Raw genomic sequence first — 57,671 nt, forward strand, 5'->3', positions numbered from 1 at the left:
GCACCAGCGGCACCCGTTGCTCCAGTAGCACCTGTTGCTCCAACTGCACCAGCGGCACCCGTTGCTCCAGTAGCACCTGTTGCTCCAACTGCACCTGTTGCTCCAGTAGCACCAGCGGCACCTGTTGCTCCAGTAGGACCTGTTGCTCCAACTGCACCAGCGGCACCTGTTGCTCCAGTAGCACCTGTTGCTCCAACTGCACCAGCGGCACCTGTTGCTCCAGTAGCACCTGTTGCTCCAGTAGCACCAGCGGCACCCGTTGCTCCAGTAGCACCTGTTGCTCCAACTGCACCAGCGGCACCCGTTGCTCCAGTAGCACCTGTTGCTCCAACTGCACCTGCGGCACCTGTTGCTCCAGTAGCACCTGTTGCTCCAACTGCACCTGTTGCTCCAGTAGCACCTGCGGCACCTGTTGCACCTGTTGCTCCAGTAGCACCCGTTGCTCCAACTGCACCAGCGGCACCCGTTGCTCCAGTAGCACCTGTTGCTCCAACTGCACCTGTTGCTCCAGTAGCACCTGCGGCACCTGTTGCTCCAGTAGCACCTGTTGCTCCAACTGCACCCGTTGCTCCAGTAGCACCTGTTGCTCCAGTAGCACCCGTTGCTCCAACTGCACCTGTTGCTCCAACTGCACCCGTTGCTCCAGTAGCACCTGTTGCACCAGCGGCACCCGTTGCTCCAGTAGCACCTGTTGCTCCAACTGCACCTGTAGCACCTGTTGCTCCAGTAGCGCCTGTTGCTCCATCAGCACCAGTAAGGCCAGGAGTGTTAGTAACTATTGCATCTGCTAAATCAGATAGAGGTATAGATAACGTTCCATTGCGATCAGTTATCTCGATATTGTCATTTTGTATTCTAAAAGAAGTGTTCGTTTCGTTTAAAGGATCATTATCATTATCATTGATAAGAGAACTTAAATCAACAGTACCACCATTTTGTAAGGTTAACTCTTGAGTTAAGGGATTAAAAGTTAACTGTTGATTTGTTTGAGTAGTACACAAGCTATTCCATGTTAATCCTGTATATTGAAAAATACATTTGTGATCAGTATTGTATACAATAGCACCTTCTAGAGGAAGGATACTATTCATTTGAGTGTCATTAACTCTTGTAATAACAAGGGCTTTGCTATTACTTTCTAACTCTAAAATAGAGTTAGTATTTATTACATTTGGATTATTTCCTATTTTTACTTGAGCGTAAAAGGATTGATGTACAAGTATAACAAAAAATAAAGACAAAAATATCTTCATAATACTTAGGGGATTTAAGTTGCGTGCTTTAATCATTAGTCTTGTTTAAGAGTACTAATAATTAGACACTTATTTACTCTGCTAGGTCACAAAAATAAAAAAATTAATTTAGATTTTTAATATTTGTAACGTAATTTTTTAAATTCAACATCTCATTAATAAACAGCTTAGAGCTTTTATACGGTACATTGAATTGTGTATGATTTGTAGTTGCAATTTGGTATAAATTATTCCAATGTAAACGTATCTCTTTTAAAGCTTTTAGATAGTTGTAGTTTTTACTGTCATATATATGAGTGGGTTCAGCTAATATACCATTTATTTCTAATATTTTTAAATTTATTCCTTTTTGTAGTTCATCAAAGGTGTTATATTTAATATCGAGCCTTCCATAATACCACCCATTAATTGATTTGTTTATTTCGTCGAACGTTTTATGTAGCTCTTTACTTATTAGGTGATTCCCGTTAATAAATTGGGTTCCTTTACAATGATTTCCAATAACAGAAAGTTTAATTATTTCATTTTTTTTAGGAATGGTATTTAATTTTAAAGGATGTGTCTCATTAATTATATCAATGTATAATTGAGCTCTATCATCTTTTATAACTAAATCTTTTAGGGTAGAATATCCATTTCCTGTAACAGATAAAAACTTTTTTAAAGTTATAGATGTTATTTTTCCAGTAGCTTCATTTGGATTTCGGTGATAGAATATACCGCACTCGTTTTTGTAATCAATATATTCTTGAATTATTATATTGATCGGGTATTTTTTTAAATATAACTGAAGTTCTTGGGGCGAATTTATTTTTTTTACAAGTAGACCTCTAAAACCAACATCAGGTTTGGCTATTAAAGGATATGAGATATTTGCATTTTCAATTTCTTGAATTACAAGTTCAATTTTTGTTTTAGGAAGTATTAGAATTGAATTCGGTCTGAAGTGTTTAGGTATAAGGTTCATCGTTGCGAATTTACTTTCAGTTCCGTTTCCAGAGCTTTTAATGCTTGGATTGGCTGCTGTAAAAAACGCAAGGTGCTTTGCCTTATAAGCTAAATAAAAAGCATAAGGTAGATTGGGTATGTAAAGCATTGAAGATGGCCAATACTCCCAATTAAATATTTTATAGAACTTGTTTTTAATGTTCAAATTTTATTGATTAAAAAGTGAGTCTAATATATTCTTAAAAGTTTTAAATCCAAAGTAAACAGTGTAAAGAATTAATAAAATGCCAATTACTAATAAAGTGTATGCTATTATTATCTTAGGTTGTTCAGTAAAAACTTTTAATGCCTTAAAAGAAACATTAAGTACTATAGGAGATAGTATTAATAGACCTAGTAAAATAAATAAATTTTTTATGTTTTTATCAAAAGACGTGTCTTTACTCATTTCTATAATTTTTTATAGCGTTTCTAACATTACCATACTTTTTTATTAGGTGACTAGCAGTTTGTTGGTCGATATGTAATTCGGAAACTAACATTTTTATACCTCTTTCTACTAATTTATTATTTGAAAGTTGCATGTCTACCATTTTATTCCCTTTAACTTTTCCTAGTTGAATCATTGTTGCAGTAGAGATCATATTAAGTACTAATTTTTGTGCTGTACCAGCTTTCATCCTTGAGCTACCTGTAACAACTTCTGGCCCTACTACTATTACAATAGGGTAGGATGCGGTTAATGCTAAAGGACTTTTTTTATTACATGTTATACAACCAGTAGTAATTCCTTCAGAGTTGCATTTTTCCAAAGCAGCAATAACATAAGGAGTTGTTCCTGAAGCAGCAATTCCAATTACAACATCTTTTTGATTTATATTGTGTTTTTGTAAATCAATCCATCCTTGTTCTTTTGAGTCTTCTGCAAATTCAACGGCTTTTCTTATAGCTATATCTCCACCTGCAATTAACCCAACAACTAAATCATGTGAAACCCCAAAGGTAGGTGGGCATTCACTAGCATCAACAATACCTAACCTTCCACTAGTACCTGCTCCAATATAAAACAGTCTACCACCTTTTTTTAGTTTAATAACTATTTGTTCAATTAAGTTTTCAATTGAAATTAGTTCTTTCTCAATAGCAAGAGGTACTGTTTTATCTTCATTGTTGATATTGGTTAATAACTTTGAAAGTTTCATTTTTTCTAAGTTATTATAATTCGAATCTTGTTCTGTTGTTTTAGTGAAGTTCATACATCAAAGTTACAAACTTTGAAAGTAAACTCAACAAAAAATAATTATAAGTGACGCTTTAAAAAAAGAGGTGTCTTAAAATATAGATTAACAAAAAATTAAATAAACATGGAAACAATACAAAATGCATTGACTAATTTTTATAATTCAATAGCATCTGGAATGGGAGATTGGGGTTTAAAATTAATTGGAGCTTTAGCTGCTTTAATAATCGGACTATGGATTATTAGAATTTTAGTTAAAGGAGTTTCAAAAGTCTTTGAATCTAAACATATAGATGAAACTTTACGACCTTTTTTAATTACACTAATTGGTTTTGTTTTAAAAGCTTTATTGATTATTTCTATAGCAGGAATAGTTGGAGTGCCTACAGCAACTTTTGCTGCCCTTATAGCAGGAGTAGGGATTGCAATTGGAGCTGCTTTTAATGGTTCATTAGGGCATTTGGCTTCGGGAATTATGCTGCTTGTTTTTAGACCTTTTAAAGTAGGAGACTTAATTAAAACTAATGGTGCTTTTGGTTTTGTTAAAGAGATATCTGTTTTTGTAACAGTTATTGAAACCTTCCAGAATGAAACTGAAATTATACCAAACTCTGCCATAACTTCTGGAAAGATTACAAACTTAACGAAAGTTGGAAGTTTACGTGTGGACATGCCGTTTGCGATTCGTTATGGGTCAGATATAAAGAAAGCGAAAGAGATTGTAATGAATGTATTAGTTAGTGATGTAAATGTGTTAAAAGATAAGGATAAGCAACCAAGAGTTGCAGTTAATAATTTAGGAGAGAATAGTATAGAACTATTAGCATTGCCTTATGTAAGTTGTGAGAATTATTGGGATGTGTATTGGGATACAAGGCAAAAAATAGTTGAAGAATTAGGAATAGCTGGCTTTGATGCTCCTTTACCTCAAAGAATTGTTACTATGGTTTCATAATTTGTTTTGGTTATTGAGTAACAAAAAAGCAGGTGATATTTCACCTGCTTTTGAATTTTATGTATAAATACTATTAAAAGCTTTCTAAAATAGTATTTAATGTTTGGCTAGGTTTCATGATATCGTCAGCCAATTTATCATTTGGTTCGTAGTATCCATCAATATTTACTGCTTTTCCTTGAACAGTGTTTAGTTCGTTTACTATAACAGATTCATTAGCAATCATTTTTTCAGCTAAAGAAGTAAATTGAACTTTTAATTCACTGTCTTTATTTTGAGAAGCTAATGCTTCAGCCCAATACATTGCTAAGTAAAAATGAGACCCTCTATTGTCTAATTCTCCTGTTTTTCTTGAAGGTCCTTTTTTGTTTTCTAGTAATTTATCAGTAGCGTCGTCAAGAGTCTCTGCTAAAATTTTAGCTTTAGAGTTGTTGTTAGTTTCACCTAAATGTTCTAGAGAAACAGCTAAAGCTAAAAATTCTCCTAAAGAATCCCAGCGTAAATGATTTTCTTCAACTAATTGTTGAACATGTTTAGGTGCTGAACCTCCAGCTCCAGTTTCAAACAATCCACCACCGTTCATTAATGGAACAATAGAAAGCATTTTAGCTGAAGTACCAAGCTCTAAAATTGGAAATAAATCGGTTAAATAATCACGTAAAACATTTCCAGTAACAGAAATAGTATCTAAACCAGCTTTAACTCTTTTTAAAGTGTATTCTGTAGCTTCAGCAACTGATTTAATAAGGATTTCTAATTCATTGGTATCATGATCTTGTAGATACTTCTTTACTTTTGTTATGATTTCGGCATCATGAGAACGGTTTTCATCTAACCAGAAAACTGCAGGGGTTTGAGTTGCTTTAGCACGAGTTACTGCTAATTTTACCCAGTCTTGGATTGGAGCGTCTTTTACTTGACACATTCTCCAAATATCACCTTCTTCAACAGAATGTTCTAATAATACAGTTCCATTATCGTCAATTACTTTAATAGCTCCGTTTGAGGCTATTTCAAAAGTTTTATCATGTGATCCGTATTCTTCAGCTTTTTGTGCCATTAAACCAACATTAGGAACAGTTCCCATAGTTGTTGGGTCAAAAGCTCCATTCTCTTTACAGAAGTCAATTGTTGCTTGATATAAGCTAGCATATGAACTATCTGGAATTACTGCTTTTGTATCTTGTTGTTTGCCTTCTTTGTTCCACATTTGACCAGAAGTACGAATCATAGCCGGCATAGAAGCATCAATAATAACATCAGAAGGAACATGTAGATTGGTGATGCCTTTATCAGAATCAACCATAGCTACATCGGGTCTGTTTGAGTAAACAGCTTCAATATCCGCTAAAATTTCATTTCTTTTTTCTTCAGATAATTCATTAAGATTACCTAATAAATTACCAAAACCATTGTTCACATTTACACCAATTTCATTAAATGTTTCTGAATGTTTTGTATATAAATCTTTAAAGAAAACTCTTACAGCATGACCAAAAATAATAGGGTCAGAAACTTTCATCATTGTAGCTTTCATGTGTAATGAAAACAAAACATTTTTATTTTTAGCATCAAGTACTTGAGTTTCTAAAAAGTTTAATAATGCCTTTTTGTTCATTACTGTTGCATCAATAACTTCATCCGCTAATAAAGATACTTTTTCTTTTAATACAGTAATATTTCCTTTAGTATCTGTGTGTTCTATTTTAACATTTGTAGCAGAAGGAACCGTAACCGATTTTTCATTATGAGCAAAGTCGCCTTCAGTCATTGTTGCTACATGTGTTTTAGAGTCAGAAGACCAAGCGCCCATTCTATGTGGGTTTTTCTTTGCGTAGTTTTTAACTGCTTTAGGGGCTCGACGGTCTGAGTTTCCTTCACGTAAAACAGGGTTTACAGCAGATCCTTTTACTTTGTTATATAGGGCTAAAACATTTTTGTCTTCATCAGAGTTTATTTCTTCTGGATAATTAGGTAAAGCATATCCTAAAGCTTGTAACTCTGTTATTGCTGCTTTTAATTGAGGAACTGAAGCTGAAATATTAGGTAGCTTTATAATGTTTGCTTCTGGTTTTTTTGCTAATTCTCCTAAAAAAGCTAAAGCGTCTTCAACGCGTTGCTCTTCTGTTAAATAACTAGAGAAATTGGCAAGAATACGACCAGCAAGAGAAATATCTTTAGTTTCAATTTCTATATTTGAAGATTTAGTAAATGCTTTTACTATAGGTAAAAACGAACGAGTAGCTAACGCAGGAGCTTCATCCGTTTTTGTATACATGATTTTAGCCGTTTTATTCATAAGTAAAAATTAAATTAATTATTTTGAAGTCAGGCAAATTTATGAATATATCGTGAAATTTTTAGTGAAAAATTCTTATTAATTAGCTGTTTTGATTATCAAATTAATAATTATATAGCTGTTTTTAGAGATTTTATTATTGAAAATAGAAGGGTATTAGCTAGTTTTATCCAAGGATGTTTTTTTTTTGAATAAAAAGATTACTAAAAAGTAGTTGTTCAAGGATATTTAAGTAAATTTTATATATTAAATAGAATAGTGGTTAAAAACTTGTCTTTTTTGTTATTCTTAGTTTGTTAGATAAGTATTAATGGAAAGATAGAATGAGTTATTAATGATAATATTCAAAAAAAAAGCACCATATAACTTATATGGTGCTTTTTAATTTTTAAGAAATTAAGATTAAAATCTTTTTTCTTTAATTCTTGCTTTTTTACCAGTAAGACCTCTGAAATAGTAAATACGAGCTCTACGGATTTTACCTTTTTTGTTTATTTCTATTTTTTGAATAGCAGGTAAATTAATAGGGAAGATACGCTCAACACCTATAGTACCAGACATTTTTCTAATAGTAAATGTTTCAGAGCTTCCGCTACCTCTTTTTTGAATAACTACACCTCTAAAAAACTGAGTACGTACTTTCTCACCTTCTCTAATTTCGTAGTATACAGTAATAGTGTCTCCAGCTCCAAATTCTGGAAAATCGTTTTTTGTTACAAATTCGTCTTGTACAAATTTAATTAAAGATTCCATCTTAAATATTTTTTATAGTTTACTAAAACAACGTACACGATTCTCGTCAGAGGTTATTTTTTGTGGGTGCAAATTTATGTTTTTTTTCTGATATAAAAAGGTAAAGAGTAATTTATTTTTATGTTATTATTTTTCATAGTTATTTAAATAAAATGTTCTTTTAAAGTTAATTAGGGGTAGATTAGTTATGCTAAATTAAAATGGAATTAAAGTTTTTTAAACAATCAGTAGGTAGTTTTACAATATAAATAAAAGATATATTTTATTATGAGTAAAAGTATTGCTGTAAGATTTAGAAATAAAAGTAAAGCCAATATTTGGCTTGATGGAGTTAAGAATGTACTTGTTCTTTTAAGTTTAAGAATTAAAAGACAAACGTATTTTGTTTACGGAGTGTTTTTTATTGTTTCATTTTTATTAGTAATTTTATTCAATAAGTTTTTTCTTCATTTAAAAATAAATCAATTTCATACTTCATTTCTAGATGCGTTTTTTAAGTACAGTACTTTTTTAGGTGATGGAGTAATGTTTGGGGTATTAGTATTACTTTTTGTATTTGTTAAACGTAGAATAGCACTGGTTTTTCTTATTAGTGGTTTGCTAACATTATTAGTTACACACTTTTTTAAGAAAATTATTTTTAAAGGTATACCACGACCAGTTGGAGTTTTTGGAGAAGATTCATTGTATTTAGTTAACGGAGTTAAAATGGCATTATGGAATTCTTTTCCTTCTGGCCATACAACAACAGCTTTTGCTATTTTTACAATATTATGTTTGTATTTTGCTAAATGCAAGTCTCAATATTTATGGATTTCTTTAGCTATCATAGCTGGTTTATCTAGAGTGTATTTATCGCAACACTTTTTAATAGATGTTTTTGTAGGGTCTTTTATTGGTATTGTAATAGGTTTTATAAGTATGGGGTTATTCTACAAGTATGAAAGAAGTATTTAAGTGAAGTATAAAATATCTTATAAAAGAGTAGTTTATGTATTAATTGTTGTTAGTACATTATTAAGAGTTTTTTTTGCAAGCCAATTAGAGTTTGGTAATGATGAAGTATATTATTGGTTGTATGCTAAGTATCCTGATATTAGTCATTTTGACCATCCGCCATTTGTAGGTTTTTTTATTCAGTTATTTACTTTTGATTTGTTTTTTGATAGTGAATTAGCTATTCGATTAGCAGCTATCATACCTGGAAGTATTAATATGTATTTATTATTTTTAATTGGCTGTAAAATAAAAAACGAGTTGGTAGGTTTTTTATCAGTTATATTATATAATTTAAATATATACGCTTTAATAATAGCTGGAACATTTATTTTACCAGATGCACCATTACTTTTTTTCTGGTTACTAAGTTTTTATTTTTTGATAGAAGCATTGCCTTTAGAGCCTTCAAAAGATACAAGAAAAAAACTTTTTATAGCTTTCTTTTTTATTGCGTGCGCTATTTATTCAAAATATCAAGCAGTATTTTTATTAGTAGGAGTTGTATTATATATTGTTTTTATAAATAGGACTTGGTTAAAAGATTGGTCTTTTTATCTATCATTTATTTTTCCATTAATTACAGTTTCGTTGATTGTATATTGGAATTATCAGTATGATTTTATTAGTTATAAATTTCATAATAATAGAGTTTCATTGTTTAGTCTTTCTTTTAATAAAGACTCATTTTTAAGAGAAGTATTAGGTCAAATGGTATACAATAATCCGTATATTTTTTTTTCAATACATATAATGACTGTAGCTTTAATCAGGAAGAAATTCATATTTGAGAAAAAACAGTTATGGTTATTTATATTTTTTTCATTTCCATTAATATTCACGACAATTTATTTGTCTCTATATAAAGATACTCTACCACATTGGTCAGGAATATCTTATGTAACATTATTGCCATTACTAGCTGTATATATTCATAAGAATAAAAAAATAGAAAGAAATTTAATTAGAGGAGGGGTAGTTTTAATGATGTTAATGGTTTTTACTTCTATTGAAATTAACAAAGGATGGTTTTTACCTATTGAAAAAAATATTAATAAAGAAGAGTTTAATAATAAGGATGCTTTGATGGATATGTATGGATGGAAACAATTATCAGCTAAAATAACACCACTATTAGAGACCAAAAACTTGAAAAGTATACCAATTATTTCAGACAAATGGTTTCCTTTAGCACATATAGATTATTATATAGCAAGGCCAAATAAAATGGATGTTTATGGAATAGGAGAATTAACGAACATACATAAGTATTATTGGATAAATAAGAAAAAAAAGAAACTTACCTCCAAAGATGTTTTATACCTAACAGACAGTAGGAATTATAGAAGCCCTAAAAGTGTTTATGGAAAAAGTTTTAATCAATATAATTTATTGAAAACGATTCCAATTAAAAGGAATGATAAAATAGTTAAATATGTTTTCTTGTATTTATTAATTAAGGATTAGTTGTATAATTTTCGCAGTAAAAAATCCAGAATTTACGGATTTCTTTTCCTTTTTTAGATACAATAATTGGTTTTAATTCAGTTACTTTTGAAAAGTACTGGTTTAATTCAGGAATAGTATTTCCTTTTTTATTCCTTGTTTTAAACCGCGTGTCAGAATCTATAAAAATAGCATTTTTTCCATTTAGCATGCTTAAATCATCTCCTAAATAATCAAAATGAAGTGCATGTTTACCAATAATATTTTGCGCATATACTTTGTTTTCCATGTAAAAATTTAGAACAGCTGATGTTTTATATTTATCATCAGAAAAAACAAAAGTATTTGGATATTGATTTTGAAGCTTTTTAGTTTCAATAGCTAAATTTTCCCAGCCTACCCAAGTATCATCACTTTTTATTGGTACTAAATAAAACAGTACTTGCAAACTAATTAAAAAATGAAACACTATTGATGTTATTAATTGAGCTTTTAATAGTTTTTTATTAATAAACATTCCTGCTAAAATAATACCTGTAATATACGAAGGCATTAACCAATTTAATTTAACCCAATAAACAGGTGTTAAAGAGAAAAAACCTACAAAAGTTGGAATAAAAAAAGCAAGTAAGAATAATGTTTTTGAACTTGGAAGTTTAAATTTGGTTAAAGCTCTTTTAATATATTTAAAGGTAAAAACAATAAAAACACAAAATAAAACGGGTAATAGTAAAAATAATTGATGGCCTATAGCTCCAAAGAAATACTTTGGATTAATATTAAAACCAGATATAGAACCAGTTCTATTTGAAGATTGAAATAAGAAAGAAGCAAAATCATGTTGGTAATTCCACCACCAAACAGGAAACGTAATTGCTACAGAGATAACGATACCAAACCATAGCCATGGTGAGATTATTAATTTTCTATATTTATTAGAAAAAAGAATAAAAGCTATAAGTCCAAATTGTAATAATAAAGCAGTGTATTTACTGTTAAAGGCTAAACCCATTGCAATACCACCATAAATCCAAAACCATTTTTTTTCTTCAAAAATAGCTCTATATAAAAATAAAATACTCAAGGTCCAAAACAGTAGTAATGGAACATCTGGTGTTGAATTAAATGATAAAATAGAGATGAATAGGGTAGATGTTATTAATAAAATAGCTCTTTGTAATTTTTGTTTAGATAAAAAGCAAGAAGCTAATTTGTAAAAACTAAATATGGTAAGAGAGGTAACAATAAAATCGGCACATTTAACTACAAAAACAGTTTTTCCAAAGACTAAAGTAAACCCTCTTAAAATATATCCAATCATTCCTGGATGATCAAAGTAAGATAAAGATAAATTTTCTCCATAAAAATGGTAATATGCATCTTGAGGCATAAGTCCCATGAAAGGAAGTAAAACAAATCTAAAAAGTTGAAAAGCAATAACAATACTTATTGCTGGGTATTTTTGAAAAAATGCTTTTAGTGTATCCAAGTTTGTTGTTTTTACTCAATAATCAATTATTTTAAACTAGATGTGTTATATTTATTCATCAAGTAAGTCTGGTCGAATTTGTTGAGTTCGTTCATATGCTTTTTCACTTCTCCATTCCTCTATTTTAGGAAAATTACCTGATAATAAAACATCAGGAACTTTTAAGCCATCATATTCAGAAGGTCTTGTGTATACAGGAGGCGATAATAAATTATCTTGAAAAGAATCAGTTAAGGCAGATTGTTCATCACCTAAAACTCCAGGGATTAATCGAATTACAGCATCACATAAAATTGCAGCTGCTAATTCACCACCTGTTAAAACATAGTCACCTATAGATATTTCTCTAGTAATAAACTTATCACGTACACGTTGATCTACGCCTTTATAATGACCAGTTAAAATAATAATATTTTCTTTTAAAGAAAGTGTATTAGCTGTGGCTTGATTTAATGTTTTGGCATCAGGAGTCATGTATATGATTTCATCATATTTTCTTTCTGATTGTAGTTTTTCAATACATTTAGCAATAGGTTCTATCATTAAAACCATTCCGGCTCCACCACCGAACTGTGTATCGTCTAATTGGCGATAATTACCTAAACCATATTCACGTAAATTATGAAAATGAACTTCGGCTAATCCTTTATCAATGGCACGTTTCATCATTGAGTGTTCAAACGGGCTTTTTAGTAGTTCTGGAGCTACAGTAATAATATCTATTCGCATAAGCGCAAAGATATATCTTTTAAAGAAAATTATAGAGGGAATATTTTATTGAATTTGGATGGGAGTTCTTTAGTTATAAAAATCCTTTCTTTAGTAAACGGATGTATAAATTCTAAAGAAGAAGCATGTAAATAGAGTCCCTTTCCTTTAAGTATAAGGTCATTAATATAGTATTCTTTATCTCCTAAAATAGGATTTCCTATAGCTAATAAATGCTTTCTTAATTGGTGTTTTCTTCCAGTTTTTGGTTTAAGAGAAACTAAATTCAAATAACCAAATCGTTCTGAAGTAACTGTATTAGTTAGTTCATAGCTTGTAAAGGCATTTTTAGAATCTATAGATATATTTATTTCACCTGCTTTTTTCATCTTACCGATACTAATTGCATGGTATGTTTTTTGAATAGTTTTATTTTCAAATAATTTATTTAAAGCAATAATACTGGATTTTGTTTTGCCAATTAAAAGTAAACCACTTGTAGGGTAATCTAGCCGATGCACTGGTCTTGGTCGAACAGAATCTATTTGTAAGCTTTTTTGTAAATTTTGTGTAAGTGCATTATCAATAGTTGCGAATGAATTTCCACTAACTAAAATTCCAGAAGGTTTATGTATGATGGCTAAATAGTCGTCTTCAAAAAGTATTTCTAAAGGGAAAATGAATTTTTTAGCATTTATTTCTTTTTCAGATTCTAATAATTCTATTGTTTCATTCCCTTTTATAAATAAAGCAGTAGAGGCAACAGTTCGGTTAACAAGAAGCAATCCTTTTTTAATAGCTTTTTTTAAGCTCGACTTAGTTGAAACGGTATTAAAAATTCCAACACCATATTCTTGTAAACGAATTGGTTTTTCTAGTAAAGGAACTTTATGTGTTTCAGAAATTTTCAAAAAAAAAGATTTTAAAAAGTTATTGAGTCAAAATTAAACAATCTAAGGTTAAGTTAAATAAACTATTCTTAAAAACAACTGAATATGAGTGTAAGGAAAAAAGTAATAATGAAAACTTTGTTATCAATAAGAGAACGTTCATGTATGTTTTTTAATCACTAAAAGAAATTATAGATAAAAAGAATTTATTAGTAATTAATTTTAAGATACTAAAAGAAATGCTTTTATAACCAAACTAACCCCCTAATAATATCAACTAACTTTTGAAAACAGATAACTACATAATAGTTGGGGCTGATCATAATTCTACTCTCTCAAGAATAGTAAAAGAAATTGATGAGTTACAAGGATTTAGTAATGTAACTGTAAACTCAGTATCGTTATTAAAACAATTATTAATTTCAATTTCCCCCAAACTTATTATTCTTAGTTTTAAGAATAATAAGAAACAAATTGATCAATTATTTAAATTAAATACTAATTTTTTGCCTCCAATTTTATGTCTAAATAACAGGTATGAAAAACTTAATTTTATTTTTGAAAAAGTTCCAGTAATTGTACAGTCTTTAGAAAATAGCTTAGACAATAAATATTTATTAAATAATATAAGAAGTATATTATCAATAAAAATAGATGGAAGAGTATCAAAAATAAAAAAAGAAAAGCAATTAAGTTTTGTTACTGAAAATAAGAATTTAGCTCGTTATGTTTTAGAATTAGATCAAAAAAAAGAGTTATTAAAAAGAATGACAGAAAAAATTAAAGAAGTATATGTTTCTGTTGACCAGAATACGAAAAACAGATTAAATTCAATTATAAATAACATAAAATTAGATAATTCTACAACTCATTGGGATGATTTTAAAGTATATTTTGAAAATATAAATCCAGGTTTTATTACTCATTTGTCTTCAAAATATCCTTGTTTAACGTCGAAAGATATTAAGTACTGTTGTTATTTAAAAATGAACATGTCTAATGAAGATATTCGATACATTTTAGGTATAAATAAAGAAAGTGTTCGTACCCACAAATATCGCTTAAAGAAAAAAATGATTTTAGAAAAAGGACAAGATTTAAAAAGTTATATAAGTTCTTTTTAAAAAAAAATACAAGTAAGTTTAAAAAAGAGTGGTCTGTATAGGTCACTCTTTTTTTATACTAAAAGCACACAGAATATAAGATGTCTATGTTTTGTATACGATTAAAAATAATGTAAAAAATATGTCTATGATTTGTAGACTGTCATTTTTAGGAAGCTTTAAGTGAAGTAGTTAATTTTGGAATAGCCAAACTGTAACTACTATTTATAATGATTTTAAAAGCATTACAATTTACAAACAGAACTTTAAATCAGTATTTAAAAAACAAATTCGGATTAAGTGACGATGTTGTTGTAACCAATAAAATTATAGATCAAAACGGAACTGTTCCTATAGAGAATCAAAATAAAGTAATTATTACTTTAATTCATGTAGAACAAGAAACAGTAAAGCCTTTTTATAGTAGAAGTAGACAAATAAATAATGGTAACTATGAAAATAAACCAATAAATGAACGCTACAATTTATATTTATTAATATCTCCAAACTTTGAAGAGTATAATGAAACATTAAAATTTTTAAATGCATCTATACAATTTTTTCAAATAAACGGAGCATTAGATGCAAATACGTCCTCAACTATACCTAAAGGCATTACTCGCTTAGAGTTTGAGTTTGAAAAAGGAGATGGTTATTTACAAATGCACAATTTGTGGAGCGCTTTAGGAGCTAAATATCAGCCAAGCGTAATTTATAAAATGAAGTTAATAAGTATAACTTCTGATGAAATTAAAGGATTTGAGACAGGAATTACGGCAACCTCTAATAGAATAAAGGATGATTAGAGATCGTTTTCATAAAATGTTCAGTCTTGAGGTAATGCATACTTATTACATAAACGATATATGTAAAGGACTGTTTTATAATCCAACAAAAAGTACAGAAAGTATTATTAAGAGATTTTCTTTAAAATTAAACCTAACAACTAAAGGATTTGATTTTTATACTGATACTAAAAAGTCGATAACAAGTTTTTTGAATTATATCACAAAAGTAACAGGTGAAGAGTCATTTAATTTTAATGCTATTACTGTTGATTCTCAATTTTATCAATTCACAGATTTACCTATAAACCAAATAGGTGTTATTAACTATAATAGTTCTTCAAATGAAGTAGTTTCTTATACAACTGTAAAGGTGTTAAAACCTGAGTTTACACCAACAATAGAAGTAAATAAACTATTTAGATTATCAGTAAAGTTTCAAGATTTAATAAAGTCAGATGAAAATAAGAATTCACCTATTTATAAAATTGAATTTACCGCAAGAGATACTCAATGGAAATATTTTATACTAAATAATACAAATCAAAATTTAGGAGATTTATCTATAAAGTGTAAATCAGAAGTTGAGTTTGAGGGGCCAATAGAGGTTACACTTCAAAATGGAGAAAAAGCACAGTTATTTTCTTCAGAAAAACAATTATTACCTCTTTCGGAAATACCTAAATATAATTTTGATTTAATAAGTACTATTAAAAAAAATGGAGTGAATCGAAATAAAATATTATTCAAAGGGCTGCCTAACCCCAACCCTAATATAATTAAAATAGATACAAATCATACAGAAACTATAGTAGTTTCTTTAATGTATGTATATGTATAAAATTAACTAAAAATAAATATAATAAAAATGTTTTATGAATTTATCAACCATTAAAACTCCAGGAGTTTATATCAATGAGGTAAATGCTTTTGGAAATTCAGTAGTACCCGTTGCTACTGCAGTTCCTGCATTTATAGGGTATACACCACAAGCAATGTACGAAGGGAAATCGTACACTAATGTTCCAAGGAAAATTACGTCATTCACAGATTTTCAAGCTATTTTTTGTTTACCAGATCCACCAGCACCAGCTGATCCAGCAAAACAATACGATCCTGAATATTATTTAGTAGCCCAAGATAGTCAACCTACTACAGGTGATTATATAATGATAGGAACTACATTTTATTCAATTTTACCAGATCCTAATACGATTTACTATTTATACAATAGTATAAAATTATTTTATGATAACGGAGGAGGAGATGCTTACATCGTTTCAGTAGGTCCTTATGGAGAACCTTCAGGATCGCCAGCAACATTAGGAGATCAAGTAGTAAATCCTAATGTGCAATTAAATCAATTAACAGACGGGTTAGCGTTATTAGAGCAAGAGCAAGAACCTACTATGTATATCTGTCCTGAAGCAACATTACTTTCTGTAGATAATAATTCATCTTTAATGAAAGCAATGTTATTGCAGTCATCAAGCATGCAAACTTCGGTAAGTATTTTTGATATCATAGGAGGAAATGATCCAAATCCATTAAATTACATGGATGATATTGATGCTTTTAGAAATGGAACAGGTTCTAATGGTTTAGATTTTGGAACTGCGTATTATCCTTTTGTAGGTACAACCGTAATGCAAACTTCTGATATAGATTACACAAATTTATTTGGAGGAGATGTAACTCAGTTACAACCTCTTTTAAGTCCACCAGATAATCCAAATGCTACTGTAGATACAATAATAGCAAATATTCAAAACCCTCCAGGAGGAGAAGCATTAACTGTAAGTCAGTATAATAATTCATTATTAACGGCAAGTCCAACATACGGTACTATTATAGCAGCAGTATTACAAAATGCGAATGTATTACCTCCAAGTGGAGGAATGGCAGGAGTAATAACAGTTACAGATAATCAAGTAGGGCCATGGGAATCTCCAGCTAACACATCAATGGGAGACGTAATAAGTTTACCAATTAAATTAACAGGAGCACAGCAAGGAGACTTAAATGTTGATGCTATTTCAGGAAAATCAATTAATGCAATTCGTTTTTTTAACGGCTTAGGTATCTTAATATGGGGTGCTAGAACATTGGATGGGAACAGTCAAGATTGGAGATATCTTTCTGTAAGAAGAACTATGACCTTTTTAGAGCAATCAAGTAAACTAGCAGCTAATGCTTATGTATTTGCGCCAAATACCAAAAATACATGGGAGTCAGTAAAAGCTATGATTGGTAGTTTTTTAAATGATATATGGAAACAAGGAGGTTTACAAGGAGCTAGTGCAGCAGATGCTTTTTCTGTAGAATGCGGATTAGGCTCAACAATGACTTCTGAAGATATCTTAAATGGGTTTATGAATGTAACTGTTAAAGTTGCTATTGTAAGACCAGCAGAATTCATAGTACTTACATTCCAACAACAAATGGCAACTTCTAGTTAATTGAAGTTTTAAACATTTGTAAACAATAAATAACCAATATAAAACTAACCATTAAAATAATAATATTATGGCAACAGATGACGGTAGTGTAGAAGGCTCAACATGGCCCATGCCAAAGTTCCGATTTGAAGTAGATTTAGGAACTGAATTAACAGGAGTTGCATTTCAGGAAGTTTCTGGAATGGACGTAGAAAATCAAATTATAGAATATCGAGCAAGTAATAGTCCTTTATTCTCTACAATAAAAATGCCTGGAATAGCTAAGTATGGTAACATAACAATGAAAAGAGGAGTTTTTGTAAATGATAATACTTTTTGGGATTGGCATGAAGAGATAACAATGAATACCATTAAACGTAGAACGGTATTAATAAAACTGTTAGATGAGGAGGGTGAAGTAACTATGCAATGGCAGCTTAATAATGCTTGGCCAACTAAAATTACAAGTACAGATTTAAAATCAGATGGTAATGAGGTAGCAGTTGATACTCTTGAAATAGCACATGAACAACTAATTATAACAAATGGCTAAAAAAAATAAAAAGGCTAAGGATGAAAATGTAGTAGGTAAATATCCTGTAGGCTTTTATTTTTCTGTTTCATTTAACGGTGGTGAAGGTATAGAATTTCAACAAGTATCAGGTTTGTCTAAAGAACAAACTGTAGAAGAAATAGCAGGTGGAGGGGAAAACAGGTATAAGTACCGCCTTCCAGCTGTTTCTGTAACTAAAAATCTAGTACTTAAAAGAGGAGTAGTTGTTAAAGGAGATGAATTAACCAAATGGTGTATAGATACTATAGATGGAGGATTAGCAAAGCCAATACAAATAAAAACAGTATCAGTAAACCTCTTAAATAGTAAAGGACAAGTTTCAATGAAGTGGAATTTTTATAAATCTTATCCTATAAAGTATTCAATTTCTGATCTTAAATCTCAAGAAAGTGAAATTTTAATAGATACTATAGAGCTTGCATATACCTATTTTACAACATCATAAGAAATAAAATTAGATAGAAGTTAAAAGAGATTTTTATAAAAACCTGTACTAAACAAAGTAAACTAATATATGCCTGTAGAAATTAGAGAATTAATTATTAAAACAGAAATAAAAACAGAAGTAGATAAAAGGTCTTCATTGAATGATAATGAAGTATACTTATTGAAGGAGGAATTAGTAGAAATGTGTAAACGAATGCTTTCTGAAGAAATAAAAAGAACTAGTTATAGAAGATAGAAATTATGGGGTTAGAATTTATGAAAATAACAGGCTATTCAGATGGAGATTTTAATAACCCAATACCAGGAGAACCTTATAAGGTAATGATTAATCCTAACTCAATTAAATGGAATCGTAAAATTCAATATAATGAACAACAACCTATAGATTCTAGTACACCATCACAAAAATATAAAAGTACCCCAAGTGATGAATTAAGTTTTGAAATAACTATTGACTGTACAGGAATAGTGTTTTCTAAACGGATAGATATGGCTAAAGAAATAAAAAATTTAGAAGATATTATTTACACATATAATGGTAAGATTCATCGCCCAAATTATGTGAAAATTCAATGGGGAAATAATTTGTCTTTTAAAAGTGTTTTAAAATCATTTAATACAAATTATACACTTTTTAGACCTGATGGAAGCCCACTGAGAGCAAAAATTTCATTAAGCTTTGGGGAATATATTTCTCCTAAAAAGAAAAGCAAAGAAGAAAAAAAAGAATCTCCAGATATAACTCATTTAATAGAAGTAGTAGAAGGAGAAACGCTACCACAATTATGTACTAAAACATGGAATTCACCAAATCATTACATACAAGTAGCTGAGTACAATAATCTTAATAAGTTTAGGAACCTTAAAGGAGGACAAGAATTAATTTTTCCTCCTATTATTAAACCTACAGAATCATGAGTGGAATAACAGAAATAAAAAGTGGAGGATTAGTAACATTTGATATAAAAGTAGATGGAGATATTATTCCTGATGTAATTGAAATACAACGTGTTGTTGTAGAGAAATCTGTAAATAGAATATCAAAAGCAACTATTGTAATTATTGACGGAAATCCAGCTACAGAAGGTTTTACTGCAAGTTCATCAAAAACATTTGTACCAGGGAATAAAGTACGAATTGAAGCAGGGTATGAATCTGTAAATGAATTAATTTTTGAAGGAATTATAACAAAACAGAACATTAGAATTCATGGAGCTTCAGGTCCAACTTTAGAAGTAGAATGTAGAGATGAGGCTATACGTATGATTGTAGGTCGTAAAAGCCTTACGTATGCAAAGAAAACAGATAGCGATATCATTTCTTCTATTATAGGTACCTATAAAGGGGTGTCTGCAGACGTAACAGCAACTAAAACAAAATGGCCAGAGCAAGTACAATATTATACTACTGACTGGGATTTTATTATGGCTAGAGCAGAAATTAATGGAATGGTGATCACAACACTCAACGGTAAAGTAGCTGTTTTCCCTCCAGATAAAGATAAAAAATCGGTATTAGAGATTACGTATGGAGATAATTTATTAGAGTTTAATGCAGATTTAGATGCTATTACACAATTAGGTTCTGTAAAAGGAAGTTCATGGGGATTTCCAACTCAAAAAATTACAACAGGTTCAGCAAACAATAATTATGCAGGAGCAGGTAATTTATCAAGTAAAAAACTATCAGAAGTAGTAGGGTTAAAAGATTTTCAGGTACAAAGTACTGCTCCTTTAGAAGGTGCTGATTTAACAAATTGGTCAAAAGCAACTTTAATTAAAAGTGAGTTTTCTAAAATTAGAGGAGAGGTTAAGTTCCAAGGAAGTAATAAAGTAAATCCAGGAAAGTATATAACATTGGAAGGTTTAGGAGATCGATTTAATGGAGATCATTTTATTGCTAACGTAATTCATACAGTTGCTGATGGAAATTGGGTAACAGAGGTGTCTGTAGGGCTTTCACCTATATGGTTTACAGAAGAACCAGATGTAATGGCTCCTCCTGCCTCAGGTTTACTACCGGGAGTGCAAGGGCTTTTTAATGCTACGGTTAAAAAAATGTATGAAGACCCTGATAATCAATTTCGAATATTAATAGATATTCCATTATTTGATCCTAAAGGACAGGGAATATGGGCACGATTAGCAAATTTTTATTCCACATCAGGAGCAGGAGCGTTTTTTTTACCTGAAGTAGGAGATGAGGTAGTAGTTGGATTTTTAAATGAAGACCCTCGTTATCCAATTATATTAGGAAGTTTATATAGTAGCACAAAGAACAAACCTTTTAAAGGGCTTACCCCAGACAAAAAAAACACAAAAAAAGCAATTGTTTCCAAACATGGAATTTTTATAGAATTTGATGATGAAAACAATAAGTTTACTATTGAAACTCCCAATAAAAACACTGCGATTTTTGATGACAAGAGTAAAGAAATAACGATTAAAGATGAAAACAATAATAGTATTGTTATGTCTTCTAGTGGAATTACTATAAAAAGTGCTAAAAATATAAACATAGAAGCTAATCAAAAGTTAACACTTAAAGGTAAACAAGGAGTAATAATAGATAGCTCACCAGGAGATGTAACTATTATAGGAACCAATATAAATCAAACAGCAAATGTAAAGCTCTCTGCTAAGGGGAATGCTCAAGCTGAACTTACAGGAGGAGCACAAACGACCATAAAAGGAGCTATGGTAATGATTAATTAAAATATATATAGATATGCCACCAGCAGCAAGATTAACAGATTTTCATCAATGCCCAATGCAAACACCAGCAGTTCCAGCACCTATTCCTCATGTAGGAGGCCCTATAATAGGCCCGGGACAACCCAATGTATTAATAGGGAAACTACCTGCAGCAAAAGTAGGTGACATGTTAGTGTGTGTAGGGCCACCAGATACTATTATTAAAGGCTCTGCTACTGTAAAAATAGGAGGAATGCCAGCAGCTAGAGTGGGAGATTCAACGGCACATGGAGGGAAAATAGTTTTAGGTGCATTTAATGTAATGATTGGTGGGTAGTTTACGTAAAAATAAAAAAAAAGAATTTTTAGGTTCTGGGTGGTCATTCCCAGTTACATTTTCTGTAGGAAATCATGAATTAGTGGTTACTAAATATGAGAATAATATAAAAGATTCGATAGATGTAATAATGCAAACGAATTTTGGAGAGCGACCTATGAATCCTCAGTTTGGCTCTGGGCTACAACAATTCTTTTTTCAAGAAATGAATGAAACACTTAAGTCGGAAATAAAAGATGTAATAACCTCTAGTCTATTATCTAATGAGCCAAGAATAAGTGTATTGAATGTTGAGGTTGAATATGTAGATATTGAAAATGGCTTAGTAGAAGTAACAATTGATTATGAGTATAACCAAACAAATACAAGACATAATTATGTGTATCCTTTTTATTTAAAAGAAGGAACGAACATAGGTAGATAGTTTATGAATAGATTAGATCAAAATAAAATACTTACTTCTCTAGAATTTAATCTAGAAAATCATTCTCGTTTGATTGATAGTCGAACTGAAAAAGACGATTTAAGTTTTTTGGTTGATTTTGCATCTTTAATTAATTTTTATGACAAGAATAATATTATTAATGGGAATTGGGCTCCTTTTCTATTAAAAGATCCTGTATTTCTAATAGCTTCAATAGCTAAGACTCCTTTTAAAAAGATGCACTCTTTGTTTATACAAACATGCCTTAGGTTAGAAGAGGTTTTAGGTTGTAAGAAAACTGAAGGCATTAAAACTTCAAAGAACAAACAGAGTAGTACCATAACAAATTCTATAAATCAATTATTTAATCAATTGATTCGTGTTTTTCACCTGTTAGAGCAGTGGACTCATTTTATGGTAGAGTCATCATTAGAATACAATTTAAAGACCTATGTAATAAAAGAAATAAAAGAAAAGTATAGTCAGTTTTTGTGGGCACTTTTATGGTTAAAAGAGAAGTTGCATATAAATAAGCAGATAGAAGGAATATCTTCTGTAAATCAATATGTTTATAAATCATATAATCAGGTAATTTGGAAGCAAAGTAATGGTAAAGTTCCCTATTGGGAATTGTTGAATCTTAAACATCCATTAATTGAAAATACTGATTGTGATTTTTATAAGTCTTTAAAAAATACAGGAGAAATAGTGTTCTCATTTTTTAATAGTATCATTGAATATGCACCAGTTGAATTTGAAAGTTTAAAGAAACAAAAAGATATATTTCCAGATACACTGTTACTACATACATTCACGAAATTGATGAAAATTTATAAAGATCAATTGAATGGGATATCTAAAAAGCATTTAGGATTTTATTACAAGGATATTTTAAAGCAAAAAAAACAAGAGGCAACACCAGATTCAGTTTTTGTATGTACAGACTTGTCTGAACTAACATCAACTTTTGAGTTAGAAAAAGGAACATTATTTAATGGAGGTCAATATATTGATAAATCACCTGTTTTATATAAAACGATAAATAATGTTTCGTTAAATCCAGCTTTAATAACAGATACATACACGTTATCACAGGGATCAGAAACTGAATTTTTCTCAAAATTATATTTAAAAAAAGAAAAAGAAGTAACTACTGTACAGGAAGATGAAAACGGAAAAATTAAACAATGGAAAACCTTTGGGTCTCAAAACTCAAATGACGGTAAGAAAGTTGAATTAGGTTTTGCTATAGCTTCTCCAATGTTGTTTTTAAGAGAGGGAAGCAGAGTATTAAGGTTATGTTTTACTTTTTCTGAAAAGATAGCTGACATAAATTTTTTTAATCAAGGAGATTATTATTTAAGTACAGAAGAAGAATGGTATCAAATACCAAAAACAAAAAAGGGTTTAAAAATTATAAAAAAAGATGATTATAACATTCATTTTGTAATCAATTTAGAGAAAACAGCTCCTGCTATAGTTTCTTTTCTTGAAAATCCAGATGGAATAAAAGCATCTTGGCCTATGTTTAAAATGAGCTATTCTAAATTTACTGATTTAGCTACTCCTTTAAATATCGCATCATTAACAATAAATGTAGCAGTAACAGAATTACAAACTTTTCAGTTATATAATGACTTTGGTCTATTAGAAGTAGAAAATCCATTTCAACCATTAGGACCAACCCCAGAAAAAAATCAGAATTTTATAATTGGAAGCGCTGAGGTATTTAGTAAACCAGTAAGAAAATTTTCAATGCAAATGGATTGGAATAATCTGCCAGAAAATTTTTACGATTATTATTATCAGTATAATAACTATTTAAGTGGTGGCTATTTATCTCCTGAGCTTGAAAAAGAATTGTCAATTATTAATAAGATAGTTTTCTTTTTTAAACACCTATTTAAAGAAGTAAAAGAAGAAGAACCTGATGTGATTTTAGAAAAAGAGGTTTTTAACGATAAGGCTTTTACAGTAGATTTTCAATTACTTCAAAATAAATTATGGCTCCCTATAAACATGAATATGTTGTTAGGATTACAAAATCTTTTTTTTCAGAACAAAGAAGATAAAGAAGTTTATTCTAATTGTTTATTCCAAGGAATACCAGAAGTAATAACTTTTGAAAAAAAGGAATTATCAGAATTCATTTGTATTAAAAATCAGCTAAAAATTGAAAGTTACTTAAGGTTACAAGATAGCTTACGTGTTTTTATTGATTTAAGCTTAGGGAATGGTTTAGAAATAAAAGATTATTTAGAAATAGAAGGATTATTTCAAATAGAATCGAGAGCTGAAATTAGTGATATTATAAAAATAAAAAATATAGATATAACGTATTTATTCGAAAATGAATCAATCATAAAATTTAGTGATGTTTTTGAAATTAATCAGTACTTAAAAGTAAAAGAATTCCTTTTAATAACTAGTCAACTTAAGATTAAAAACTTTTTAAAAATAGAAGATCATTTAAAGAATCATCAAACAATTTCTTATAAAAAAAAATCGATCCAGTTTGATTTAAATATAAGTGATGAATTACAAATTGACTCACAATTAAAAGTATGTGATTTGTTAACCTTTGATAAAGATTTGTTATTAAAAGATGCTTTTGAAAAAAATGTTGGGGATTTAATTACAGTTAAAAAAGGAATAAAAATTACTGATTTATTTAAATGGAATCAGACCCAGATAAATACAGTTAAAGATGTGTTTTTTAAAGGATCTATTTCTTATGAAAATAAATTAGATGAGAGTATTAAAATAGCAGTTTCTGGAACTATAAGAATAGCTGATGAGTTGCAATTAACAACTGTTTTATACACACACTACTCATCATTCTTTTTTGAAATACTAGAAAATAATACAAGCAAAGAAGAGTTTATAGGTACTACTTATAAAAAAATGTTTAATGAGAGTGTTTTTGGTTCCTCTGAAATTTTTGCATCACAACAAAATATAGACCCTAGTATTCAAAATAACCCATTAGAATATACAGAATCAACATCTACCGGTTTTATAAAAATGCAATTAAATAACCCAAAGGAAGGTTTTGGCTCTTTGTTGTATCCAAAAGTAGTAAGTGCTATTGCAATGTATAATGCAGAACTCTTAGCATTAATTATTAATAAAGATAAAGATTATTTGTTAGCTGAACCTGCAAACGAACCCTTTATACCAATCGTTAGCTTTTTTAAAGGTAATTATACTAGTAGTTGTACTTATGAATATAATAGTGATACAGGTACTTTTGAAAGCTTAGAAATTGATAGTTATCCTGTTGAATGTTTTTATTATACAGCATTTAAAAATTATAAAGTTTATGACAGTTCTTTAACAATAAGTAAGAATGAAAAAATAAATAATGGATTTCCTGCAATTTTACCAAAATATGAAGGAAAAGGACAATTGTTTTTAGGATTAGAAGAGGTTATAGCACCAGCAGAACTAAGTTTTTATTTTGAACTAGGTCAAGATTATACTACTACAAAAAAGGAGAAAAATGAAATCACCTACGAGTTTTTAGGAGAAAAAGGATGGCAAAAATTATCAGTGATATCAGATACTACAAATGGTTTTAGTTGCTCAGGGTTTATAACTTTTAATGTGCCAGCTGAAATTACAAGTATTCATTATACAATGCCAAATGATAAATATTGGATTTCTATAAGTGTAAACAATAATCCAGATTGGTATGCACAAACTACTTTTTTAAAAACAAATGGTTTTAAACTACAAAGAACAGGTGTTACTTTCAAAACATCACCTATAAAACCCCAAATTAAGGCAAATATTATTGAAAGTCCTTATGAAGCTATTCCAGAAATAGCAACTGTTATCCAGCCTTTTTCTTCTTTTGGAGGAAGAGCAGCCGAAACAGAAAGGGATATGAATAAACGAGTGAGTATACGTTTAAAAACGAAGGATAGAGTAGTAACGAGTCAAGATTATTATAGAGTTATTACAGAAACATTTACAGAAATATATTACGCAAAAATATTTTATAATAGAAAGTCAAAAAAAACAGAAGTATATGTAGTTCAAAAAAAAGAAAGTTGGAAAGATTCGAATGCTTTTTTACCAGTCATTGATGAATGTTTAAAACAACAAGTGAAAAGTTATCTTATAAAAAGAGCTTCAAGTTTCGCAAATATCGAAGTGAATAATTTTAATATGACTTATGTTAAAGTTATAGGAGAAATAAAAATAGCTAAAGGATATAAACGAGATGGTGTACTTAAAGATATAAATGAAGGAATTACTATTTATTTATCTCCATGGATTAAAACTTTACAAGCACAAATTCAAATAGATACAGGGGTAAGCGTAACTCAAATTTCAGAATTTATAAAAAGTTATAAGAGCATTAAAAGTATTGAGTTTTTAAAACTTTATTTAGGTAAAAAAAACGAAAATACTAGAGAAATAACCTATTGTGGACCTTTTCAATCTATAAAACCATCTGATCTTAAACCTTCAGTTTTATTAGTTCCTGCTCTAAATAATTATTTTGGACCTACTCCAGATACTTATTCAGTTCCTTGTCTAAATAATAATACAATAAAATATTTAGGGTAATGGAAGAATTAAATTATATAGAAAATACAACATTACCTATAGAGCTTAACTATGAGGAACTTAAAGACAAAGCACTGTCTTATATTCAAAGGAATAATGATAGTACATGGACTAATTTAAATCCGAGTGATCCAGGGGTGACGATTCTTGATCAATTATGTTTAGCATTTACTGAACTGGGATACTGTAATAATTTTCCAATAAAAGACATTCTAACCAATAAAGAAGGGCAGTTAGAGCTTAATAACCAATTTTACTTACCAGAAGACATATTAACTACATCTCCAATAACTATTGAAGATTTCAGAAAGTATGTGGTAGATAATGTTAAAGAGGTTATTAATGTACAAATTATTCCTATAACAAGTGATTCTTTGTTATTTGATGGTGTGTATATGGTGGAAGTATTAATTGATCCTAAGATAGATAAAGACAAGAGAATTAAAATAACACAAGTTAAAAATGGAGAAGAAGAAGTTTGTATAAAAAAGCAATCAACTATTATTTTAGATAACACTTTTTTTGTACTAAACTCTTGTAGAAACTTAGGTGAATTGTTTCTGTATCCATCTTATTTAATTAATAAAAATTGTATAGTACACGGACAATTAGAAATTGAAAATGGATTTGATTTAACAACTGTTTTAGTAGCTATTAAATATGCTATTAATAATTATGTATTCCCTGAATTAATTCAAACAGGATATAGAGAGTTAATTATAGAAGGTGAAACTATAGATACTGTTTTTAATGGACCCAAACTCAAAAACGGTTGGATTGCAGAAGCAGATATGGAAGCTAAACGTAATCTGGTTAAAGCTTATGAAATTACAGAAGTTATACAATCTATTGAAGGAGTATTATCAATCACGGATGTTTCTTTTAATAATCTAAATGACTTTGAAGTTATTTCAAAATCAGAAGAAATTTTAGTGTTCAATTTTGAAAAAAAAGAAAATAATACACTCCAAATTTATAGTAATGGAATGTCATTAAATGCAGGAATAAATAATGCTATAATAGAAGAATTATCAGTATTAGAACAGCCTATAGGACAAATTAGTAAGGTTACTACAACTAAAATGTTTCCTAATGTGCCTCAAGGAAAATATAGAGATATAAGTACGTATTACTCTATACAAAATACATTTCCAGATGCTTATGCCGTAGGAAGTGAAGGGGTAAGTTCTAATGCTACAACTTTTCAAATAGCGCAATCTAGACAGTTAAAAGGGTATTTAACATTATTTGATCAAGTATTAACAAATCAATTTATGCAACTAGCAAATGTAGGAGGTTTGTTTTCATTTGCTAATTCTGTTACTGGCGACCCTACAGATGAGCAGCAATTTTACAGTTTAGAAACAATTTCCGAAAAATCAAATCCTAAATATCCAGCACCTTACTTATGTTTTTCTCCTACTTATTATTATCAATCATTGTATAAAGAAGTACCTAATATACGCCCTTTGTTAAGAAATTTTAAAAAGCATGAATTTAGCTATGAAATTCAACCAATTGAAAAAAAGATATATGATGGTTGGGCAAACTATAAAAGTGATCCTTACAATTCATATATATGGGGTTTGCTTTCTTTTATGGAAGATGAAGAAGTAAATCTTGATAGAAGAAACAATATTTTAAATCACTTATTGGCACGTCATGGTGAGTCTCCAGTGGTTATAGATACTATTATTGAAGGAACTGTATATTCAGGAAATTCACAAAAAGATAAAGTAATTATTAAAAGTTTGTATTTACAGAATTTAGGATTACTGTCTTATTACCGTACTAAAGCATATAATTTTATAGGAGCAACACCATTAAAAATTACTTGCAAGGATTTTTGTAAAACAGCACAAAATGAAAATAAAATTATTGATGACTTTTGTAAAGATACAGTAGTTAAAGAAGAAGGATTTTGTGAAGAATTAATCAAAGTAATAATAAAAGAAGAGAGAAAAAAATGGGTTCAAGGAAATCAAAAAGATTTCATTTTTAATACATTAAAAGTCGATAAAGAACAGCGTATTACTACTTCAGACTTTATTAATTATGCAGCAGTTGAGTTAAAATTAAATTTACTTTTTGTATTAAATACATATTATCAAGATTATTTGATAACGAATGATGATGCTCTTGCATATTGGTTAATAACACAACGTAAAGGTTTTTTATGCATTGAAAGCCAGTTGTTAAAAGAGTCAGCAGATTATGAAATAATAATTTCCGAAGGAACGGAAGGAGAGTTTTTTTGGAGAAGTACTAAAAAAATTACTTATGATGATATTATTCGTATCGAAGAAGATCTTAAAAAACATGAAGGTTTCAAGAATGTAAAAAAGAAGTATTCTTTTATAAAAGGAGATGGGAAATATAAAAAAGAGAATTTTAAAACCATTGAAGACTCTTCATATTCATGGTTTATTAAAATATCATGTGGAGCAGGGAAATATAAAAAAATAGCTTATCCATTTCTTAATAATACGTTGGTTTTTATTTTTCCCAAATTTTTTGAAGGCACTAACTGGTTTAAAACTCCTGGTTTTGAAGGGAAGTTAGATTATTTTTTAGAAAATGAATTACCAGTACAGGTAGAATATAAAATTTTTTATAAAGAAGGAAAGGATCTTAAGGATGTAATTATAGCCTATAGTAACTGGTATAATAGTTTACGATTTAATCAAAAACAAGGAACATTACATGGACTAGGTTTAGCACAGAATGCTCAAAAGTTGGTTGAAATAATTATTAATTTTAATGAGCATAGCTATGATTAATCAAAATAACCATATCGTAGCACGATGTTATTGGAATACTACTTTCGATGCAAAAGAAAATGGAATAGAACTTCAAAATAAATTGAGTCACTGGAGCGAACATCATATGCCTAGGGAAATTGATGCTGTTTTTAATAGTATATGTCCAAAAGAACAAACAATAAAAATAAAAACATTAGAACTTGATTTAGGGAGTATAAATTACGAGAATTTAACAGAAGACTTAGGAATTAAATTAAGAGCACAGCTTCAACTTCTGCTTAGTGATATAATTATGTATCCTAATAAACATGGGCAAAGTATTGAGATTTTAAGAGAAGGGAATTCTCACCTTAATATGTTAAAATATTTTTTGTTGCAAGGTGTTATGCCATGGGATTATCAAGAAATAAAGGGGACTATTAATCAGGTTGTTGATAATCAATTGTCTAATAACAGACATGAGGTTATTGAAATGATTCAATCTATAGGAATAGAAGAATATGTAAGACGTAGAATAGCTTGGCAATTAAAAGAACCAAATATTAAACGAATTATAGAGAGTATAGAAAGAAGTAACCTTAATTATATTATAGATTTTTCAGAAGAATTTGTTAAGATTCAAGAACGAGAGACAATTGTTAAAACTGGAATTCATGATTTTAAGAAAAATCTGTGGTTTTGGATTTTAAACTATCTATTTGTTGAACGTGGTACAATGTTTAATAAAATTGATTTTGTAAGAAGTAATATTCAACAAATGGCAAATCATTTTAATATTGAATATAGTGAACTCTTTAAATTGATAGAAGATGCAGTACATAAAGTACATGAAAACTCGTATGTAAAAACAAATTTTATTCTTATACTTTCTATTTTATCACAAAGACAATCAAGTCTTTTAAGTACAAAGTTTTCAAGTGAAAAACAATTAGAGAAAAATTGGGAGTTGTTGCAATACTTTTTTAAATCATCAAAAAATAGAACTACAACATATCAAAAAAAACGATTTGGAGAATTAATAGAAAGCTTATCAGTTGTATCACCTTCAAAATTTAAAAATAGAGTAAACTCTATAGAAAATAAAGTGCAAACCTGGATGTCTATAAGTCAAGATCTAGAAGAATCAGCACTTAAAATTCTTCTCCATACATTATCACCAGTTAAAGCAACAAAAATATTTAATCAAGTAGCATCAATAAAGAAACTTGAACTACAAAAGCATTTTAATCTTAAAGAAAATTGGATACTAGGAAAAAGTTTTCAGTTTTTAAAACAGCATGATACTGAAATATATTCAAATACAATTTTTATAGATTTTGTACTTAAAGAAATAAGTATTTCTCAAAAAATATCAAAAACAAAAGTATTAGAAAAAGTAGTTTATGCTAAAGTTCTAAGCTCTCAAAAAAGTATAAAAACTGTAGGCTTTTTTAAGCATCTAAAACAATTGTATGCTGAAGAAATGAAAGAGAAATCAATTCTTTTTTCAAAAGAACGATTACTTATAATACTCAATCAATTAAAGAATACTTCATTAAAACTAGATTCAGTACTTCTTGAAAATTATTATGAAACAATTCGATTATGGACTATAGAGAGCCCTAGAGAAGTTTGGAATGTTTTGGTGAGATTTCAAGACAAACAATATATTCAAAAAATAGTGCCAACTATATTTAATGAAAAAAGAATACAAAAAGTAGTACTAAAAAAGGTATTTCCTAAGTATTATGAATTAATAAAAGAACTGGAAATAATAATAGATACTATTAGTGATACTAAAATAGAAAATGATGAAGTTTTAAGGAGGTTTAAAAACTCATTATTAATTGAGGGCATTAGTGTATTAGTTTTTAATAAAAACCTAAATCTAAAATCATTTATAAGCTTACTGTTAGTGAAGTTTAAGGTAGATAATAGAGGAGATAATACATTAAATCATAAAAAAAATATTCAATATATAATTGAAAAATTAAACAACAAAAAGAAAAATAATTTAGAGTTTGAAGATGAAGCGTTAAAATATATTATAGCTGAAAATGTTGAACTTACTGAGTTAGATACTATTCTTAAATATGTTGACCAACATAAGAACAAGCAAAATGAAGTTGCTGAAATTTTAGGGAAACTGGTACATGAGAAGAAATTTAGAACTTCTGAATTTGTTAAAAATGAAAAAATAATAAGTAATTATTTATTATTTGAAGGATACAGTTTACAACAAGAGTTTATTAATATATATGCTAAGAAAAATAATTTTTTAGTTAAAAAATATACTTCTGTAGAAGTTGAAAAAATAATTGTTGATGGGTTTTGGCAATGTATAGCTGAGTATTCAAACTATAGAGGAAATAAAACGAAGTTTAAGGAACTTTTAAAAAGGGTAATGACTTATTATTTTGAAGATCCTAAAAAGGAGAGAAGAACTAAGTCTAAAGTTATATTTAATACAAAAAACTCTAAAATAGAGAAACCTAAAAGAGTATTAAATACTATTTCTATAATAGAATTGATTGGGTATCTAAAAGAAGGGATTGAGCAGAATAAGGATCAAATAAAAGTTAAAGGAAAACAAATCACTTTTAAAGAATTATTTTATCTAGGATTAGAAGAGGCACCTCAAGAAATTCGAGTTTTATTAAAAAAAATATCATTTTCTAAACAACTAGTTAATGTATTGAAATCTGCAATTCCTTTTCAGCAATTTATAGCTCTTATAGCAAAAGATAAATTAAGTAGTAAATTAAATTTAATTTCAAGAGGAATAGAATCATTATACACATTAGTAAGTCAAATAGGAGGTAAGTCATTAATAGGAAAAGTAGAAGATAAATTCTGGAAATATTCAATTAAGTTCATTCAATCAAAAGCAGTTCGTACTAAAGAGTTAATATACTTAACTGATGTTGTATTAGATGAGTTTTCTAAATTATCAACTATAAATACAGCAACTGTTTTAAATCATATTAAAAATGAAAAGAGTACTGTTCCTGCAGTTCTAAAAGAAATATTAATTACAAAGAGTACCACTTTTGAATTGTTAATTACTGATAATGATAGTGTAGTAGGGGATAGTTCTAAAGAATTGAAACTGTGTTATAAGAAAGGAAAACTAGAAAATTTATGTGAATCATTAGTGTTAGATTTTAAAATACCTTCATGGTTTATACATTCTAAAAGTATAACAAATAAAATATTAATAAGTGAAATTTTAGAAGAACATCCTTTACAAATACTTTCTGTATTGCGTAAAAACAATATCTCTAATACACAAGTCGTAAAGTTATCTAAACAAATACATATATCTCAACTTTTTAAAGTTTTAAGTCAATTATATCCAGGAGAAAAAAATCAATTCACAATAATTGAAAAACTTTATAAAACAATAAAAAACATCTCTTTAAAAGGGATGACTCCAGAAATGATTCAAAATATTCTATTCGAGAAATTGATTAGATCTTGGGTGAGTTCTAATTGGAAATTGATACATGTTTCTTCAATTTGGAAGGAATTGTTATGGGAAATAAGTGCTAAAAGAAACATTGAAGAGAACAGTTTTTTTAAAGCTTTTGAAGCTGTGAAAAATCATTTACCACTTTCATTGCAAATTACATATGATAGCTTAACTAAAGAAAAAGAATCAACAAATAAGAACAAAAGTAACCAAGAACACAAAAACATGAAATTACAAAAAGAAAGTTTATTAAATGCAGGCGTAGCAGTTCCAAATGCAGGAATAGTACTGTTAAATAGCTATTTTTTAACGCTATTAGAGCGTTTAGATTTAGTTAAAAATAAACAGTTTATATCTAATGAAGCTCGCTTAGACGCAGTCCATTATTTACAATACCTAGTTACTGGGATGACTGAAACAGAAGAATCATTACTAGTCTTAAATAAGTTGTTATGTGGTATAGAACTTCACCAGCCTATAAAAGAAGGTATAGAAATTTCAAAAGAAGATGAAAACTTAATTAATGGATTAATAAAATCTGCAATAGGATATTGGAGTGCAATAGGAAATACATCAATAAATGGTTTTAGAGGAAATTGGTTGGTACGTAATGGTATTTTAAGTGAAGAAGAAGAACATTGGACTTTAACAGTAGAAAAAAGACCTTATGATGTATTAATGATAAAATCACCTTTTTCTTTTTCTATCATAAAATTGCCATGGATGGTAAAACCATTACATGTAACGTGGCCGTTTTAAGAAGGAAAGTAAATGTTAAAAAGTAGAGTTAACCAAATAAATAATACAACTAACCATGCACTCACAGGAGTGATAAAATAAATAATAATTAAAACTAATTTTTATGAATTCTTACAATGAAAATTTGCACACCAGCGTTTTAGAAACGCTAAGTGAGCAAGAGTTAAAATTACAAAAATCGAAATCAAATTTAGATGCGTCTATGTTTTCGTTATACTATGCCGAAGGAGCTCGTATTTCTGCTGCGGAAGAATTAATTATAGCAAATAATAATTATAAATTTCAACAAGAAATTTTAGAGCAAGCGGTTATAGATAGTGACTTATCTACCAATGTTTTATCTTCAGTTAATTTAGCAAATACATTTATACCAGAAACCGTAAAAAACACTTCTGTAGCAGCAGCAAATGTTCAAATTGCAGCCAATGCTATTTTAAAGTTAGCAAGTGATGTAGGAAGTATTTTTAGTATTGTTAATGCAGCTGACTTTGACACTGAAATTTACGATCAAAGTAAATATGCTAATGATTTAATGAATGGAAGTTCTCCTATAAAAAAAGGAACTGCATATTTAGCAGAAAAAACCTCGCAATTAAGTATGGAAGCTTCCGCAGATGTAGCAGAAGTACCCGTTTCAAGTTTAGCAGAAAAAACAACATCAACTGATACGTCAATAAAAGGTTTATTAGAGGTTGTTAATACTGATTTTAATACAGCTTCAACTGCTGTAATGACAGATACAGAGGCTTTAGCTACAGCAAATTCTGCAGAAAAAAAAGCTGAAGGAACACTTGAAGACACCGGAGTTGTTTATAAGTCTACTCAAAATGCTTATGAGTTAAGTAATAAACAATTAAACTTAGACTTAAAAGTAACGATACCAATAGAAGAAGGAAGACCAACAAACTATAAAGTAAGTTTTAATAACTATAAAAGTCCGTTTGAAGATAGTAAAGAAAAAGGTGTTAGTACGGGTAGTAATGAAGAAGGATATCCTGTAAAGAGTTATTACATTTTTTTAGTAAAAAATAAAGACAAAGAATTTTTCTCATTATCTGATGCCGAAGGATTAATTACAGAAGACAAAGAGAAAGAGTTATATATAAAAATACCAAGTGTTTTTCCAGTAAAGCCAAAGAAAAACTATTTATATGAAGAAACAATTAGCATTCGACCAGAATTAATTGACATAGAAGAGGATGCTTCAGAATTAAAAAAAGACAAAGAAAATAAAGGTCCAAAACAAAAATATTTAAGAGATGTTAATGGTGCTGATATTAAAATAGGAGAAAACTATGTCGTATCTGTTTTAGCTGTTTTTGATAATGGTTACAAAAAAATAATTAACACTTTTGATGATTATTTAACAGTACCTTCAGCATGTTTTACTTTAAAAAACAGATTAACTGCGGCAAAAAAAATAGCAGTTGATAATAATAAAATGACTTTTACATCAAAAGAAAATACTGATTTTAATGTAGAATACCGTTGTATATTCTTATTGTTTAACCCTAACCTAACAAAAGGATTATTAACAGTAAATGAACTAGAAAAGTTAGAAAAAGCAGCAAGTGAATTAGATGAATATTACAAAAAAAATAAAGAAAAACAAGATCTAAAACTATTACTGGAACAGATAAAATCAAAGATATCTATTTCAATAAGAAGTGAAAAAGAAGAATCAACGAATACCATATTAGCAACTTTAGAAAAAGAAAAAAAAGAGTTAATAGATAAACTTAAAAAAGTTGAAGAAGAAATTAGTAAACTAGAAAAAGACTTAAAAAAACCAGGTTTTTTCTTCAATTATACAATTGCAAAAGGATTAGAAGTAGAAAGTTATGGTATTGCAACAGGTCCTACAGCTGCTTCAAAGAAGTATACTTTTGATATTAATGTAACAACAACAGATAGTTTTGGTAATAGTTTAATAGCTGGTAGTGATTATATACCGGTTGTATTGACAATGCCAAAAAAGAAAGATGAAGAAGCTCAATTTATAGGAGCTCTATCAAACATTCAAGAAACATCAGTATTTCAATATACAATTAAAAAAAAATAAAATATTATGACAACGCTTACTTTAAATAAAAAATACGGAATAACCGAAAAGAAAAAGGCTGAATTAGATGCTTTATCTAATGAAGTTTTAATAGCTCAAAATGAAGTTGAACAATTACAAGCAATTGTAAATTCTTTAACTGAAAAATCAAATAATTTAGAATCTTTATTGGCGGTTGATACGCAAAATAAAAATACAGCATTAGCTAATAAAGAATCGTTAAATCAAATTATAGATAATATATTAGGTGTACTTATAAACTCTAAAATAACTTTTAAGGGTATTTTAAAATCTGATGTAAAAATAAAAGAAGTAGCACAAAGCATTGAGGTAGTAGTTAACAAGCTGATTTATTCGGCTGAAGTAGTTAATAAATTATCAAATCTAGTAATACGTAAAAAAGCACAAAACCCATTAATATCTGATGAATTAGTTACTATGGTAACCAATGCAGGTACCAGTGCAAATAATGCAGTAACACTTACACTTACGGCTTTAAATTCAGTTATAGCATCTCAAACAACGACCATAGAATCTCAAGGTGTAATGTCTTTAGAATTTTTACAAGCTATTCGTTTATTTGAATTTATTACAGGGTATGTTTTAGAACATAAAAACGATGAAGAAATAAATTCATTTATTAACAGGCTTTATGATTATAAAAAGGAAATTATGAATGCTACTTCATTTTCAGATGAAGCTAATTTAACATCATTAATTTATTTAGCATATGATAATGCAGTTGTAAAATATAACAGCACTTTAAGAGCAAATAAGAAAGCTTCAGAGCAATTAAACGAAGCTGAAACAAGGTTAAGCAAAGCAACTATAAAATTAAATTCTTTAGAAGCAGGTTTAGCAGCAGCCAATGCAGCAGCATTAGCTTCTTAAAATAAAAAAAGAGATTGTTTAAATTTAACTAAAACATTCATTTTAAACAATCTCTTTTTTATTAACGTATTTAAATAAGTTAGTTATGTATACTCATAAAAATGAAAATAAAGCACATCAAGCGGCAGCTAATTTAATACAACCAAAAAGCACAAAAAAAAATCCTTTTCAATTAATAGATAATAGAAAAAGTAATAAAAATATAGTACAACGAGTAGATAGTGACGATGAAGGATATGAAGGAGATTCTGAAGATGAAGAAATGAATATAGAAGAATCTGACGGCGAAACTTACGAGCCAGAATCTGATGATGGTTATATTGATCCTGAAGAAATTTATAGAGCTCCTGGTACATCTTATAGAGGTTCTCGTTCATTCTATACAGGTAAACATAGAGATACTAGAAAAAGTTTGATGGAAAGACAAACAGATTCCAGTGGGAAATTACATTCAGGTTTTGATGGTAAAGGAGAAGTTGTTAAACTTGATAGTAAGGGAAGAGAAATTAGAAAACATAAAACCAAAGGAGCAAAAAACAAACAACCAGATATAGATCATATGATTGATTTTGTAGCAATTGATGATGAAGTAGATAAATATGATGAAAGTGACATGTCGTCTGATGAAACCGAAGAGTACAAAAACTTTTTATATAACGATGAAAGTAATTTAGAGATTCTATCAAAAAATGAACACAAGGGTAAAAAGAGATATACAAGAGATACTGTGACGAAAACTATAAGGAAAAAAGCTAAAAAAATGGTTAAAGCAAAAAGAGTAGATTTTAAAGCAAGCCCTGATGCTAAAAGAAGGCTTGCTATGCGAAGAAAATTATCAAGAAAGAAAAAGTTAAAACTATAAAAGATGGAAAATATTACTAAAAAATTTTATACAGATTTTTATAATAGAACCAATGGTTTTATTCCATCTAAACCATTAAATCAAAATATATTTCCGGGTGATTTTTTTCAAATTCAAAAAGGAGAAGTGGTTGTTTTAGGAAATATATTTAAAAACAATGTAGTAGATCTAGATGAAGTGGTTTTTGAATATGGAGTAAAACAAAACGAGTATAATTGGAATTTTAGTAATGGTGTAACCAAACCTTATGCAGGTAGAGATACAGGGCAAAATATTATTGAAGGTAACTTTGGTTATAGTAAACAAATATTAGCATTTAAAGAATTTGGAAGCTTCTTCTTTACTAGTAATAATCCAGAATCTATAAAAATAGCTAACTGGAGTACAATTGCAGATGAGCTTATTATTAAGCTAACACAAGTTTTATATTCTTTTAGAGAAGTATATGTAGTAACAGAAAGTGTAACTACTGCAAATTGGAGTTTGGTTATTTCAGGATCAGATAAAGGAGAATTAGAAATAGCATCTGAAACAGAAAGTGCTGGCTTAATAGAATTATTCGGACAAGCAAATTCAAAAACTATTCAGGCAAGAGATATAGAGTTTTATCAAAAAGAAGAAAAAAAGCGCCCATGTTTTTTTAAAGCCAAAAAATTAATTGTACAACCAGAAAAATTGGAAGTATTTATAAGTGAATTAATAACAGCAAGAACTGGGGTTATTGATTGGGCTAATAACTTTTTTAAATACGATTATAAGTCTGAACAGGTATATGCGCCTAATCAATCAGCTTATAATTCTCAAACTTGTGTTTTAGATATGTTACAAGCCAATCAATTAACACCTAACACGGCATTACAATATTTTAAATGGGCAAATGCGAATTTAGATGATATAGCAAAAATGTTTGTAAACTATGCATACTAATGTAAACATACAGTTTTTATATAATGAAATATATTGGTTACAAGAGGTAATTCATAATGTGATAAGTACGTATTTAGAGCATGAAGGAGAGCGACCACATTGGACTGAAATTCCGTTACCAGATATACTAGAGGAAGATACCGTATATGCTGAATGCATTAAAAAGTGGAAATTAAATATATACGAACGATTAGCAATTGTATTGGCGTTAACGCCTCAATTAAAACCTGAAGTGCTAGATGTTTTTTTCGGAAGAAATAAAATATATGACCGAGGATTTACTGAATTTGGAGGCGTACTAGATAAAAATCATAGTGGCTTTTTACCTACAGGACAAACGTTACTGTTTTTAGTAGCTACAATAGATCCTCATTTGAGAAAAGAAGTATTAGCTATTTTTAGTAAAGAAAGTATTCTTATTAAAGAACAAGTACTTTTTATAGAAGAAACAGAAAGTTTTATTCCCAAATACAATGGAATTTTAAGTCTTAGTGATCGATGGTTTCATTATTTTTTACTAGGAGAAAAACCAAAATTAGAGCATAGTAGTACATTTCCAGCAGAAAAAATTACTACTCATTTAGAGTGGGAAGATGTTGTTTTAAATGATTTAGTAATGGATCAAGTACTAGAGTTAAGCGCATGGTTACAACATGGTACTACATTAATGAATGATTGGAAGTTATTTAAAAAAATAAAGCCAGGATATCGATCTTTATTTTATGGACCTCCAGGAACAGGAAAAACCTTAACAGTTTCTTTATTAGGAAAAGTATCAAAACGAGAAGTGTATCGAGTAGACTTATCTATGATTACTTCTAAATATATTGGAGAAACAGAAAAAAATCTTTCCAGAATTTTTGATATTGCTCAGTATAAAGATTGGATTTTATTTTTTGATGAAGCAGATGCATTGTTTGGTAAACGTACTGAAGCTAATAGTTCAAATGACCGACATGCAAATCAGCAAACATCATATTTACTACAGCGTATTGAAGATTTTCCAGGAGTAGTAATTCTAGCGTCCAACTTAAAAGGAAATATGGATGCCGCTTTTACAAGAAGGTTTCAATCCATGATTCATTTTAGCATGCCAGAAGTTAATGAGCGTTATCAATTATGGGAAAAAGCTTTTTCAGGAAAATGTACACTTCATCCAGATATAGATGTATGGAAAGTAGCGGAAGAGTATGAATTAGCAGGAGGCGCAATAATTAATGTATTACGTTTTTGTGCCTTGGCAGCTATTACAAGAAATGATACTGTAGTTACTAAAGAAGAATTATTAGAAGGTATTCGTAAAGAATTTAAGAAAGAAAATAAAACGATTTCTACTTTCTAAAGTACGGCATTATAAGAACAGTTTACAAAGTGAGGTAATCTTTAGGTTTTAATAAGTGTTTAACAGATTGTTTTACTCATAATGACATTGTCATAACAAAAGGAATTTATGAAATGAAGTGGTCTTTAGATTAAGAAAAGTATTGAAAACTATGATTTTAAAAATAACTAATTAAAAAAATGAATGAAACTAAATTAGTCAGGAAATCTAAAAGTGTATATCATTTCGTTTTAGTAACAAAGTCATGGGGAAAAGAGATTCCTTTAAACTGGCAACACATTATTATTGCTGAAGCACTTAATTATTGTGTTATAAAAGAAGGATTAATAATAAAAGGTTATTGGTTAAAAGAAAGACGGTTGTATTTAATTATAGAAAGTAAATCAGGTGAATTAAATCATGTTTTAAATGTTTTTTCAAAACAAATTTTAAAAGAGATTCATGGATATAAAAAATTAAATAATGAATTTTTAGCTTCAGATATTAATTCAATTATTTTTAATGAGCTTTTTTACAAATTCCCGTTATACAATCAGTATATCATAAAGCTAATAACAGGTGAGAAAGTAGTGTTCCCTTACTATAACCCGCATTTAGTTCGATTAAAAGATGAGATAAATAATTACAATTATTGTTCTGCTATAGATTATAGTGGAGCAATTGGACCTGTAATAGTAAAAACAAACTGAAAAAATAAAAAGGTTTGAGATATGTATGAAGAAGTAAATAAGCCAAAAGAAAATAAAACCAGGGCGGTTGCTAACTCAGTAATTCAGAATAAGAGTATTGGGGAGAAGATGGTAGCGTTGGTGGATAACCGATCAGGGAGTGTTGCGCAAAGGCAATTACTAAGAAGAATGAATTTTGAAGAAAATACAGAGAAAATTGGAAATAAAACTCAAGTAGGAATAAAGGAAAATACATCACTACAATTAAAACAGACCAAAGCTAATAAAGTACCAAAAAATATTACATCTAGTAACAGACAGGTATATCAATTAGCCAAGGGAATTACACCAGTAATAAAAATGAATACTCGAAGTATGACTAAAGCTAATCAAGTAATACATAAACCAAAATTTAAAACATACAGTCATCGCAAGGATCCTTCATTAATTCCATATCTAACAAATAAGGAAACAATTATTAGAGAAGACGCTGTAAAAAAACAACGACAAAAACAACAATCATTACTAAAAATAAGAGTTGCCGCAAAGAAAATGAAGAATACAACAATGGGGCAAGGCTTTCACGAGATACTTCCCACTTCAGAAGGAACAAAAGTATCCAAAATAACAGATGATAAGATGCGAGATGTTGCTGCTCAGATTCAATCAGGTATGAGAACTACTCCTGCATTGACACCATTAGTGAATCCTAAAGGAGGAACCAGCGGGCATACAGGAACGTATGTAGATCCAAAAAAAACAACAGCATCTCAATATACTAATGGGCAAGCAGGAGCGCATGATGAGTTAAGAAAAGCTTTTGAAGAAGGATTAAAAACAAAAGATGAAGACTTACTCTTTCAGTATATGTTGCAAGGGAATTTAGATACCACACCTCCAGGTATCGATATGATTAGAGATACCAATTTGCAAGGGAAAATACCTAATTTACAAGATGTAACAAATATCACCGAGTTTGCTAGGATACACAATAAAAATAGAGAAAAAGCAAAAGACAGAGCAAGAACGATTTGGGAAAAATTACCAGCGGCAAGTAGAAGTAAAGCCCGTGAACCTTCTCCTGAGAGAGAGCCTATAGATCAATTTGGAAAAGGAGGTGAATATTCAAAGAAAAAACAAAAACGATCACGCTCTCCCGAACCTACTTTTCCAGCAACAGACAAGTATGCACATAAAGCAGCTTGGTCAACTGAATCGATGAGGTTAGATACTTTTAAGTAAGAAAAAGAGTGTTTAGTTTCACAAAATCAGTTGAATTATAGAGGTAAGACAAAGAAGAAGATTCAAAATATGACGAGTTTAAATTAGTCCCGTTAGCCCCAAATATTTTTGAGTGTCGTATCTGATGAAAAGAATAGTAAATGTAATAATAAAGTAAGTTCATAATAACTACTAAAAAAAATAAAAAGCTTTAAGATATGTATGAACAAGTAATGAAACCAAAAGAAAATAAAAGCCCGGAGGTTGTTAATTCTATTACACAGAAGAAAAGTAATGAAAAAGCAAGTTTTGAATTTGTGGATAATCGCCAGGAATCTATTCAAATGAGAAAAGCACAAGATACAATTGATCCAGTTGTGAATACTGAAAAAGTAACACAGTTGAATAGAGATAAAGGCGGACGGAGAGGTAAGAAAAATAGACGTAAGAAAGAACATGATTTAAAAAAACAGAAAGGAAGTACTGATGTATACGAAGAACGCCTTGAAGCTAAATTAAAAGCACAGAGAAAAAAGGGATACCACGAGCGAAGTACCCGGAAGCAAGCTGGTAAATCTGCGGGACCAATTGATGTTTTAGGAGAGAGTGTTACTACTAACCCCTTTAGCTCGAGGGAAATTGAGAAATTTCCAATGAAGGGTGAGATTAATCCATCACGAGTAAGGACAGCTCAAAGTGGAGCTCAGGAGCATTTCTCCGATGGTCGTTCTATTGCTAGTACAGCTCATGAACTTCGAAACCCCAAAGATGATACAGATGTTCCTGGAATCAAAGTAGTTGAATCAGGGGGGGAACTCTACTCGCTAGATCATCGGCGTTTGGTCGCCTACCGCAAGAGTGGAAAATTAGCTCCCTATGAGATGTCAGATAATGAAAAAGATTTACTTAGGAAAAAGTCTACAAAAGACAATGGTATGTCAATGAAGATTGTAGCATCAGAGCGTATTCCTATGAGCGGTTACGATATGACAGATTTGTCAGATCATGGTGAGGAAGAGGAAGATTTCTTCGAGGATGAATATGAAATGGAAGATGAAAGTCAGGACATGGAAGACTTCTCCGATGATTATGATTCAATTTAAAGTTTTCCTAAAATCATTAAAACGTTTTTTAGCTCTAGTATTATAGGCAAGTGAAATAGCCTATAACATTGATTAAAGAAAATTAAAAGACTCAAAATATGTATAAACAAATAGAGAAATCAAAAGAGAGTAAAAGTAGAACGGTTTCTAATTCAGTTGTTCAGAAAAAAAATAATTAAGAGCAAGGTTCTGGGTTTGTGGATAATCGGCCTGATACCAATTCGGATATATAATGATTGTAAATAAATACATTTTAATTTTCGCTAGTTCAAGGCGTCAAATTTTAACATAGCCTTAGTTATATTAAAATTTTAGAACGAAGAAATAGTAGAAAAGTAAACTTATTTTAACGAGCATAGTATATCCGAATTGGTATGAGACTGTAACACAAAGGGAAATATTAGAAGCGGCACACAATAAATCTCAAATTACTCAATTCCAAATCAAGGATAATTATGACACAATTCAAAGATGGACATTCGACAAAGATAGAAATGAACTCTCAGGTTCAAAGCCACCACAAGTAAGAGATATTTTACGGCTTTGCAAGGGGAGTTTTGGAAGGGTTGGATCGTTATTTACTAACAAAAAAACGAATGTATTTAATTGTAATAAGTGAATCGCACAGTATAAAACATGTTCTAAATGTATTTGCAAAAGGTATTTATACTTATGAAAATAGTTTCGGAAAATAGATGAAGGTGTTGGAAGAATCAAGCACCTTTAATAAATTGGTTATTCAATATCCTCTATACAATCTGTATATCATAAAATTAATTACAGGTAAATATAGCCTTATACCAATCCACATGTTACTACATTAGAAAAAATGATTCACGATTATAAGTATTGTTCAGCAATAGATTATAGTGGAGCAATTGGACCTGTAATTGTACAAACGCATTAAAAATTAATATCATGGAATATAAAAAATCAAAAGTAGTTCAACAAAAAAGCAATAATTATAAAGGAGTAGGTAAAGGGGCGTTGCAATTAAAAGATAACCGTTCAAAAGCATTAACTTCTAAAAAAACAACTCAATTAAAGGGGTTAGATGAAGAGGAAGATTTACAATTAAAAGCAGACACTACCCAAAAAATGGGATTAGAAGAAAAAGATGAACTACCTATCTAAATAAGTTGCAGGAAGGTAGTTTACTGATATATAGATATGAATGGCTTCTGATGTAAAGTGAGAAACAGAAAAAACAAGTATAAAATGTATAACAATTGAGTTAAAAAGCGATGTTTTTTTAGTTCAATTATTATAAGCGAATAGAGAATAACTTAAAAAGTAAATTATGAATATTCATACTAATAAAGCGAAAGAAAGTAAAAGTCAATCAACTTCTAATGCAAACATTCAACTCAAAAATAGTAATGAGGCTACCTTTCAGTTTGTAGATAATAGACCAGAAGCAGTTGTTCAACAAAAACTACAAGAACAATCCATTCAAAAAAAAGAAAATAACACAGGTTTACCTGATGCTTTAAAATCAGGAATGGAGAATTTATCAGGCATGAGTTTAGATCATGTTAAAGTACATCGAAATTCATCGAAACCAGTAGCTGTACAAGCGCATGCATATGCTCAAGGCAGTGATATTCATTTAGCAGCTGGACAAGAAAAACATTTACCTCACGAATTAAGTCATGTAGTACAACAAGCCCAAGGAAGAGTACAACCAACTACTTTGGTAAATGGTGTGGCAGTGAATGATAATGAAGGTTTGGAAAATGAAGCGGATGTAATGGGAAGTAAGGCATTACAAATGAAGTCTGAAGAAGGTAAAAATATTGAGGTAGCTAATTCCATAGTTCAGAAAAAAAGTAATAAGAAACAAGGTTTTGAAGTTATGGATAATCAATCAAATCGAGGTTCTAATATGGTACTACAAGCTATGAATACGGAAGTAGTACAAATGGAAGGTGGAGACAAAGTTGAGGGGCATAAACATTCGAACCCTTATGATTCAGAAGAAGAAAAACTAAAATATGATCTTTTTGAGAAAGATTGGAAGGATAATGAATCAATGAAAAATAAGTTTTTGGGGATGTGGAAAAGTAAAAGAGAAGAACGTGAGGTTAGGGTGAAAGAACGAGTTGAAAGTAAAGTGAAAGCTTATAATAAAAGAAAAGATTCATTTATTAAAAGTGATGATTTACCTCTTGTAAGTAGCTATGATAAAGAACGTACTGAACCAAATCATCCTTATACGGGTTTCAAAGGTAAAGGAGAACCTGTTAATTACTTATCATATGATGAGCGAAGTAGATATGATGCAAAATTAACAAACGGTAAGCTTGTTGACTCAAAGGTATTTACGCCGCATAGTGAAGAAGGGGTGGGATTGGATGAAGCGAAGAATAAAAAAGTGATATTTACTAGAAGAGGTTCACAAGAAGATATGAGTGCGATGATAAAAGAGAGTAAAGATGGGGATAAAAAAAGAACTCAGCACAGTACTTTTAACTCAGGGAAGGAAGTAGCTAATGCAGGATACTTGAAGTTTGATGATGAAGGTGAGCTAAGCCAAGTGAAATTATCTTCAGGTCATTATGCACCAGATAAAACAAGTGGTGTAAAATTGCGAATGTGGGCTGAAAAATATAAAAAGTTTGATGAAAATACTAGTATTGTTGATCATAAGGATAATGAGGTAGATACATCTGAAGTAGCTAGAGTAGAAGCTGTAGCTAAATGGAATGAAAAGAACCCTAAGAAAGAACAAGACGAATGATTGATAGGAGTAGCAATGATTAAAACAAGCAAATATTGTTCGTGAAATCAGAACCTTATTAAATTTAATTTTTTATTACAAAATAGAAACATTAAAACAAAACACTCTTACCTATTTTTAATACGCTTAAAGAAATTAAATAAAAAGTGATGTAATTAGTATGTAGATTTGATAACAAGTCATTATAAAATGTGATAATCAAATCTAGGGGGAAGCCGAAAACTATGTAGAGTAGGCAAAATTCAAAAGCTAATTATTTATGAGTAATTCAATTTTTAATACTACAGTAGGGGTCAACTTTAGTAATACATTTCAAAGTTCAGGAAAACAAGTAAGTGCAGCTACGGCAGCTTCACAAATAAAAGCAACAGGAGTTGGAACGGTTAAAATGTTTACCTACAATCAAGCAACTTGCATTAGCGCTTTTGCCGCACAAGGATTGCAAGTTTTAGTAGATGTACCTAACGGTGATTTAGAACTATGTGCAAATAATGATACAACTACTATAAATGCTATAATAAAGGTGTTATCAGACAACTCAGCTACAATTCCAATGATTTGTGTTGGAAATGAACCTTTAGGAAGTTGGTGGAATAATGCATATTCTCCATATTTGGTAGATGCATTAACAAATATTAAAGCGGCAATTAAAGCAAAAGGACTTTCTACTAAAGTAACGGTTCCTTTTAATTATGCCATTATGGGGAATTCGTATCCACCTTCAGCAGGATCATTTAATAATGGGCTTAAAAGCATCATATTAGATGTATGTGCTATTTTAAAAGCAGATGATTCAGTGTTTATGATAAATGTATATCCTTTTATCACTCAAAACAATCAAAGAACTATTTCTTTAGAGTATTGTCTTTTTACCGCTAATAATGATCCAAGTGTATGGGTTACAGATGGAAATTATACCTACAAAAATATTTTTGATGCAATGTATGATGCTTTGTATGTAGCTTTAGGTAATAACAATTATGGTGATTTACCAATTGTAATAGGAGAAGCAGGTTGGCCAACAGGACCAGTAGCCACATATCCTTCTGCAACAAATTCTAATGCACAAACGTTTAATCAAAATTTAATTAATCATTGTAAAAGTGGTAATGGAACACCACGTAAACCAGGTATTAAAATTCCTTGTTTTATTTTCGAAATGTATGATGAAGATACTAAACCAATTGGAGCAGGTACTTATGAGCATCATTGGGGTGTTTATGAATATGATACAAAGAATAATGATTACAAAGCAAAATATACTTTGAATTTGTAATAGTTGTGTTTATATAGGTAAATAATTATTAATTACTAAAAATTAACCCTTCGGGAAATCAACATGAAAATAACAACCTACAAATACCTACTATTAATAGTTGTCTTATTATTAGTATCGGTCAATTTAAAAGCGCAAACAATAACTTCATTGAGCCCTACTTCAGGGTCTTTAGGAGGGAATACAGTTGTATCAATTAAAGGAACAGGGTTTATTAAAGATAATATTGTTGGTGTTTATTTTAAAAAACATGGAGCAGTAAAAGAATATAATGTTGTTTCTGAAACTCTTATCACATTCAAAACAACAGCTATTAGTTCACCTTCTATTGATAAAGTATACATTGAATTTAAAAAGGACGCAAAAAAAGTATATAGCTCTATAGTTTATGAATACAAACTACCAGAGATAAGCACCGTAAGTCCAAATTCAACTTCTGTAAAAGGAAAGAAAAAAATAACTATTAAAGGGAAGTACCTTTCTGGTACAACGTATGTGAAATTTGGATCTGCAGGAAATGTACCTTTATCAGTTACAGATACAATAGTTGCAGTTGCGAACCCTCCTCATGTATCTAAAGAAATAGGTGTTCAGGTTGAGGTGCAATCAAACTTTTCAAGAATAACTGAAGCTTCTAAATTTACTTATAAAAGTGATAAACCTGACAGTACTTATGTTATTTCTTTAGATAATTTAACAGGCTTAGATAAAAAATATAAAATATATGTTTTAGGGTATAGTACAAGTTCACAAAAAATGTTAACTCTAAATGGGGCAACTTCACAAGGAACTTTTAAAAAAATGCCTTCTGATAGTGGTTATGTAAAATCTTATGAATTAGTAAAAGAGCTAAAAACCATTAAAGTATCTAACAAAAATCCTTTAGTTGGGGCAAGAATTTATTTTTTTATTAAAGACACTACTGTCACTTATAAAGATAATTCAACAAAAACAAGTAATAATAATTTAGGGTTTAAATACAAGAAATTTGGGGCAAGTGTTTTTCAAGTAAATAATCCACCACAAAATGCTTTCCCACAGTATAATTATATTGAAGCCACCTTTAAGAAAGACAAAGGATTGTTTATTGATATTTCTACAGTTGATGGATTTTTCTTTCCATTATCTATTATTGCTGAAGATAAAAGTGGAAATGAACTTGATAGAATAGGGCAGCCTCATAATATTACAGCTAAAAATATTACAGCAGCTTACAAACCATTTATGAAAAAACTAATAAAGGCAGGTGAGCCAACAGCAGCTTATTATACCCCTCTTAGTTATTCCGTTAATAAGGATTTAACAGCCTTATTAAATCCAGGGTTATACTTAGAAAAAGAAACAAGTATGTTAGAAACAGTATTTGATGAAGCTTTAAATAAATTGTTTACAGATACTAGTTTAAAAATGAATATATGGCAAAATGGAACAAATAAATTTTCTGCAAACTATACAGTAACACCTGTATCAGCGATAACTTTTCCTGGAACAACAAATAAACACGGTGCTTTAAAATTTACAGCTAGTGGTGCAGAAACATTATATGCATTTAATCCTGTAGGTTTTTCGGTAGTTTCTTATCAACAAGGAAATAAAAGAGCTCCAATTATGGGAAGTATAAATAAGAGAAACGAATTAATCTTTAAAACGCCCTTACCGTTAAATACAGGATTAAAAGTAGGTATGTATGTAAGTCCAGGAGGAGGTTCTTCAGATGGAATTACACGAATTACTAAAATTAATAAATCTAAAAAAGGAATTGTATCGGTTACATTAAACACTAGTAATGCATATAGTGCTTCTTTTCAGTATAAATTTGCGAAAGCACCAATACAATATTATTACTCTTCTGGTCAAATGACATTTGCAGGAATTGGTTTATTTGCAGATGGATCTTTTAGATATCCAGGTAAATCAAATAAAGCAATCAATAACCAGACTGTAATTAACGGGTTGGAAAATCAAATAAGTACTGCGTTAAATAGAGGAATTGCTATTGTAGATTATAAAACAGCAAAAACAGCTGGTTATACAACCACAAATTGGGGAAAAGAAACAAGTTGGTATCCTAAAAACCAACCTCAAAATTACTTCTCTTACTTTTTACACACAACTAAAGTAGGCGGCACTAATATATTTACTTTACCAATAGTAAATAAAACAAAATCATCAAGAGGGGATTATATGGGAAGAGCATATGGTTTCGCTTACGATGAAAACCCAATAGGAGGTAAAGGTGGAGCACAAGTTCCTTCAGAATTCCCAGGGTCATTTCCTAAAGGAACTACTCAATTAAAATTAATATTAGGTTCTTGGAAATAAATAAAAAAATCAATAATTTTTTAAAATACTGGTTGTATAGCATTTAATTATAATTTTATTAAAAGGGTAAGAGTGTTTTTTATATCAAAAAATAAAACACTCTTACTCATTTAACATACGTTTAAAGAAAGAAGAAGAATAGCATAATGATTAGTGTTTAACTTAGAGAGTAAAATAAATTATCGAACTAAATACTAAAATTATGGAACTAAAAATTAGCCCTTCCGTAGGGGTTGCTCGATTAGGGAATAGTAGGAAGCAGTTTTGCCTTTCTCCTGATGAAATTGGTGGTCTTCCTTATGAAGCAGATGCATCTGGTAATAAATTAGGACCCATTAAAAATTTTAAAGATGACGAAAGTCAAGTAAGAAGGCAAGGGCAACTTTTTAAGGTGTTTGATGCTGATGGTAAAGAATTAACCGCTAACTCATCAAATGTTTCTTTAATGGAATGGACTGTGCATTTAGCAAATAAAAAAGCTGCTTGGTATCAGTACAGCGAATTAGAAGGAAACCTTCTTTATGGAGAAGAGAATAGTTATAAAAACCGAGGGGTAGAATTTAGAAACCCATCATTAAAAACAGAAAAAGAAAGGCAAACATTAATTATTGATCCAGGACCAAGAAGTGTGAGTGGACCTAATCAAGAGATTGGTTTTGATAAGAGCAATGTGCCTCCAGGGTATCCATCTCAGTATCCACCTGAAGAAGTTACTTCTGGTACAGCAATTAAAACATTAGGTGATCTTAAAACTGATGATGACGGAAGATTAATTGTTTTAGGAGGGTATGGAAATGCAGGAGGAAATGAGCCTCTTACTAGTTATGGAGGGTCAAATACTTGGCATGATGATATTGCTGATGGTCCGGTTTATTGTAGCATTATTTTTAATGACGGTACACCACCTGCTACTCTAGAAGCATGGGTAATTGTTGGTTCTCCAGATTTTGCTCCAGAAATTGTAAATATTTCTAATTTGAGTGATAGTATGTTTGATGTTGGAGTACGTAGTTTTAATCTTGTGCCAGGTATGTGTCAACATGGTATATTTAATGCCTCGTATAAAGTGAATTATCAGAGAGATATTTTACCAATTATCAAACGATTTGCTGGCTATCAATGGGTAGCTAATGTACAATCAATGATTGCCTTTTCTTCCAATATATTTGATTTTTCTGATCCTAGCGAAGAGAATAAGGCTAATAGAGAGAATTATTTTTCTTATTTCAGACGTCCAAATGATAAATTGAATTCAGTTCCTAATGAACCACAATCTCAGTTATTTAAAACTAATGGAGATGATTTTTTTCCAATGATGCCTTTAAATTCGGGAAGTAACTCGGTGAGTAATGAAACTATTGTGAAGTTTTTATCATTAAATGATACACAATATTTTATGCTTAAACAATGGGCAAATGGTAATTTTGAGAACAATCCAAATTATGAACCTTTTCCTATTAGTAAAGAAGATCAAGCAAGTGTAGGAAACTGTGTTGGTTTACCAATGTGTCCAGGTATTGAGGTAACTTGGAGTGTGCAAAATTCAAAAATATATGCAGCTCCTTTTGTAATTTCAAATCAAAAAGGTATTGGAGGTTATAATACTACAGGTTTAACACCATCAAGAGATGAATGTGAGGGAGGCGGTTGTGAGCCAGGCGATTTAACAAAAAGAATGGCATGTCCTTGGCAAGCAGATTTTTTCCAATGTACTGTGCAGCCTGTTAATTTTACAAACCCTAATTTTAATAAAGATACAAGAGTAACAACTACAGAAGAAAAGACTGAAAATGTTTGGGTAGGTTCTAATACTGTTTTTAAAGACGAACAAACTATAGAAAAAGATCCAGTTAAAGAACCGTTACCACCTACTTATTATTCATATTGGTGGCCACCACAGAGTCCATGGGATGTATTAACTGGTGAAACAACATTAGAAGGTCAAATGCACTCTCATTTACCAGCTGGACAGCAAATGAATTATGCTCGTGGAATTAATAGTTTTGTTCAAATGGTTGAGCATTGGTCTTCCATGGCTTTTATTAGAAACACAAACTCTCAAGATAAAGGATTTCCTTATTTCACAGAAACAGAACGCACAAATGAATTATTTTCATTTGTAGAATATGGAGTAGGACAAGTAAGTGGTAATGGAGACGATAATGAAACTACAATTCCAGTATTTTATATAGAAGATGATTTAAAGCGTATTGGAGAAAAAAATGAAAGAGCAAAAAAATTAGTCTCTTTCCTTGAAAAACGTGCTTTTAAGAAAATAAGTGTAAGTAAAAATGGACTAGGCACGCCTCGTTCAGGAACAAGAATGAGACGATAATGTCAAATGCTATAAAACATACCGATGTGCTTATTGTTGGTGGAGGTCCAAGTGGAGCCTCTGCCGCATTAAGTTTATTAAACTATTCTAAATGCGATGTTACCCTTATTGAGCAATCCGATTTTAATAAAACAAGAGTAGGTGAACATGTTTCTGCAAGTATTTTTGATTTGATAAACTATTTAAAATTAAATAAAAGTGATTTCGAGGAAAATAGTTTTATACCTGCATATGCAAGTAAATCCTATTGGGGAAGCGACAAGGTAAGTACTACGAATGCCATTTTTACTACTGATGAGGCTACTTTTCAATTAGATAGAGAAAAGTTTGATTTTAAATTAATAGAAACAGCTGCGGAAAGAGGAGCTACTATTTACCCCAGAACTAAGTGTTTAGATTATGAACAGTTAGAAGATAAAAGCTGGCGGGTATTTCTTAGTCATCCTACGGAAGGGAAATTTACAATCAAAGCTAATTATTTGGTAGATGCTTCAGGTAGGTCAGCTAATGTGTGTAGAAAAGTAGGAGGAAGTTCGAAAAAAGACGATTCACTTATGGGAGTAGGATTGTTTTTGGAATTGAATAATGCCTCTAAAAAGTTTGAACAAACATTAGAATCAGTAGAGTTAGGTTGGTGGTATGCTGCTTGTTTGCCAGATAATAAAATGGTAATTACTTTTTTTTCTGATGCTGATATTATTTCTGAAAAAAAATTACATCAGCTTGACGTTTGGGAAAGTTTGTTACAAGAAACGAATCACATAAAGCATCTTCTCAATAATACTGAGGCTCTTTCAAGTAAATTATGGGTCAGAAATGCTCATACGCAAATAAGCGATGTAAGAAATTTAGAAAATTTTATAGCGATTGGAGATGCAGCAGTTTCATTTGACCCAATTTCTTCAATGGGAATAGGTTTTTCTATTAGTTCAGCTTGTTTTGCTGCGAAATACATTGCTCATAAAATAGAAGAAGGTTCTTCATCAATTGACATATATCAAGAAGATATTTTAAAGAATTATAAACAGTATCATGATATAAAAAAAAGATACTACCAAGAAGAAAAACGATGGCCAAGGGCTGTTTTTTGGCAACGTAGAAATTAATAAAGTTTTTTTAAAAGATTAATAATCAGAGATAAAAATAATAATGAACAAGAACGTTTTGTTTTTACATCAAAAAATAAAGCACTCGCACCTGTTTAATATACGCTTAGAGAAGTTGGAAGAAAAGTAACGTTTTTAGTATTTAAATTAGAAAGTGAGAAATTAATATACCAGTCATTTTAAAAACTTAAAAATATAACACAATGGAAACTACATCTAAAGTAGAAAAGTCAACATCAGAAAATATACCAGCAGGTTGGATTGGAGGATTTTCAGCGTCAAATCCAGCTTTTGCATATCCAAATCCAGATCTAACATCATTACCAATGCCCGATAATATGTTGAATATTGATAAACTTCAACGCCAGCAAGCTGTAAAATGGCCAGAGTTTAGTTGGGAAACAGAAAAGGGACAACCAGACCCGAAACGATGTTACCAAATGTTTGCTCCTGATATTTCAAGAATTGGATATACAGATACAGGTAAAGTTTATTCTATTATTTGTCCTCAACAAGGTATTAGTTCACCTTCTTTAGGAACTTTAAATGTTGAGGTTACGGTTACTGGAACTAGAGGTTGGGTAAATGAAGATAATAAAGAGTTAGCTACCGATATGGGAGTAGTTGGTAAAATTTGGTTCAGCCCAGGTGCAAAACAAAACTTTATAGTAAAACAATTGTGGGATCATTTTGAAAAAAGTTATTTACCTTTTCCTTCAAAAAAATCACAGGCAATAGTTGTTTTTACAAGTATAGTAGGGAATCCTGAACAACCAATATTTCCTTTAAGTAAAGGGCAAAGTACTGGTTTTCCTATCCCTGATTTTGCTAAACATGAAGAAGAAGCATGGACTGTTGGTAATTTAAATGTACAAATTGGAGCGATTAAAAAAACAGGATATCCAGTAGTAGATGAGTTTAATAAATTTATTATGGATATTTTCAATTTAGGCTCAGGAAATATGTTGCAGAAAGATAATATACTTACATGGAATGTATGGTTTACTCCCCCTGAATTAGTTGATCAAGATGAATGGGCAAGTCACGCAAGGAAATGGAGAGAGTCTATTGATGCCGATCATGGTTCTCCTGAAGGTCCAGGTACAATTGCAAGATATTATGATGGAACACCTTTTAAAGTTGGGTTAAATACTCTAAAAAAAGATGTAGAAAATGAAATTATTGAAGTAACTGAGGAAATAATTAAAAAAGAAGAACATAGTAAATTGTTTAACTTTTTAGAAAATATAGAAGGAGAGGAAAAAGACAAAATTTTGAACAGTTTAAAAAAGATCTAAGAATATAACTAACTAAAAAAACTCAAATTATCCCCCAAGTTTATGGAAAACGATGTATATGTAATAGATAAGAATCAAGAAGTCATAGAAAAATTTAAAAAAGCTTTTGATGATTGTCCTTTAAAACCTAATTTTTGGAGCCCTTCAGAAGAAGACTCTTATAATCAATTAAGAAAAGTTTTTAATCGAAGGTTTGATTTTATGCCTTCCTTAATTATTCAACCATATAATACTGAGCATGTAGCTATTGCTACAAAGTATGCTACGGATAATAATATACAAATTACAGTAAAATCTGGAGGGCATGATCATGAAGGTGAATGTGTAGCTACAGAAAAAGTATTAATTGATTTTGCTTTAATGAATAAAACAGATGTGTCTTTAAAAAATTACCCTCAAGATAAAGTTGAGGTGAGGCAAATAAGTATTCAACCAGGAGCAAAATTTAAAAATATAAAGGAAGTTTTAGATAAAGAACATTTAGGAATTCCACACGGAACATGTCAAAGTGTAGCCATCGCAGGGTATACGATGGGAGGTGGTTGGGGGCCTTGGACTCGTAAATATGGAATGGGATGTGAACGATTAATGGGAGCAACCATTGTTCTGGGTAATGGTACTGTGAAATATTTAGGAACGAGCGCTTTTTATAATAAAGAAAAAGTTAACGACTTTAATACAGAAGGAATGTGTAGTAGATTGTTGTGGGCAATTCGTGGAGGAGGCGGATTAAGCTATGGAATTGTAACAGAGTTTTTCTTTGAGCCTTTTGAACTACCTGAAATAGCTTCTAGTTTTCATATTTCTTATGATATGTTAGCTGTATTCAAAAAAATAAAAGCAACAGCAGTTATTGAAGCATGGGAAAGTATTACTTCACCAGGAAAAAATAACCAACTTATAGGAACGAACTTAAAAGTTGTTGCAAAACAGGTTTCATATAAAAATGAGGTATCTAAAGATGCAGTTTTGGATTGGACGCTAAATGGACATTTTGGAGGTACTCGTAAAGAGCTGAAAATTATGATGATTGAATGGGGAGGGTATTTAGTTGAATTAATAGAAAAGGACCCTGATTTTACTAAAGAAGAAAAATTAGAAATGACTATGTCTGTTATTGATGGGTTAAAGGTTAAATTTGATGAATTAACTAATGAAGCACATATTTCAACTTTTATTAAAGGAGTTACTAATGGATATCCTTATACTTTTGAATCATGGGATAGATATTCTGTTAGTGCAAAAGAAAATGGTTTGAGTTTAGAAACCGATTGCCCTGCTCCACATAAAATAACTTCAAGAATGCCTACTACTGACTGGAATAAAAAGAGTAGAGAACAGTTAGTTTGCTCTTTGCAGTCAACATTATTACAGGGAATAGAGAAAACAAATATTTCATCATATATTACTTTGGGTGCTATTCAGGGAAATTTTTATAAAACTAGTATAGCAAAAAGTCGATCTGCTTTAAAGTGTGCTTTTCCATATCAAGATAGAGCTTTTACGATTCAGTATCAAACATGGTGGGACATGCCTACACAAAGTAAAACCGATTGTAAATGTAAAATGGACTCCTATACTTTAGACAAAGTAATCCCAACACGATTCTATTCAAACAGAGCTTTAGATTGGATGGAAGAATGTCGTGATTATAAAATAAACGAAACTGATGGTTCTTTTATTAGTTTTAAAGACGCTTCAGTTCCAACTAAAAATTATTTTGTAGATAATTATGAAAAGTTAATGACTATAAAATTAGATTATAGTGAAGATAAAAAGTGCCTTTTTAAATCAAGAAAAACAATTTTATAAGTATTAACCGTTTTTTTAATGTTTCTAGTTTCATAAACAATTATTAAAACAAGTTAAAAAAATATTATTGAATTTGGATAGGAATGTACGGGGGACTGTAAAATGTTTTTGATTCTTTTGAGGGGGCTCTTAAAAGTTAAATATAAAACAGGCTACACCTTTTTATGTACTTCCTATCCTTGTTTTAGAATTGAAGTTTTTTAATAAGTGTAGAATGTTAGAAAGATAGTAACTGATTAATTTTTAGTTATATAAAAATTCTAATAGATAAGTCATTGTTTTTATATAGGAGCGTATTATATCCTGAATACTTTTCTTTTACCCCAGTACATATACTTTCTTGAATACATTTTAAAAATTCTTGAAGGTCTTTTAGTTTATTAAAACTTACTTCAGGAGTACCGTGGGCACCAAATAATCTGTAATTGATATCTAAAATCGAAAGTAAATAATCAACACTTTCTTTATATTTATTTATATCATCAACATCAAATAAAAATAGTTCCCCATTGTATAAGTAATCACCTAGAAAAGCAATTTTATCTGTGGTATCAATAATAGCTACTGATTCAGAAGTATGCCCTGGAATATTTATAATTTGAATTTTTTTGTTTCCTAAATCAATATCAGTTTTAATTGGTAACCATTCATTAACTGTAACGTTTTTAGGGTAATTACCAATGAATAAATCTTCAGCAGTAAAATTATATGTACCATTTATAACCTTTTGTTTTAAAAAGGGTACATCAGGAAAAGCTACCTTTTTAAACTCACCTATATTTTGATTATGATCAAAATGAAAATGAGAAAGCAGTAAAGTAATAGGAAGGGAAGTTAATTCTTTAAGTTTGTAAATCATTTTTGTACCATCTTGACCTGAATTTTCTCCGGATCCAGTGTCAAACATAATCGCTTTTTCATCTCCAACTATTAAATAACTTACATTTCTCTGAGAACTTTTGGGTTCAGCAATACTATATGTGTTTTTGGTAACTTTAGTAGTAGTATACCAGTTTTCTTTTATGGTAGGTTGCGGAGTAGATGAATTCTCTGAATCACCGCAGGCAGCAAAAACAAATATTAAATTAATAAGTATAATAATCTTTTGTTTTCTCATCATACATTTTTTAAAACCCTTCAGCTTTATCATCTCCTCTTTGATCAGCACCTCCTTCTAATTTACCGTTAGGCAGTACTAAAATAGCATCTACTTTTCCAATAACAAGAGAGTTTTTTTCATTTAAATTGTAGCCAATTTGGTGTAATTTATTTTTAACTTCAGTTGAAAATCCATTTGGCTCCATTTTAATATCATCAGGAAACCATTGATGATGAAATCTTGATTGATTTACTGCTTCTTGCATTCCCATTTTATATTCATGAACATTTAAAATAGTTTGTAAAACTGAGGTGATAATGGTAGATCCTCCTGGAGTTCCAACGACCATAAATAGATTTCCGTTTTTTTCTACGATAGTAGGTGTCATAGAGCTTAACATGCGCTTTTCAGGAACAATTTTATTGGCTTCAGCTCCTAACAAACCAAACATATTAGGTACACCTGGTTTGCTGCTAAAATCATCCATTTCATTGTTCAAGAAAAAACCTAGCTCTGAACAATATAATTTAGATCCATAGCCAGCATTAATTGTAGTAGTAACAGAAACAGCGTTCCCAAACTGATCAACAATAGAGTAATGAGTGGTTTCATTACTTTCAATTATTTCAATGTTACCATGTGAAATATCTTTGGAAGAAGTAGGTTTTTCAAATGAAAAGTTACTCATTCGTTTAGTTGCATATTTTTTACTTATTAACTCTTTTTGTGGAATAGAAACAAAATCTGGGTCTCCTAAAAAATAACTTCTGTCGGCATATGCCCTTCGTTCAGCTTCTGTAATTAATTGTATTGATTTAGTTGAGTTATGTCCAAAGTTATGTAAATCATAAGGTTCAATACTATTCATGATTTGCGCTAAACAAATTCCACCACTTGAAGGTGGAGACATTGAAATAATTCGTAAATCATCATACTGAAAAGTAATTGGAGTTCGCCATTTAGCTTCATATTTAGCTAAATCTTCTTCTGTAATATAACCACCATTTTCTTGCAAAAAAGCAGCAAGTTTTTTTGCAGTTTCTCCTTTATAAAATTCATCTCTACCATTTTTTTGAATTCTAGTTAAAGTTTCTGCCAAAGCGTTATATTTTATAGTATCTCCTTTTTTCCATTCTCTTGTTAAATGAATACTATCTTTATTAGCTTTAAAAAAGTTAGAACGATGCTTTTGAAGTCTTTTTTCTTGTTTTTCGGTAACAATAACTCCATTTTTAGCTAATTCAATTACGGGTTGAATAATTTCTTTAATTGATAAAGA

43 protein-coding genes and 1 pseudogene (1 of these 44 running past the window's edge) are annotated in these 57,671 nt (G+C 29.9%); 33 read left to right on the forward strand and 11 right to left on the reverse strand.

Annotation, left to right across the window (positions count from 1 at the left end; genetic code table 11):
* From ACKTTQ_RS14555 to murQ, 4 genes and pseudogenes are all read right to left on the reverse strand, one after another.
* Positions 1-1,253 (reverse strand): annotated as a pseudogene (locus tag ACKTTQ_RS14555) (hypothetical protein); the annotation flags it as partial.
* 103 nt (positions 1,254-1,356) lie between these two features.
* On the reverse strand, positions 1,357-2,406 hold the full coding sequence (locus ACKTTQ_RS14560; protein ID WP_143032814.1) for an ATP-grasp domain-containing protein: 1,050 nt from the start codon (positions 2,404-2,406) through the stop codon (positions 1,357-1,359).
* Between the two features lie 3 nt (positions 2,407-2,409).
* Entirely contained in the window at positions 2,410-2,649 is a 240-nt protein-coding gene (locus ACKTTQ_RS14565; RefSeq protein ID WP_093871840.1) for a DUF6095 family protein, read from the reverse strand.
* Complete coding sequence (murQ, locus tag ACKTTQ_RS14570; RefSeq protein ID WP_093871839.1) at positions 2,642-3,457, reverse strand: N-acetylmuramic acid 6-phosphate etherase; 816 nt, start codon at positions 3,455-3,457, stop codon at positions 2,642-2,644. The genes ACKTTQ_RS14565 and murQ overlap by 8 nt, the downstream gene beginning before the upstream one ends.
* Before the next feature lie 108 nt (positions 3,458-3,565).
* On the opposite strand from murQ, the gene ACKTTQ_RS14575 reads away from it, so the two are divergent.
* Positions 3,566-4,396, forward strand: coding sequence for a mechanosensitive ion channel family protein (locus ACKTTQ_RS14575; protein ID WP_093871838.1), 831 nt, complete (start codon positions 3,566-3,568; stop codon positions 4,394-4,396).
* 73 nt (positions 4,397-4,469) lie between these two features.
* Here the strand turns inward: ACKTTQ_RS14575 and ACKTTQ_RS14580 are convergent, their stop codons facing one another.
* Positions 4,470-6,695 carry an NADP-dependent isocitrate dehydrogenase gene (locus ACKTTQ_RS14580; RefSeq protein ID WP_408049627.1) on the reverse strand — a complete coding sequence of 742 codons (2,226 nt, stop codon included), beginning with the start codon at positions 6,693-6,695 and terminating at the stop codon, positions 4,470-4,472.
* Between the two features lie 402 nt (positions 6,696-7,097).
* Positions 7,098-7,448 carry a 50S ribosomal protein L19 gene (gene rplS, locus ACKTTQ_RS14585; protein WP_093871836.1) on the reverse strand — a complete coding sequence of 117 codons (351 nt, stop codon included), beginning with the start codon at positions 7,446-7,448 and terminating at the stop codon, positions 7,098-7,100.
* Between the two features lie 267 nt (positions 7,449-7,715).
* Between rplS and ACKTTQ_RS14590 the strand changes: the two genes are divergently transcribed.
* Both ACKTTQ_RS14590 and ACKTTQ_RS14595 read left to right on the forward strand, forming a co-directional pair.
* Positions 7,716-8,405 carry a phosphatase PAP2 family protein gene (locus ACKTTQ_RS14590; RefSeq protein WP_093871835.1) on the forward strand — a complete coding sequence of 230 codons (690 nt, stop codon included), beginning with the start codon at positions 7,716-7,718 and terminating at the stop codon, positions 8,403-8,405.
* Complete coding sequence (locus ACKTTQ_RS14595; protein WP_408049628.1) at positions 8,406-9,911, forward strand: ArnT family glycosyltransferase; 1,506 nt, start codon at positions 8,406-8,408, stop codon at positions 9,909-9,911. It begins immediately after the preceding gene.
* On the opposite strand, the gene ACKTTQ_RS14600 is transcribed toward ACKTTQ_RS14595, so the two are convergent.
* The 3 genes from ACKTTQ_RS14600 to ACKTTQ_RS14610 are packed head-to-tail and all read right to left on the reverse strand — an operon-like array spanning position 9,901 to position 12,998.
* Positions 9,901-11,379, reverse strand: a complete 1,479-nt coding sequence (locus tag ACKTTQ_RS14600) for a glycosyltransferase family 39 protein (RefSeq protein WP_299136729.1) — start codon at positions 11,377-11,379, stop codon at positions 9,901-9,903. The two genes, ACKTTQ_RS14595 and ACKTTQ_RS14600, sit on opposite strands and share 11 nt — an antisense overlap.
* 51 nt (positions 11,380-11,430) lie before the next feature.
* A complete protein-coding gene (trmD, locus tag ACKTTQ_RS14605; RefSeq protein ID WP_093871833.1) occupies positions 11,431-12,108 on the reverse strand; it encodes a tRNA (guanosine(37)-N1)-methyltransferase TrmD in 678 nt (225 codons plus the stop codon).
* Positions 12,109-12,137: 29 nt separating this feature from the next.
* Complete coding sequence (locus ACKTTQ_RS14610) at positions 12,138-12,998, reverse strand: RluA family pseudouridine synthase (RefSeq protein ID WP_408049629.1); 861 nt, start codon at positions 12,996-12,998, stop codon at positions 12,138-12,140.
* Positions 12,999-13,261: 263 nt separating this feature from the next.
* On the opposite strand from ACKTTQ_RS14610, the gene ACKTTQ_RS14615 reads away from it, so the two are divergent.
* The 30 genes from ACKTTQ_RS14615 (at position 13,262) to ACKTTQ_RS14760 (ending at position 55,293) form a co-directional block, all read left to right on the forward strand.
* Positions 13,262-14,101, forward strand: coding sequence for a helix-turn-helix transcriptional regulator (locus ACKTTQ_RS14615; RefSeq protein ID WP_408049630.1), 840 nt, complete (start codon positions 13,262-13,264; stop codon positions 14,099-14,101).
* Between the two features lie 209 nt (positions 14,102-14,310).
* On the forward strand, positions 14,311-14,886 hold the full coding sequence (locus ACKTTQ_RS14620; protein WP_408049631.1) for a DUF4255 domain-containing protein: 576 nt from the start codon (positions 14,311-14,313) through the stop codon (positions 14,884-14,886).
* Positions 14,879-15,706 (forward strand): hypothetical protein, encoded by an 828-nt coding sequence (locus ACKTTQ_RS14625; protein WP_408049632.1) that lies wholly within the window; start codon positions 14,879-14,881, stop codon positions 15,704-15,706. The genes ACKTTQ_RS14620 and ACKTTQ_RS14625 overlap by 8 nt, the downstream gene beginning before the upstream one ends.
* Before the next feature lie 34 nt (positions 15,707-15,740).
* Entirely contained in the window at positions 15,741-17,324 is a 1,584-nt protein-coding gene (locus ACKTTQ_RS14630) for a phage tail sheath family protein (protein ID WP_408049633.1), read from the forward strand.
* Positions 17,325-17,391: 67 nt separating this feature from the next.
* Positions 17,392-17,856, forward strand: a complete 465-nt coding sequence (locus ACKTTQ_RS14635) for a phage tail protein (RefSeq protein ID WP_408049634.1) — start codon at positions 17,392-17,394, stop codon at positions 17,854-17,856.
* On the forward strand, positions 17,849-18,322 hold the full coding sequence (locus ACKTTQ_RS14640) for a phage tail protein (protein ID WP_408049635.1): 474 nt from the start codon (positions 17,849-17,851) through the stop codon (positions 18,320-18,322). Before ACKTTQ_RS14635 ends, ACKTTQ_RS14640 begins: the two co-directional genes overlap by 8 nt.
* A gap of 69 nt (positions 18,323-18,391) precedes the next feature.
* On the forward strand, positions 18,392-18,559 hold the full coding sequence (locus tag ACKTTQ_RS14645; RefSeq protein WP_408049636.1) for a DUF5908 family protein: 168 nt from the start codon (positions 18,392-18,394) through the stop codon (positions 18,557-18,559).
* A 5-nt stretch (positions 18,560-18,564) separates the two neighbouring features.
* Entirely contained in the window at positions 18,565-19,242 is a 678-nt protein-coding gene (locus ACKTTQ_RS14650; protein ID WP_408049637.1) for a CIS tube protein, read from the forward strand.
* Positions 19,239-21,038 (forward strand): type VI secretion system tip protein VgrG, encoded by a 1,800-nt coding sequence (vgrG, locus tag ACKTTQ_RS14655; protein ID WP_408049638.1) that lies wholly within the window; start codon positions 19,239-19,241, stop codon positions 21,036-21,038. The genes ACKTTQ_RS14650 and vgrG overlap by 4 nt, the downstream gene beginning before the upstream one ends.
* Positions 21,039-21,051: 13 nt before the next feature.
* Entirely contained in the window at positions 21,052-21,354 is a 303-nt protein-coding gene (locus tag ACKTTQ_RS14660; RefSeq protein ID WP_408049639.1) for a PAAR domain-containing protein, read from the forward strand.
* Entirely contained in the window at positions 21,347-21,778 is a 432-nt protein-coding gene (locus ACKTTQ_RS14665) for a GPW/gp25 family protein (protein WP_408049640.1), read from the forward strand. Before ACKTTQ_RS14660 ends, ACKTTQ_RS14665 begins: the two co-directional genes overlap by 8 nt.
* Positions 21,779-21,781: 3 nt before the next feature.
* Positions 21,782-26,356: a hypothetical protein gene (locus ACKTTQ_RS14670; protein ID WP_408049641.1), complete on the forward strand. Its 4,575-nt coding sequence runs from the start codon at positions 21,782-21,784 to the stop codon at positions 26,354-26,356.
* Entirely contained in the window at positions 26,356-29,136 is a 2,781-nt protein-coding gene (locus ACKTTQ_RS14675) for a hypothetical protein (RefSeq protein WP_408049642.1), read from the forward strand. The genes ACKTTQ_RS14670 and ACKTTQ_RS14675 overlap by 1 nt, the downstream gene beginning before the upstream one ends.
* Positions 29,129-33,328, forward strand: coding sequence for a contractile injection system tape measure protein (locus ACKTTQ_RS14680; RefSeq protein WP_408049643.1), 4,200 nt, complete (start codon positions 29,129-29,131; stop codon positions 33,326-33,328). The genes ACKTTQ_RS14675 and ACKTTQ_RS14680 overlap by 8 nt, the downstream gene beginning before the upstream one ends.
* A 103-nt stretch (positions 33,329-33,431) precedes the next feature.
* Positions 33,432-35,390, forward strand: a complete 1,959-nt coding sequence (locus ACKTTQ_RS14685; protein WP_408049644.1) for a hypothetical protein — start codon at positions 33,432-33,434, stop codon at positions 35,388-35,390.
* A 6-nt stretch (positions 35,391-35,396) separates the two neighbouring features.
* Entirely contained in the window at positions 35,397-36,281 is an 885-nt protein-coding gene (locus ACKTTQ_RS14690) for a hypothetical protein (protein WP_408049645.1), read from the forward strand.
* A gap of 85 nt (positions 36,282-36,366) precedes the next feature.
* A complete protein-coding gene (locus tag ACKTTQ_RS14695; RefSeq protein WP_408049646.1) occupies positions 36,367-37,143 on the forward strand; it encodes a hypothetical protein in 777 nt (258 codons plus the stop codon).
* A gap of 3 nt (positions 37,144-37,146) precedes the next feature.
* A complete protein-coding gene (locus ACKTTQ_RS14700) occupies positions 37,147-38,070 on the forward strand; it encodes a hypothetical protein (protein WP_408049647.1) in 924 nt (307 codons plus the stop codon).
* Positions 38,060-39,412 (forward strand): ATP-binding protein, encoded by a 1,353-nt coding sequence (locus tag ACKTTQ_RS14705; protein WP_408049648.1) that lies wholly within the window; start codon positions 38,060-38,062, stop codon positions 39,410-39,412. The genes ACKTTQ_RS14700 and ACKTTQ_RS14705 overlap by 11 nt, the downstream gene beginning before the upstream one ends.
* 179 nt (positions 39,413-39,591) lie before the next feature.
* Positions 39,592-40,101, forward strand: coding sequence for a hypothetical protein (locus tag ACKTTQ_RS14710; RefSeq protein ID WP_408049649.1), 510 nt, complete (start codon positions 39,592-39,594; stop codon positions 40,099-40,101).
* Between the two features lie 21 nt (positions 40,102-40,122).
* Positions 40,123-41,322 carry a hypothetical protein gene (locus tag ACKTTQ_RS14715; RefSeq protein ID WP_408049650.1) on the forward strand — a complete coding sequence of 400 codons (1,200 nt, stop codon included), beginning with the start codon at positions 40,123-40,125 and terminating at the stop codon, positions 41,320-41,322.
* A 197-nt stretch (positions 41,323-41,519) separates the two neighbouring features.
* Positions 41,520-42,404, forward strand: coding sequence for a hypothetical protein (locus tag ACKTTQ_RS14720; RefSeq protein WP_408049651.1), 885 nt, complete (start codon positions 41,520-41,522; stop codon positions 42,402-42,404).
* Between the two features lie 918 nt (positions 42,405-43,322).
* Positions 43,323-43,538: a hypothetical protein gene (locus ACKTTQ_RS14725; RefSeq protein WP_408049652.1), complete on the forward strand. Its 216-nt coding sequence runs from the start codon at positions 43,323-43,325 to the stop codon at positions 43,536-43,538.
* Between the two features lie 166 nt (positions 43,539-43,704).
* Positions 43,705-45,144: an eCIS core domain-containing protein gene (locus ACKTTQ_RS14730; protein WP_408049653.1), complete on the forward strand. Its 1,440-nt coding sequence runs from the start codon at positions 43,705-43,707 to the stop codon at positions 45,142-45,144.
* Between the two features lie 259 nt (positions 45,145-45,403).
* Entirely contained in the window at positions 45,404-46,420 is a 1,017-nt protein-coding gene (locus ACKTTQ_RS14735; RefSeq protein WP_408049654.1) for a glycosyl hydrolase family 17 protein, read from the forward strand.
* Positions 46,421-46,483: 63 nt separating this feature from the next.
* On the forward strand, positions 46,484-48,742 hold the full coding sequence (locus ACKTTQ_RS14740; RefSeq protein WP_408049655.1) for an IPT/TIG domain-containing protein: 2,259 nt from the start codon (positions 46,484-46,486) through the stop codon (positions 48,740-48,742).
* A gap of 202 nt (positions 48,743-48,944) precedes the next feature.
* Positions 48,945-51,077: a CTQ-dependent lysine 6-oxidase LodA gene (lodA, locus tag ACKTTQ_RS14745; RefSeq protein WP_408049656.1), complete on the forward strand. Its 2,133-nt coding sequence runs from the start codon at positions 48,945-48,947 to the stop codon at positions 51,075-51,077.
* Positions 51,077-52,183 (forward strand): lysine-epsilon-oxidase maturase LodB, encoded by a 1,107-nt coding sequence (gene lodB, locus ACKTTQ_RS14750; RefSeq protein ID WP_408049657.1) that lies wholly within the window; start codon positions 51,077-51,079, stop codon positions 52,181-52,183. The genes lodA and lodB overlap by 1 nt, the downstream gene beginning before the upstream one ends.
* A gap of 203 nt (positions 52,184-52,386) precedes the next feature.
* Positions 52,387-53,481 (forward strand): hypothetical protein, encoded by a 1,095-nt coding sequence (locus ACKTTQ_RS14755; RefSeq protein ID WP_408049658.1) that lies wholly within the window; start codon positions 52,387-52,389, stop codon positions 53,479-53,481.
* 42 nt (positions 53,482-53,523) lie between these two features.
* Complete coding sequence (locus ACKTTQ_RS14760) at positions 53,524-55,293, forward strand: FAD-binding oxidoreductase (protein ID WP_408049659.1); 1,770 nt, start codon at positions 53,524-53,526, stop codon at positions 55,291-55,293.
* Between the two features lie 247 nt (positions 55,294-55,540).
* Here ACKTTQ_RS14760 and ACKTTQ_RS14765 read toward each other — a convergent pair whose 3' ends face one another.
* Both ACKTTQ_RS14765 and ggt read right to left on the reverse strand, forming a co-directional pair.
* Positions 55,541-56,413 (reverse strand): MBL fold metallo-hydrolase, encoded by an 873-nt coding sequence (locus tag ACKTTQ_RS14765; protein ID WP_408049660.1) that lies wholly within the window; start codon positions 56,411-56,413, stop codon positions 55,541-55,543.
* A 7-nt stretch (positions 56,414-56,420) separates the two neighbouring features.
* On the reverse strand, positions 56,421-57,671 hold the 3' portion of the coding sequence (gene ggt, locus ACKTTQ_RS14770; protein ID WP_408049661.1) for a gamma-glutamyltransferase. It continues 438 nt past the right edge of the window; the window shows 1,251 of its 1,689 coding nt (coding positions 439-1,689); its start codon lies beyond the right edge, outside the window; it ends in the stop codon at positions 56,421-56,423.

The sequence above is a fragment of the Tenacibaculum halocynthiae genome (assembly GCF_964512825.1).
Classification (GTDB): Bacteria; Bacteroidota; Bacteroidia; order Flavobacteriales; family Flavobacteriaceae; genus Polaribacter; species Polaribacter halocynthiae.

What these genes read in the sequence shown, in the direction of transcription:
- ACKTTQ_RS14565 (WP_093871840.1), bottom strand. Translation starts at nt 2,649, where the DNA reads ATGAGTAAAGACACGTCTTTTGATAAAAACATAAAAAATTTATTTATT.
- murQ (WP_093871839.1), bottom strand. Translation starts at nt 3,457, where the DNA reads ATGAACTTCACTAAAACAACAGAACAAGATTCGAATTATAATAACTTA.
- ACKTTQ_RS14575 (WP_093871838.1), top strand. Translation starts at nt 3,566, where the DNA reads ATGGAAACAATACAAAATGCATTGACTAATTTTTATAATTCAATAGCA.
- ACKTTQ_RS14580 (WP_408049627.1), bottom strand. Translation starts at nt 6,695, where the DNA reads ATGAATAAAACGGCTAAAATCATGTATACAAAAACGGATGAAGCTCCT.
- rplS (WP_093871836.1), bottom strand. Translation starts at nt 7,448, where the DNA reads ATGGAATCTTTAATTAAATTTGTACAAGACGAATTTGTAACAAAAAAC.
- ACKTTQ_RS14590 (WP_093871835.1), top strand. Translation starts at nt 7,716, where the DNA reads ATGAGTAAAAGTATTGCTGTAAGATTTAGAAATAAAAGTAAAGCCAAT.
- trmD (WP_093871833.1), bottom strand. Translation starts at nt 12,108, where the DNA reads ATGCGAATAGATATTATTACTGTAGCTCCAGAACTACTAAAAAGCCCG.
- ACKTTQ_RS14620 (WP_408049631.1), top strand. Translation starts at nt 14,311, where the DNA reads ATGATTTTAAAAGCATTACAATTTACAAACAGAACTTTAAATCAGTAT.
- ACKTTQ_RS14625 (WP_408049632.1), top strand. Translation starts at nt 14,879, where the DNA reads ATGATTAGAGATCGTTTTCATAAAATGTTCAGTCTTGAGGTAATGCAT.
- ACKTTQ_RS14630 (WP_408049633.1), top strand. Translation starts at nt 15,741, where the DNA reads ATGAATTTATCAACCATTAAAACTCCAGGAGTTTATATCAATGAGGTA.
- ACKTTQ_RS14635 (WP_408049634.1), top strand. Translation starts at nt 17,392, where the DNA reads ATGGCAACAGATGACGGTAGTGTAGAAGGCTCAACATGGCCCATGCCA.
- ACKTTQ_RS14640 (WP_408049635.1), top strand. Translation starts at nt 17,849, where the DNA reads ATGGCTAAAAAAAATAAAAAGGCTAAGGATGAAAATGTAGTAGGTAAA.
- ACKTTQ_RS14645 (WP_408049636.1), top strand. Translation starts at nt 18,392, where the DNA reads ATGCCTGTAGAAATTAGAGAATTAATTATTAAAACAGAAATAAAAACA.
- ACKTTQ_RS14650 (WP_408049637.1), top strand. Translation starts at nt 18,565, where the DNA reads ATGGGGTTAGAATTTATGAAAATAACAGGCTATTCAGATGGAGATTTT.
- vgrG (WP_408049638.1), top strand. Translation starts at nt 19,239, where the DNA reads ATGAGTGGAATAACAGAAATAAAAAGTGGAGGATTAGTAACATTTGAT.
- ACKTTQ_RS14660 (WP_408049639.1), top strand. Translation starts at nt 21,052, where the DNA reads ATGCCACCAGCAGCAAGATTAACAGATTTTCATCAATGCCCAATGCAA.
- ACKTTQ_RS14670 (WP_408049641.1), top strand. Translation starts at nt 21,782, where the DNA reads ATGAATAGATTAGATCAAAATAAAATACTTACTTCTCTAGAATTTAAT.
- ACKTTQ_RS14675 (WP_408049642.1), top strand. Translation starts at nt 26,356, where the DNA reads ATGGAAGAATTAAATTATATAGAAAATACAACATTACCTATAGAGCTT.
- ACKTTQ_RS14680 (WP_408049643.1), top strand. Translation starts at nt 29,129, where the DNA reads ATGATTAATCAAAATAACCATATCGTAGCACGATGTTATTGGAATACT.
- ACKTTQ_RS14685 (WP_408049644.1), top strand. Translation starts at nt 33,432, where the DNA reads ATGAATTCTTACAATGAAAATTTGCACACCAGCGTTTTAGAAACGCTA.
- ACKTTQ_RS14690 (WP_408049645.1), top strand. Translation starts at nt 35,397, where the DNA reads ATGACAACGCTTACTTTAAATAAAAAATACGGAATAACCGAAAAGAAA.
- ACKTTQ_RS14695 (WP_408049646.1), top strand. Translation starts at nt 36,367, where the DNA reads ATGTATACTCATAAAAATGAAAATAAAGCACATCAAGCGGCAGCTAAT.
- ACKTTQ_RS14700 (WP_408049647.1), top strand. Translation starts at nt 37,147, where the DNA reads ATGGAAAATATTACTAAAAAATTTTATACAGATTTTTATAATAGAACC.
- ACKTTQ_RS14705 (WP_408049648.1), top strand. Translation starts at nt 38,060, where the DNA reads ATGCATACTAATGTAAACATACAGTTTTTATATAATGAAATATATTGG.
- ACKTTQ_RS14710 (WP_408049649.1), top strand. Translation starts at nt 39,592, where the DNA reads ATGAATGAAACTAAATTAGTCAGGAAATCTAAAAGTGTATATCATTTC.
- ACKTTQ_RS14715 (WP_408049650.1), top strand. Translation starts at nt 40,123, where the DNA reads ATGTATGAAGAAGTAAATAAGCCAAAAGAAAATAAAACCAGGGCGGTT.
- ACKTTQ_RS14720 (WP_408049651.1), top strand. Translation starts at nt 41,520, where the DNA reads ATGTATGAACAAGTAATGAAACCAAAAGAAAATAAAAGCCCGGAGGTT.
- ACKTTQ_RS14725 (WP_408049652.1), top strand. Translation starts at nt 43,323, where the DNA reads ATGGAATATAAAAAATCAAAAGTAGTTCAACAAAAAAGCAATAATTAT.
- ACKTTQ_RS14730 (WP_408049653.1), top strand. Translation starts at nt 43,705, where the DNA reads ATGAATATTCATACTAATAAAGCGAAAGAAAGTAAAAGTCAATCAACT.
- ACKTTQ_RS14735 (WP_408049654.1), top strand. Translation starts at nt 45,404, where the DNA reads ATGAGTAATTCAATTTTTAATACTACAGTAGGGGTCAACTTTAGTAAT.
- ACKTTQ_RS14740 (WP_408049655.1), top strand. Translation starts at nt 46,484, where the DNA reads ATGAAAATAACAACCTACAAATACCTACTATTAATAGTTGTCTTATTA.
- lodA (WP_408049656.1), top strand. Translation starts at nt 48,945, where the DNA reads ATGGAACTAAAAATTAGCCCTTCCGTAGGGGTTGCTCGATTAGGGAAT.
- lodB (WP_408049657.1), top strand. Translation starts at nt 51,077, where the DNA reads ATGTCAAATGCTATAAAACATACCGATGTGCTTATTGTTGGTGGAGGT.
- ACKTTQ_RS14755 (WP_408049658.1), top strand. Translation starts at nt 52,387, where the DNA reads ATGGAAACTACATCTAAAGTAGAAAAGTCAACATCAGAAAATATACCA.
- ACKTTQ_RS14760 (WP_408049659.1), top strand. Translation starts at nt 53,524, where the DNA reads ATGGAAAACGATGTATATGTAATAGATAAGAATCAAGAAGTCATAGAA.
- ACKTTQ_RS14765 (WP_408049660.1), bottom strand. Translation starts at nt 56,413, where the DNA reads ATGATGAGAAAACAAAAGATTATTATACTTATTAATTTAATATTTGTT.